This is a genomic window from Paenibacillus sp. FSL H7-0716 (assembly GCF_038002705.1).
GTDB lineage: Bacteria > Bacillota > Bacilli > Paenibacillales > Paenibacillaceae > Paenibacillus_AQ > Paenibacillus_AQ odorifer.
In genome coordinates, this window is sequence record NZ_JBBODA010000005.1 from 1 (window position 1) to 57671 (window position 57671).

Sequence of the window (57671 nt, forward strand, 5' to 3'; positions counted from 1 at the left end):
CTACCTCAACTCCAACGGTAACACCAACACCGACCCCGACGGTAACTCCTACGCCAACACCGACAGTAACACCTACACCAACTCCAACGGTAACACCGACCCCGACACCAACAGTTACACCAACGCCTGGGGCGGGTTCCAATCTGGCTTTGAACAAAAGCATCAACGCTTCCTCTTCCGTCTTTACCTTTGTTCCTGCAAATGCGAATGACGGTGATGTAACTACTTACTGGGAAGGAGCAGGAGGAAGTTATCCCAATACATTATCTGTAAACCTGGGTAGTAATGCCGATATTACATCCATTGTCCTCAAACTGAATCCATCATCGGCCTGGTCCACACGTACTCAGACTATTCAAGTGCTTGGGCATAATCAGAATACAACAGCCTTTACTAGTCTTGTGCCAGCAACCGTGTATACTTTTAATCCGGCAACCGGCAATACGGTCACTATTCCGGTAACGGCCACGGCTAGTGAAGTACAGTTGAAGATTACCACCAATACTGGTTCAACCGCTGGACAAATCGCTGAATTCCAAGTGATGGGTGCACCAGCTGCTAATCCGGATTTGGCGATAACCGGTCTTACATGGACACCTTCAGCTCCAGTAGAGACCAATGCCATTACTTTAAATGCAACGGTAAAAAATATTGGAACGTTAGCTTCCACAGCGACTAATGTATTTTTCTACTTGGGCAGCACACTTGTAGGTACTAGCCCAGTGGGCCCGTTAGCGGCTGGCGCATCTACGAACGTCACTTTAAATATGGGCGTAAAGGATGCAGCTACCTATACTTTAACTGCAAAGGTTGACGAGAATAATACGGTTATTGAATTGAACGAAGGCAATAACAGCTTCACTAGTCCAAATTCTCTTATTATTGCTCCCGTATCCAGTTCTGATCTAGTAGCTTCCCCTGTTAGCTGGACACCAAGCAATCCAGCAGGCGGCAATGTGGTCAGCTTCTCGGTGGCAATCAAGAATCAAGGGACGGCAGCATCCGCAGGGGGTGCGCATAACATAACCTTGAAGGTTCTGGATGCTACTACGAATGCTGTACTCCAAACCTTAACTGGAACCTATAACGGCGTGATTGGCAGTGAAGTAACAGCGCCTCCTGTTAGTCTGGGCACTTGGACAGCAGCTAATGGCAAATATACTGTGAAGACCGAAATTGCCGTAGACACAAATGAGCTGCCAGTTAAACAAGCCAACAATATTCAAACACAGTCTCTTTTTGTAGGTCGTGGAGCCAATATGCCTTACGACATGTATGAGGCTGAGGAGGGTGTGATTGGTGGCGGGGCTGTGAAGCTTGCTGCTAATCGGACCATTGGAGATCTTGCGGGTGAGGCTTCAGGCAGAAGAGCAGTCACACTGAATACTACAGGCAGTTATGTAGAATTCACTACTAAGGCTGATACTAATACACTGGTCACCCGCTTCTCGATTCCAGATTCGGCGGGTGGAGACGGTACGAATGCTACACTGAACATCTATGTGAACGGAGTTTATACCAAGGCGATTAATCTGACCTCTAAATATGCATGGCTGTACGGTTCAGAGATAAGTCCCGGCAATTCACCAAGCGCGGGTTCTCCGCGGCATATTTATGATGAAGCTAACATTATGTTCGACAGCACGATTCCGAAAGGTAGTACGATTCGACTGCAAAAGGATGTGGCAAATACCTCGCAGTATGCCATTGATTTCATCAGTCTGGAGCAGGTTTCACCGATTGCCAATCCAGATCCGGCCAAATATACGGTTCCTGCCGGCTTTACACATCAGGATGTGCAAAATGCGCTAGATAAAGTACGCATGGATACGACCGGAAATCTCGTAGGTGTGTATTTGCCAGCTGGTAACTATCAGACCTCCAGTAAATTTCAGGTCTATGGAAAAGCGGTGAAGATCATTGGTGCAGGCCCTTGGTATACGAGATTCTACGCTCCAACGAATCAGGAGAATACGGATATCGGTTTCCGGGCAAGTGATACCGCTAACGGCTCTACTTTTGCGAATTTCGCTTACTTCGGGAACTACACATCACGTATTGATGGTCCGGGTAAAGTATTTGATTTCTCCAATGTGGCAAATATTACGATCGATAACATCTGGACCGAACATCAGGTGTGTATGTACTGGGGAGCTAATACGGATTACATGGTGATCAAAAACTCCCGTATCCGCAACACCTTCGCTGACGGCATCAATATGACGAATGGCAGCACAAATAATCTCGTATCCAATATTGAGGCAAGGGCAACAGGGGATGATAGCTTTGCATTGTTTTCGGCTATTGATTCCGGTGGTGCAGATATGAAGGATAATATTTATGAGAATCTCACTTCAATCTTGACCTGGCGGGCAGCAGGTGTAGCCGTCTATGGCGGATATGCCAATACCTTCCGCAACATTTATATTGCCGACACGCTTTGCTATTCTGGAATTACGATCAGCTCACTTGACTTCGGGTATCCAATGAACGGCTTTGGCGCTTCACCGACAACGAATTTTGAGAATATTTCCATTGTTCGTGCAGGTGGACATTTCTGGGGGGCACAGACCTTCCCGGCAATCTGGGTATTCTCAGCCTCTAAGGTATTCCAAGGCATTCGTGTCAGTGATGTGGATATCATTGATCCAACCTATCATGGCATCATGTTCCAAACTAACTATGTCGGCTCCACGCCGCAATTCCCAGTGACAGATACCATCTTCACGAATGTCACAATTTCCGGTGCGCAAAAGAGTGGAGATGCTTTTGACAGCAAATCCGGAGTGGGCATCTGGGTAAATGAAGCGGCTGAGGCTGGGCAAGGTCCTGCCAGAGGGTCAGCCACCTTTAACAATCTGAAGATTACCAACACGGTAACGAATATTAAAAACAATACGTCTACTTTTACGATTAACGTTAATCCTTAAAAATAAATGTTGCCAGTACTGAACAGCCGTCTCCCGCTTTCGTGGGGGGCGGTTGTTTTCAGGTTGCAGAAACCAAGGGTTCTGAATCGACAGGAGGTGCTGCTCACGTTACAATAATGGAAGGTACAGAAATGAAGGAGGCTCTAAAATGACATCCTTAGTGGTTAACAATATAACAGAGCTGATTGGGAATACACCGGTTGTAAGATTAAATCGGCTGACTAGCCCCCAAGATGCAGAACTATATGTAAAGCTGGAGCTTTTTAATCCAAGTGGCAGTGTAAAAGACCGGGCAGCTTATAATCTAATCCAGCAAGCCGAGCTAGCAGGTTTGCTGAAGCCGGGCGGGACGATCATTGAGCCGACTAGTGGAAATACTGGGATAGGATTAGCGATGAATGCCGCGGCAAAAGGGTATAAAGCGATTCTTGTCATGCCTGATAATATGACCAAGGAACGAATCAATATTCTAAAGGCTTATGGTGCGGATGTTGTGCTAACGCCCGCAGCAGAACGGATGCCGGGAGCTATAGCAAAAGCGATTGAGCTGGGAAAAGAAGTGGAAAACAGTTTTATTCCACAGCAATTCGAGAACAAAGCCAACCCCGATATTCACCGGACAACGACCGCTCTGGAAATCCTGGAGCAAATGGAAGGTAAGCTGGATGTGTTTGTTGCTTCATCAGGAACTGGGGGCACGATAACTGGAACGGGTGAGGTTTTGCGTGAGCATCTACCTGATATCCGGGTTCTTGTGGTTGAGCCGCAAGGCTCGCCCGTATTATCTGGAGGAAAGCCAGGACCACATAAGCTGGTAGGAACGAGTCCGGGCTTCGTACCCGCCATTTTGAATACACAGGTTTACGATGACATCGTTCAGGTTGCGGATGAAGCTGCCTTGGAGACGGTAAGAACGCTGGCTGCAAAAGAAGGAATTCTGCTGGGTCCATCCGGTGGTGCCACTGTATGGGCGGCGTTGCAGGAAGCGCGTCGTCTTGGGGCTGGCAAACGCGTGCTTTGCATTGCACCTGACACAGGGGAACGGTATCTTAGTATGGGAATATTTTAGTTTCGTCTGGAGGAATGGGAATGAATAAGCTCAGTGTGAGTTTTCTTATTGTTCTACTGCTGGCGGGCTGCTCAGGCTCTAACAAGCCAACCCCTTCTCCAAGTGCAGAGCCAGCACCAACGGCAAGCATGCAGCAGCCAGCAGCTTATCTGGAAGCTGAAAAGCTGAAGGCGAATTTTGGTTTTGCAGATGAGTCTGGCAAGAGCATCTTAGTCACCGGGCAGGAAAAAGGGCTGGATGCGCAAATGCAACAATTGAATGAGGCGATCGGCGATCATGGGCAAGTGCTAAAAGTGAAATTGAATAAATGGCAGGAGGGTACGGAGAACAGTAATGGCCGGGAGATGGCTCACAATTTTGTGAATCTGCCAGGGTATCTTTATACGGTTGAAGAGGGAAAAGCGACTCCTGATGAGACCTATTACCTGACGGATCAGACAGAATTTAATACGAATGCGCTAATCTCTGTTAAGCCTACGGAGGTTAAGCAAGCCTCGCTAAATGTTGCAGAAAGTGTGCGGCAGAATATTGTTTCTGCGAAAAATCGTGAAGTAGAGCACATTTGGAAACTTGCTGACCTGTCTGGTGATCGGCAGCTGTATCTCGTTCAATTCATTAGGCAGGATCAGGAGATGTTATTTAGTCTCGTGCTGGAAGACAAGGCGGGGCTTACCTTTATGGATTATCCGGCTGTCATTCAAGGCGATGAATTTTCTGTCTGGAGAGTGGATGATGGTGGGGAAGTCATACCAGAGATGTTCTCTATTCTTTTTGCGGCGGAAACCGCTGAAGGTCCATTACTCGGTATGGAGTGGTGGGGAGCGGAAGGCGTAAATACATTTTTCCTGAAAAAAGAGGGAGATGTTTTTAAAGAAATGGACATTCAATACGGACGATACACATCACCACTATAACTGGGATGCAGATACATCGAAGGGTGTATCTTTTTTTTGCTACAATATAAGAAAGTATAAATTTTCACTATATATTGCTTATAATATTATGAAGGATAGCATTAATTTTTTAAAATACTTAAATTTGTAACAATAAGAACTTTAAATAGCCCGATCGAGTCATGTAGCAGAATTGTGACGGTGATATTGTTAATCATAAGATGTACGGGAGGGAACAGCAACGTATAACCGAATCAAGTACATGATCCTGTTACTGCCAACGCTAATGGTAGGGATCTGGGAGGTCGTGCGCCATCAGTTTCTAATGCCTTATATATCGATGGATCTGGGGAATTATTTGACACCTGTCCTCGTATTTTTGTTCACTCTTGTATTGCTCGTCCCTTTGTTTTCGCTTATGGAGCGGAATCAGCGGGAGCTGGAGCAGGAACGTGCGCTCAAAGAGGCAATGAAAGCCCGGGAAGGGCTAGCTAAGGAACTGCATGATGGGATGGCGCAATCTTTATTTCTTTTATCTGTCAAAATAGATCGTCTGGAAGCAAGCCGCAGGAATGGGGAAGTCAGCGAAGAAAATGTGGATCAGATCAAAAAGACCGTCCACGAGGTGAACCGTTATGTTCGGCAGGCGATCGCCAATCTGAAGGTACCAGTGTCTGAGCAGCACTCTTTTTCATTGGAACAGTCGGTTAAAGATCAGCTTGCTCAAATGGCTAACGAGATTATGATTGAGGTTTTCCTGGATTGGAGTCTACAGGATGAAGCTCTCTCTCCTTCGGAAAAAGCAGAGCTGCTATCTTGTATCCGAGAGGCTACTATTAATGTGCGTAAGCATACAAGAGCGGCGAAGGTTTCTATCACGGGTGCAGGCACTGAGAAAAACTGGAGCGTGGCGATTGTCGACAATGGCGAAGGATTTCAGCATGACCCCTTTGAGGTGAACGGAAGTTACGGCCTTCAGATCATGAAGGAACGTGTCGAAGGAATGGGTTGGAAGCTTCAGGTGATCTCCGGCAATACGGGGACAAATGTGGAAATTACGAAAGGAGGGGGGATTTTATGAGCCGGTACCGGGTTTTGGTTGTGGATGATCATGCGCATGCGCGTGAGGCGATGTGTGAGATTTTGTCCATGGATAATAGTTTTGAAGTCATTGGTGTAGTGCAGAGTGGTCCTGAGGCGATCGCGTTCACGGCCCAGTGGATGCCTGATCTCATTCTTATCGACATTCAGATGCCGGAGATGGACGGGCTGGAGACTACTCGCCGGATCAAGCAGGAATATCCCTATGTCAAAATCGTTATCGTTACGGTATCGGACGAAATTTCCCACCTCCTCGAAGCATTGAAGCAAGGCGCACAGGGGTACTTACTGAAGAATCTGGCACCTTCCACCTGGATTGAATATTTGCAAGCCATTGTGAATGAAGAAGCACCGCTAAGCCGGGAGCTGGCTTTTCAAATCTTGAAAGAGTTTACCGTTCCTTCAGTAACGGACGAAGGAGAGTCATTGACGGCAAGAGAGAAGGAGATTTTAAGCTGTGTGTCTTCCGGATCGACAAATAAAGAGATTGCCATAAGCCTGTCGATTTCGGAGCATACCGTAAAAAACCATCTGAAAAACATCCTTCAAAAGCTTCAACTCCAAAATCGTACGCAGCTGACGCGATATGCTCTGGAGCAGGGGCTTGCTTCACGTAAACGTGATTTTCCGCGGTAAATATGAGGATAGAGATGAAAGTGAATAATGATAAAATTACTTAAAGAAAGAGGCACTCTAACTATGAACAGATTATCTCGCAAAATAATGACACTCTTCGCACCAGCCGCTGCAACACTTCTGTTGTTCGCAGCCGTGGCTAGCGCGCACGTAACCGTGGCACCAGCACAATCCAGTACCGGAGCATGGGAGACTTACACACTTAAAGTTCCTTCAGAAAAAGATGTGGCGACTGTACAAGTGGATCTACGAATCCCGGCAGGTGCCGAGTTTAAGCAATATGAGGCTACACCGGGCTGGGATGTTACCATTGAGGGGAACAAAGTTAGCTGGATAGCTAATGGAGAAGGAATTAAAGCAGGACAATTCCAACGTTTCTATTTCACAGCAAAGAATCCTGATACTGCAGGCGACATTGCTTGGGATGCTTATCAGCATTATGCCGATGGCAGCTTGGTGCAGTGGTCTGGTGAGGCAGGAACAGAAAGTCCGCATTCTATTACTTCGATTGTGCAAGCCTCCGGTGGGAATGAACATTCTCATGGTTCCAGTGACAATGGCATGAGCATGGAAGAACATAATGCCATCATGGAAAGCGAGAACAACTCTAACAGTGTCAACCCAATGGTCTATATCGCATTAGGGATCTCTTTACTAGCCTTTTTAATAGCAACCATAAGTATATTACGCGGGCGGAAAGAGTAAGCGGGAACTAGTTGTGATACAAGAATATAGTGTTTATGCAAGAAGCCTCCGCCAATAAACGACGGAGGCTTCTTGCATGAATTATTTGTTGATGAGGATACTTTTTACTGCTCTACAGCCGTTTGCGTTTGTAGTAGGTTACGAAAGCAGCGGTTAGTATTAGGAGAAGGATGGCGATGCCAGTTGTGATGGCTTCACTCGTGCTGCCTTTTTGCTGCATAGTACCAGCACCACCAAAGTCGCCACCGCCCATACCACCAGGCATACCGCCTCCAAAGCCACCGCCGCCCATGCCGCCACCGCCAGGGCCATTTCCGCCGCCTTCAGGGAAAGCGGGTCCGCCCATAGCACCAGGCTCACCACCCGCACCGCCGTCAAATCCACCTTGAGCAGCTTGGCCGTTAGTGTTGGTTTGTCCACCTTGAGCAGTTTGCCCTGTTTGTGTAGTCTGCCCACCCGCAGCTGCTTGTGAGTTACTGCCAGGACCCTCGCCGGCATTAGGGATAGCCGGCCCGCCCATGGCACCAGGCTCACCACCTGCACTACCCTGAGCAGTCTGTCCACCCGTAGCTGCTTGCCCTTCGGTATTAGGTGCAGCTGCGTTTGCGCCAGTATTACCAGTAGCGCCATCCGCACCTGTGGCCTGCCCTGCACCCGCAGCGCCTTGAGCTGCGCCATTTTTAGCGCCGCCACCAAAGCCACCGCCGCCCATGCCACCACCCATGCCGCCACCACTTCCTGATCCGTCACCGGAGGAAGGAATGGTGCCGTCGAGCTGCTGCTGGATACTTGTGGCCATGTTCGACATGAAGGTCTCAACAGCCTTAATCCCATTTTCATACTGTTCGAAAGTGTAGAAGGCGGATGGATCCGCTTTGACATAGCTGGAAATCATCGTGTTCAGCTCATCAATCCGAGCCTGGAACGTATCGTCCGCTAGATAGCCAGTAATCATCTCATTAACAATTTCATGATATTTCGTTTTGTATTCCTCATTAGCGAGCAGTTTCGCAATCAGCGGGCGTTCTGCCAACGCACCTTGGGTAGGCTCGTCAATTAACACATCTGCGCTTCCCATGCCGCCAAAAGCCATATTATAATCCCACGGCAGAATCGAGAAGACTCCATCGTCTTCATATAAGTAATAATTCTGCTTATTCCCACCTAAATAACTGTCCATATTACCCGTGACCGCATTTAGAGCGATATACTTCAGCGATTCCTCTACGTCGATGTATTTTTCATAATCGGTGCCGTTATTTAGCTCATTCAGCATGTCGACAAGAATATCATCGTTGGACTTATCGGATTTCATTTCTAGTCCAGTATAGAGGGCTGGATCATCGCCCAGCCAAGTCAAATCACTGCCCTGACCGGTCATTACACCTTTATAAAGTGCACCATAAGTGTTGCCGAAATTGCGTTCCAGATAAGCATCACCGATCTGTTCTACTGCAAGATAGAAACCCTTCAGTTCATCGTTTACATACACATTGACGAAGGAATATTTCGGCGTCGGGAGGCCGACACTTTCAGCGAGCTCATAGGTTAGAAATTCACGCATATAAGAAGCATCGCTGTAATTATTATTCAGGTTGATCTTAGTAATGCCGAATAAATTCTGGTTTACATACTGATCAAAAGAAATTTTGAAGCTGTAGCGGTCAGAGTCTGTCATCTGTACTACGCTTCTGAGACTGAGATTTCCTTTGGTCCGTACAGCTACATTATCGTATTTCATACCGTTGTACTCGACGGAAGCCATTTTATATTCCTCAGCACTGGCATTATCCAGCATATCCTGAAAATCGTCCGGGTCCAAGGTGATTTTGACATCCACGACCTTATCTTTTGGAAAGACCTGCTCGTCTAGCTTTTTCTCATCGCTCGAAATGACCTTGTCTTGAGCATCAGACGTTGGATTATTTGTTGCAGACGGACTTGCGTTCTGACACCCGGCTACGGCGATGACCAGCAGCAGGCAGCAAAAACTCAGCAGGATTGACTTACCTCTGGTTTTCATCTGGGGCACCGCCTTTCATCTCGTTGTAATTAAGATACATAGTCACCGCTATAGCTGATCAAGAGTGCATTTTTGACACCTTTTAGGTCAGAGACTGTGTTGACAAAGCCGCCTACTTTATCATCCAGACGAAGCTCCAGCGTCAATTCAATATTGTTTGCGGAGACTGTTTTTTGCTTCACATTGTAACGTTTTACGGATTTGGTGATATGGCTGTGTACTTCACGTTCACTTTCATCACTGTCGCAGTTAATGACCAGCAAGTATGGCGTTTCGATAGAAGAGTGTTTGATGAACAGGAACAAAATGAGGCCGATAATGATCGAACCGATAATAGCCAAGGTGAAAAATCCAGCTCCAGTTACAATCCCTGCTACAGCTGCCCAGAACAAGAAGATCAGATCAGTTGGATCTTTGATTGGTGTTCTGAAACGAACGATGGACAATGCGCCGACCATACCGAGGGACAGCACAAGGTTAGAGTTAATCGCAATAATGACAGTAGCTGTAATCATGGTCATGCCCATAAGTGAGACGTTAAAGCTTTTGGAATATAAAACACCGCTAAAGACACGTTTGTAGAGCAGGTAAATGAAGTATCCGATCAGAAAAGCTACGCCCAAGGTAATCAGCATCTTGGAGATACTAATATCAGATACAAAATTGTCGATCACCGAGTTTTTAATAATGTCTGAAAAATTATTTGTAGTATCTGTAGTCGTTGTTGTAGCTGCTAGCGGTGCTAGTGATGCATTCATAATCAATAATCCTCCCAAGTGTTAGTTTTTAAGAATTTGCGGCAGATCACGTATTTCGAAGCGGACTGCCTATTCAGTCCCTCCAGCTGCAACGCGATTTTAATGTACTCCGGAATATACTCATCGAATTTTACTTCAAAAATTATGAAGTTCTCATCAATTGCCCGAATCGGATGCAAATCCTTATCGAAAATATCCGTAGAATGCAGGCCCGTACGTAATTCTTTATCGAACGTTATTCGCACATTGCCGTTGTGGCAAACATAAGGCTCGCGAACATAATCCACGATGACCTTGGGTCGCAGCAGGTTATGGCGCATCTGATCGTATAACTCCATGAACAGCGGACTGTCCGGGACGTTCAGTACTTCGTAGTTGCCCGCCATAATCTCGTCGTACATTTGCCGGGTAAGCGGTTCTTTGATTTTGGCGATATAATCGTCCATTTTAATTTTTTTCTCAAAGTGAATGATGTTGTCTTGGATGTTGTAAATGCGAATCCGGTATTTGGCCCGCTCTCTGAGACCGCCAAGCTTGTCTGCAAGTGCCGTGTTGTTGATATCGTCAAAATACAAACTCCGAATGTGGTATTCTCCACTCTCATTAGCGTGTTGATCTTTATCAATCAAGCTTTGCAATCGCTGGCGTAATATAAGGTATTGATGATAGTTAATGAAAAATTTAAGTTCATGCCGGAATTGAAGCTTCTTATTCATTTTCACACCTCGTTTCTCTCTCTATCTCTGGCTAACCTTCCTGCTTGACTAATTCTAGGAGACAGACCTTATGCTTAACTTAAAATAGACTGAATGTTTGCTGAATGTTTTACACTGCGTTAACAAAAGTCTGTATAAAGAATCGTGTGCAGATTTGACTTCTGACTTTGCAGGGGGCTATCTTATTTAGAAGGCTAGAGAGAAATTTTCATAAGGAGGTACTGTGATGAGAGACTATAAATTTGCCATAATCCTAGGAGTGCTTGTGATTGTGGTTATTTTAGTGGCTTATGGGTTGGAACGATCGAAAAGCGGAAGTGATGCAAATTCACCAGCACCGTATGATCTCGTGACTACCTTTAAGGGAGCCGCGAGCACAAGCCGCGCGTTTACTTGGTATACAAGTGATTCTAGTGCAGCAGGCATTCTGGAGATTGTAAAGGGACAGGTGTCCTCTTTTGCAAATACGGATGTACAAAGGGTAGAAGCGAAAAGTAGTTCCATCAAAACAGACAATGGCACCAAAGGTGTACATAAAGTGGAAGCTACGGGTCTTGAACCCGGGACGTTATATACTTATAGAGTGGGTAGTGGCGTTGAAGGGGAATGGAGTCCGGCAGCGGAATTTACAACGGAAGAAGATGGACTGGACAGTGTGTCTTTTATCAACGTGACGGATTCTCAAGGGGAAACGGCAGAGGATTTTAAGCTGTGGGGGAATACACTGGACAAGGCTTTTCAGACATTTCCTGAAGCCAAATTTATTGTGCATAATGGGGATTTGACGGAGGATCCGGAGGATTCGGCAGGCTGGGATGATTTTTTTGGCAATGTGCAGGGCTGGATTTCAGGGATTCCGTTAATGCCGGTAACAGGCAATCATGATGAGGTGGATGAGGATGCAACGTATTATAATTCACACTTCAACCTGCCGGATAATGGGGCGAAGGGTTCAATTGCAGGTACCTCGTATTCCTTCGATTATGGACCTGTGCATGTAACGGTACTAAATACAGAGAGCAATCTAAAAAAGCAAACGGAATGGCTGAAGGAAGATCTGAAGAACACAGACAAGAAATGGAAAATCGTTGCGATGCACCGTCCGGCTTACGGGGGGAACTCCTATAAGAAAGTTGAAGATTGGACGGATATTTTTGATACGTATCAGGTTGACTTAGTGCTGCAGGGTCATAATCATGAATATTCCAGATCCTACCCGTTACTTGGCGGAAAAAAAGTTCCAGAAGGTGAGATTTCCAAAGATGCTAAACGAGGGACAGTCTACGTTGTGACCAACGCTTCTGGAGGGAAATTTAACGAGAAAAAAGAAGATCAGTTCTATCACGCAGTGCATTTTCAGAACAATAAGCAAATGTTTGCCGGCATTAACGTTACCGGGGATACATTAACCTATCAGGCCTATGATGTGGATGGAAAGCTGCTGGATGAGTTAGTATTGACACATTGAGCTAATGGAATTGGTAATATTACTAAAATACCTTCTCTGCTGTAAAGGCGGGGAGGTATTTTTTTGATTTGCATCAAAGCACCAAACCCGGCGCAACTGTACACCTTAAGACGCTTTTTCACATGTCTACCTTTTCCGTCATATAAGCTGTTAGCTTTATAATGATAAAATAGATTTAGTTATATTTGGATTTCATTTGAAGTGAAGGGGAAGTAATATGTTTATCAGAAAAGCGGTTTTTATCGGTATCATTTGTATGTTAGGTTTGACAGGTTGTGCAACGAACACTAAATCGGGTGCTGAAGGAGAGGGAGATAAGCGTGCAGAGGAGCTGCTCAGCATGTCTCGGAGTGAACTGGCTAAGCAGGAGAGCTACACTATAGAAATGGAGCAACAAGAAGAAACATCAAGCAAATCGGAAAAAAGTGAAGATAAACATTGGTCGAGCGCTGTCTCATTTCATGTCGACTATGTTAGAAATCCTTATACCGTATATCTAAAATCGGAGACTGCGGAAGGGAAGGAACGAGAAGAGTACATATCGGATACTGAATATCATACAAAGGTAATGGATGATTTATTTATCAAGCAAGACGATTATATTCCAGTGAAAGAAAAACAAATTGTACAAAGATTTATTGATCCGTACGATTATATAGACACATACCAGATAGATTCTCAGGAGATCGTTGTTACTGAAGAGGAACAAGAATACATACTTTCGATGGAGATATCGTCTAATGATGCGAGTAAGGAAACACTCAAATTGATGAAACAGAATTTAACAGACAATATTAAACTAAGATATACGCTGAATAAAACTACACATTTGCCGCAAAAAGTGGAAGCGGAAATATTCACTTCATTGAGATCAGAAAACTTAGATTCAGAATCAGTGCTCACGTTGCAAACAAATATCAGCCATTTTAATGGTATAAAAGAGATTGTTATGCCTGCAGATACTAGTGAAGAATAGTTATATTAGAAAGCCTCTGGGATTTATTCCGGAGGTTTTCTTTATCAACAGAATTATTTTTGATCAAAATTTAGTGAAATTGTATCCTGAAGTGTGAAAATGGTACGATTTTTAGAGACAATCTTCTGCAAAATATAACCATTTTCTCTCGATAATGAAAAACCTTACCATTATAATGAAAGCGTTATCAGAAAATGGATTCTAAGTTCAGAAGGTATGGATTAAGGGGGAGGGAGGAGCAGGGATATAGAGTAAGAAGATGGCATAAACAAACCAATTATATCGTAGGAGGCGTAAAACGTGATTCGTAACCGTATCCGAAAAACAGGACTTTTGGTCCTGCTTGGCGCGATGGTAGGCTCTTTATTCTCTGCATTCCCAGCTACTACCCATGCAGCCTCAAGTGAACCTTACACCTGGAAAAGCGTTGTAACGGGAGCTGGCGGGGGCTTTGTACCCGGAATTATTTTTAATCAAACTGAACCGAATCTGATTTATGCCAGAACAGATATTGGCGGTGCCTATCGCTGGAATCAAGCTACATCCAGTTGGGTCTCAATTAGTGACTCGGTAGGCTGGGTAGATTGGAACAAGAATGGCGTAGATGCTCTGGCTACAGACCCAATTGATCCTAATAAAGTCTATATGGCAACGGGTACGTATACTAATCATTGGGATAATAATGGCCAGATTATGCGCTCTAATGACCGGGGGAACACCTGGCAAACTACTCCACTGCCTTTTAAAGTAGGTGGCAATATGCCGGGCCGTTCCGCTGGTGAACGCCTAGTCATCGACCCCAATAAGAACAACATTCTCTACTTTGGAGCTAGAAGTGGTAATGGCCTCTGGAAAAGTATTGACTCAGGTGTAACTTGGTCAAAGGTAACCTCTTTTCCAAACGTTGGAACGTATATTCAGAATCCAACACTTGATTATGGGAATGATCTTGTCGGATTGTCTTGGATCACTTTTGATAAGAGTACAGGTACACTTGGCAACGCAACTCAAACGATATATGTCGGTGTAGCTGATACGGCAAGCAGTGTATATCGGAGTACAGATGGTGGAGTAACCTGGACAGCTCTGGCTGGACAACCTACGGGGTTCTTGCCACATCACGGCGAGCTGTCATCCACAGGCGATCTCTATATTACTTATAGTAATGGTGTAGGACCGTATGATGGTAGTAAGGGTGAAGTATGGAAATACAACAAAACTAGTGGGGCTTGGACCAATATCAGTCCTACGACGGGTACAGATAATTGGTACGGCTTTGGTGGATTGGCGCTGGATGCTCAGCACCCTAACACATTGATGGTATCCAGCTTAAACGCTTGGTGGCCTGATGAAGTCATTTTCCGCAGTACCAACGGTGGCGCTACTTGGAGTCGCATTTGGGATTGGGGCAATTATCCAGAACGGACTTATAAGTTCAACATGGATATCACCGCCGCTCCATGGCTCGATCATGGAACCACTTCAACATCCCTGGATCCTTCACCGAAGTTAGGCTGGATGATGGGTGATTTGGAAATTGATCCATTTAACTCGAATCGAATGATGTACGGCACTGGAGCAACAATTTATGGCTCGAACAATTTGACCTCATGGGATACCGGTGGCAAGGTAAATATCTCTGTCATGGCAAAAGGTGTGGAGGAAACTGCAGTGCTGGGGCTAATTAGCCCGCCAACGGGAACCTCTCATTTGATCACTGCACTTGGTGACGTTTCCGGTTTCCGTCATGAGGATTTGTCGGTAGCGCCGACTAAATTCCAGACCAGTCCTTCATGGGCAACGACGATGAGTATTGACTATGCTGAACTGAGTCCGTCCTATATGGTGCGGGTAGGCAGTGCAGATAAAGAAAAAACGCCAAGTATGAAGTCCATTGGTATCTCTAACGATGGTGGAGTGAACTGGTACATGCCAAACTCCGAGCCTTCCAATGGAACCAAAACAACGGTGGGCCATGGACAAGTAGCTGTCTCTGCAAGTGGTAATTCCATTCTGTGGAGCACCTCAGATATCGGGGTGTATTATTCCAAAACCTCAGGCAATTCTTGGACAGCAAGTGCAGGATTACCGGCAGGCGCGAAGATAGCGTCTGATCGCGTGAATCCTAACAAATACTATGGATTTTATGCAGGAACCTTCTATGTAAGTGTGGATGGTGGAGCTACATTTACTGCCACCGCAGCTTCGGGCTTCCCGACCAATAATGTAGCTGGATTACAGCCGAATGAAGCCCAAATCAGTATGAAGGCAGTTCCAGGTATTGAAGGTGACATTTGGTTCGCCGGAGGGAATACGGTTGAGAATAAATATGGTCTATGGCACTCTACTAATTCAGGTGCGAGCTTCACGAAGTTAACGAATGTAGAAGAAGCTGATCTTATTGGTTATGGTAAGGCTGCTCCGGGCCAAACTTATATGGCATTGTATACCGTAGCTAAGATTGATGGTGTACGGGGCGTATTCCGTTCCGATGATGTTGGCGCAACTTGGGTTCGTATTAATGACGATGCTCACCAATACGCTAAGATCAATATGGCGATTACTGGGGATCCAAGAATCTATGGACGTGTATATCTCGGTACGAATGGCCGAGGCACCTTGTATGCTGATCCTGTAAATCCACCAGCTACAGGCTCGACCATTACGCCAATAACTGCAAGTTTTGATAAGAAAACCGCAAATCAAGCAGACGTCGCCGTAACTATGACGCTGAACGGAAATACACTGAGCACGATCAAGAACGGAACGGCAACCCTTGTAGCCGGAACGGATTATACGGTAAGCGGATCAACAGTGACGATTAAAAAAGCGTATTTAGCGACACAAGCGGTAGGAACGACAGCGCTGACGTTCAGCTTTAGCGCTGGAGCCACACAATCCCTGGCGGTAGCGGTAACAGATACTACAACACCAGTATCTAACTCCACGATAACGCCAACAAGCGCGGGCTTTGATAAGAAAACAGCGAATCAGGCAGACGTCGCAGTAACTATGACATTGAACGGAAATACACTGAGCACGATCAAGAACGGAACGGCAACCCTTGTAGCCGGAACGGATTATACGGTAAGCGGATCAACAGTGACAATTAAAAAAACGTATTTAGCGACGCAAGCGGTAGGAACGACAACGCTGACGTTCAGCTTTAGCGCTGGAGCCACACAATCCTTGGCGGTAGCGGTAACAGATACTACAACACCAGTATCTAACTCCACGATAACGCCAACAAGCGCGGGCTTTGATAAGAAAACCGCAAATCAAGCAGACGTCGCCGTAACTATGACGCTGAACGGAAATACACTGAGCACGATCAAGAACGGAACGGCAACCCTCGTAGCCGGAACGGATTATACGGTAAGCGGATCAACAGTGACGATTAAAAAAGCGTATTTAGCGACACAAGCGGTAGGAACGACAGCGCTGACGTTCAGCTTTAGCGCTGGAGCCACACAATCCTTGGCGGTAGCGGTAACAGATACTACAACACCAGTATCTAACTCCACGATAACGCCAACAAACGCGGGATTTGATAAGAAAACAGCAAATCAAGCGGACGTCGCAGTAACTATGACGTTGAACGGAAATACACTGAGCACGATCAAGAACGGAACGGCAACCCTCGTAACCGGAACGGATTATACGGTAAGTGGATCAACAGTCACTCTCAAGAAGGAGTATCTGGCAACTCAAGCCGTAGGAACGACAACGCTGACCTTTGAGTTTAGTGCCGGAGCCGCACAATCCTTGGTTGTCACTATCTCAGATACGTCAGTAGCTCCTACAGCAGCACTGAAAGTGCAGATGTATAACGGTACAGTGACTGCTTCCGGAAATACGCTAAATCCAAAGTTCAAGCTGGTGAACACAAGTACAAGTGCTGTTGCACTTTCTGATGTGAAATTAAGATATTATTACACAATTGACGGAGAGAAGGCACAAAGCTTCTTTTGCGATTGGTCACAGGCTGGAAGCGCGAATGTAACGGGCACGTTTGTGAAGCTGCCAACGGCTAAAGCTGATGCGGATTATTATCTGGAGCTTGGATTCTCGAGTGCAGCAGGTTCACTTGCTGCGGGTGCGAGCATCGATATCCAAGTGCGAGTAGCTAAAGAGGATTGGTCAAATTACACTCAAACCGGAGATTACTCCTTTAATGCGGTTGATACCAATTTTGTAGACTGGACAAAAGCGCCAGCCTACATCTCGGGTAATCTGATCTGGGGGAGTGAACCTAATTAAGAATCTTCACCAATAGTTATGCTGAAAAGGCTGTCCTAAAAGTAGAAAATTCTACTTTGGGGCAGCTTCTTACTTTAACCCTCAGGCTATAGGTGGTATGTTCTATGTGCTATATGCTATAGGCTATAGGCTATGTACTACGCGTTCTATGAGGCATGTGGGATACGCTATGTGCTACGTTCTATGAGTCATGCGATATGTGGTGATATGTCGGATGGCTACGTTCTATGAATCATGTGGTATGTGGTATGTGCTATGAGGAGGCGTGGGTATACGTTATGTGGTATGTCAGATGCATTTATGGTTCGTGCGGTGTGGGCTAGAGAGTAATTAGGGAAAACCTCCCTGAAAATAGCCGGTATTTGCTTTAAATCAACGAAATCAGGGAATTCCTCCCTAAAAATCAGGCGAATTCGTTTTTTTTCAGTAAATTAGCTAATAATTAGGGAGGATTTCCCTAATTATTGGTTGGATGACCAGAAAACTCAGAATTTTAGGGAGAAATTCCCCAATTATTTTTTCAACGCTTCACTTCCTCCTGTACGGTACGCAAAAACCAGCTAATGATACTTAAAAGTAGTTCTGACATACCATTAGCTGTTTTAGCTGTTACAATGTTTGTCCGCTATCTATGGTAATGATCTGTCCAGTCATTGCTTCCTGTTCTAGCGCAGCGCAGACGAACTGGGCGATATTCTCCGCGGTTGAAATATGCTGAAGCAGCAGATTAGGGGCTAGTTTGTGCATCTGTTCTTCTCGTCCAGCCCACCATCTAGTAGCAACGGCTCCCGGCGCTACACAGTTAACTCTAATATGGGGAGCCAGCGCGTGTGCCAGCGATTTGGTAAGACCGTGGACAGCCGCTTTGGAGACGGCATATGGGAGGGATGAGCCTAAGCCTGTCTGTCCAGCGATGCTGCCGAGATTGAGGATGGCTCCTGAATTTTTTTGAATCATATACGGTGCAACCGCTCTGGCGCAGAAAAACATTCCTTTCACATTTACATCATATAACTCATCCCATACTTCCTCTGTTACCTTTTCCAGATCTCCGAGAGCAATATGTTTAGTTATACTGGCGTTATTCACTAACAGGTCTATTGTCCCGAAATGTTGAATAATCGAATGGATCATACTTTGCACTTCCTGATCTTTAGACACATTCGCTTGTATTGCTATAGCCTGCCCCCCTTGATTCAGAATCGTCTTTACGGTCTCAATGGCTTCATCCTCAGATCTAGAATAGTTCACTACGACGTGGGCTCCACGTTTGGATAGCTCCAAGCTTACAGCTTTGCCTATTCCAGTCCCTCCACCAGTTACTAATGCGACTTTATTGTTGAGATCCACCCTCAGTCACTCCTTATGTGGCGAATATTGTTGTTATAAAGTATTCTATAGAGAAAAGTTGATTTCGTATAATTGAATATAATGAAGGTTTGGTTCAATTTATTTGAATTGAATAGGGAAGGATACTAAGATGGATCTAAAAACAATAAAAACCTTTCAAACGATCGTAACTTCCGGAAGCTTTAATCGCGCAGCAGAAGAATTGAACTATGCCCAATCTACAGTTACTATGCAGATGCAAAGGCTTGAATCCGATCTGGGATGTCAATTGCTTGAGCGGGGTAAGCAGATTAGCTTAACAGAAGCAGGCAGATTGTTTTATGAAGAGAGCTTACATATCGTTAAAGATATGGAACGACTAGAGAGCCGTTTGGCTGATTTAAAAATAGGAGAAGCTGGCAACGTGCGATTAGGAGTAACGGACCCGACGGCGAGCTATCGTTTGCCGCAGCTTTTAAGTAGGTTTATGGTGCAATTTCCTAAAGTGAAGGTCTCCGTGGATATTGCGGGAACCGCCGCACTTAGTGAACTACTCCTGAGTGGTGAAATTGATTTGGCAGTGTGTTCGGCACCAGAGCTCGGTAAGGAGCTTTATTTTGAACCGTTATTTGCGGAGGAATTCTTGTTACTTTTGCCAGAAGAGCATCCGCTAGCATCCAAGGAACATATCACCCCAGAGGATCTACAGAGTCATCGCTTACTGATTACGGCAGCGAATTGTCCTTATCGCAAAAAATTAGAAAGTGTGCTGCAGGAATCAGGCGGGCCGCCACTAGATACAATGGAGATTGGGAGTATGACAGCGCTGAAATATTTTGTGGGAAGTGGTTTAGGCGTGGCACTTGTTCCTGAGATTGTGCTGAATCCAGCCCCAGCAGGAACTATAGTACGGAAGCTGGAGGGGAAGGTTATTGATATGACCTGTGGGATCCTATGTAAACTTTCAGATTATCCGCTCAAGCTAGCGAGCTCCAGATTGTATCATTTTTTAAAACAAGAACTAACCGTGACAAGGATATTTTGAATTTTAAACGAATTGTTAAGAAATAGAAAAAATAGAAAGGGCGGTGTTTGATGTTTTTTAGGAGGAAATTCAGTTTCTGGCTTTCGATTATAAGTATCATCATCTGTCTGAGTGACTATCTGGGGGTGGGGATCGCGAATATTATTCTTGTCCGTTTGAACCCTATTATAGATACACTGATCTTTACAGAACCTTTTGAAAGCTTCATGGTTGATGTAAATAATCCGAGATGGGAAACCAATAGTGCGTTAATCAGCGTCAGATTCCCAACTTATATTATTCATTTTGGAACGTTTTTGATTTTGGGTATTCTAATGGATTACCTGATTCGTATAATAAAACAGAAGTAGAAGTGTAGATGAGCATAGAAGAGGAAAGGTGAGCTGAGATGAGCGGAGCAAAGGGAAAACTTGATTTGGAGAGAATTGTTTTTATTGGCAGGACCTATGAGGAATATATACGTATGTTTGATTTGCTGGAATCAGATCTTATCGGCCAGAGAATTCTGGATTGTCCTGCGGGTGCTTGCTCTTTTACAGCAATAGCGAATCAGTTGGGTGGTGAAGTAACGGCTGCTGATATTGCTTACTATTACTCTGAAGATGAGCTGGCAGTCAAAGGGGTTCTAGATATTGCACATGCGATGTCCGGAATGGAAAAAGTACAGGATAATTTCGTTTGGAACTACTTTAAATCAATCGAGGGACTGACCGAAGCGAGAAACGCAGCTTTAACCGCCAGCACTAAGGATCGAAAACAAACCCCGGAGCATTATGTTCCTGTGGTACTTCCGGATCTGCCTTTTGCGGATGAAGCATTTGATCTGACATTATCTGCTCACTTTCTATTTATGTACAGCGATCGGCTGGACTATGAATTCCATCTAGAGACTGTTAAGGAACTCATGCGGGTGACGAGAGGCGAGCTTCGAATCTTTCCACTAGTCGATCTTTCTTGCAAAAGGTATGAGCATTTAGACCGCCTTATTGATGATTTGGTAAGACAAGGATTTACTACAGAGGATCTAGAGGTTCCTTATGAATTTCAAAAAGGTGCAAAGCAGATGTTGAAGATTAGAAGAGCAGAATTGTTCCTCTGAAATATAAAACGAGGGTGCCTCAAGCCATGATGACTTTGGGAGCGCCCTCGTTTTTTGTATAAATATCTATAAAGCTTACGCTACACTTTCTTTCCGTTCTGCTACAAAACAAGCTATGCCTAATACCAGACCAAGGCCCACTAGAACCGCACCGACCCAAGGAAGCGAAGTGATCGCTAGATGAGAAATAACCCAACCACCAATAAAGGCACCCGCTGCGTTACCGAGATTCCCGGCGGAGTGGCTGGTCGTTGAAGCAAGTGCAGGGGCTGCCTGAGCCAGACTCATAATCCGTATTTGCAGACCCGGCATGACCGCAAAGGACACCATACCCCAGAAAAATATTGTGATTACCGCAGCTATTGGGCTATGCATCGTGAAGGAAAAGATCGTTAGAATCATACTGACTGCAAAATAAAGTCCCACGATAGAAGGCATCAGCTTCCAATCCGCAAGCTTTCCGCCAACGATGTTCCCGATGGTCACCCCACAGCCGAATAAGACTAGAATCCAAGTCACACTATGTTCAGCAAAACCAGTCACTTCTTCAAGCAGTGGAGTAATATATGTGAACACGGTGAACAAGCTGGCGTTCCCTAACGCCCCGATCAATAAGAATAGCAGCAGCTTTGGATTAGCCAGAGCAGCAATCTGCTGGATAACACTCGCTGGTTTCTCTTGTTTAAGCTTTGGAATAAAAATGAGGATGCCGATCAGCGCGGCGACTCCCATGACAGCAATCGCTGCAAATGAGGCCCGCCAGCCCATACTTTGTCCAATAAATGTTCCTAGAGGAACTCCGACAATATTGGCTATCGTTAAACCTGCCATCATAATAGATACGGCTCCGGCCCGCTTATTGGGTTGTACAAGATTGGATGCAATGACTGCGCCAACCCCAAAAAAAGTACCATGAGTTAAAGCTGTAATTATACGAGCTACCATGAGAACGGTATAGTTGGGTGCAAACACAGAGATTCCGTTGCCCAGTATAAAAAGAATCATGAGAAGGCATAACAGTTTCTTTTGCGGAATGCGCTGCGTGAGAATGGTCAGGATGGGTGCGCCAACGGCCACTCCAAGTGCGTACATTGTAATGAGTTGGCCAGCAGTCGAAATACTAACCTGTAAATCGTTGGCGACATTTGGTAAAATACCCATAATAACAAATTCAGTCATACCAATCGCAAAAGCGCCTACCGTAAGAGAAAGTATAGAGATGGGAAAAGGCTCTTTCCCTGCTCGTTCTTTGCGTGTTTGTGCCTTGTTGAGGTTTGGAATTGCGTTCATGATGCCGATGTTCAACCTTTCTTCTGCCTGTAATGAAGCTCCACCTTGGTTAAGATGATAGATCCGACATGTAAGTATTGCTTTTCTATTATTTAGTTTTCTGAAAATATTTTCAAGATAAATATTTTTTCAGATATTTTTCATTTTATAGATCATTGAAGGGATGGTTATTTATGAATGATGATGGCCAAGTCCAAGTGCTTGAATTGCCGGAAATGAAGAGAGACTTTAATAGCAGTTTGCAGAGTAATGATCATGGATTGGATATAGAAATTTATCAATTTACGAACCCTTCCTGGCCCGGTGAGGCTGAAGTGTTCCTTCCTTTGCGATGAGAAAAAATTATAAGCAGGCAGCTTTAATAGCGCTTCAGAACTTTGACCTGGATTGGACGCAGATTCGTTTTAACCAGCTATCGGATAACTGTACCTTTGTAATCGAAACTAATAAAGAGGGAACTTTTTTACTGCGCCTTCATTCGGGGAGATCTAAAGAGGAAATTAACTCCGAAATCGCGTGGCTGGAGCTTTTAAGGAGCAAAATTGATGTCCCCCTGCCAAAAGGTGTTCATGATCGCACGGGTACTGTAACGTTCAAAGTGGAACAGGGAAATGGAGAAGGCGTGTATGCCTCTTTAATGCGCTGGGTTGAAGGGGAACATGCGAATGAAAATCTTACCGAAGAACAAATTTACAAAGAAGGTGTTCTATTAGCCAAGCTACATAAGGCGGCACAGGAGCTGGAGTTACCCCCTGGCTTTAATCGTCCTGTTTGGGATGAACATAGCTTTCGAAAAGCAATGCTTCGTTTAAAGCTGCATTATCATTGTTTTCTTACGGATGAAGAGTTTGTGCTGTATCAGTCGGCAGCTGAGAAGTTATACAATTGGTTAAGCAAGCAGCATAAAAATAAGAATAGAAGGTCTTATGGCGTTATCCATGGAGATTTACATCAAGGCAATATCATATTTAAAGAGGGTGAGCCTCGGCCGATTGATTTTGGAAGATGTGGTTGGGGGTATTATCTTTATGACGTGGCACATACCCTTCTTGGACTGTATCCATTGCAAAGAGAAGGGGTCATTAAGGGGTACGAAAGTATCGCCAAGCTTGATGGGGAGTGGGTTCAGACTTTAGAGAATTTTACGGTCATGGTTATGATCGAAAATTATTGCCATCACGCATCCGATCCTAGGGAAACCCAGGGTCTAAAAGCAGAACAGCCCTATGCGTTAGCGATCCTGAGAAATTATCTTAAGGGAGCACCCTTTCTTTTTGACAGGGTTGAGATTTAACGTATAGAAATAGGGTCTCTTTGGGGAATTTATATAAAGTTCCCTAAGGAGGCTATTGTGATGAAAAAAAGCTGGATTGCTCCCCTTCTTGTCGCAGTGATGCTCGTTCTGACGCCACAACCTTGCTCCGCAAATAGGTTAATTCAACCTCAATCTGTAACACCTTCCAGGTCTGATTCGGGACTTCAACTGCCAGATCAAGATTCTCGCGAACTTAAGTTTCAAGACATGCTGATGTTATTTCTATTACCCCATATTGAGAAAAAAATTGCGGATATTTATTCGCCGCTTCTGCGAGAATCGCCAATGGTTTATCCTTACTTTGTGGATGTGACTGAGGTGAAGCGGCTCAATGGTTTCCGTGGGTTTGATTTCTTGATTACACTTAACGTATATCCTACAGTAGGTCCACATATTTCAGTTGGAGAAGATACCATGACTTTTAGGATCTCTCCTGGTCCTAAGGTGAAGCTTGAATCGTTCAAGCATCTAAAAGACCCCAAAAAGTCAGACTTCCCACCAAATTATCAGAACATCCTGAGATAGTGTAGTTTCGGTAAGGCGGGTGGAAGAGTAGATGTTAATAAGTGCCACACGTTGAGCTATGAGGCGAGCTATTTTTACATGAGTAGGGAGTTCTGCGGTAAAGGTAATGGGAGTTGTAGGGAAAGGAGTCTTTGGAGATGGTGAGGGAGAGGGAGGAAGGTTGGGCTAGTGGCGGGATGAGGGTGAGTGAGAGGGGAAGAAGGTTTGGTGTAGTGGCATGATGAGGGTGAGTGAGAGGGGAGGAAGATTGGGTTAATGCATGATGAGGGTGAGTGCGTGTGCGTCTATGCGTGTGTCAGGGAGCGGGCAAACGGGATAGTTGCAGTTTATACACTTATTTGCAGGAGATAAGATGCTTAGTCACTTTTAGTTGCATTTGGTGCAGTTAAAAGAAGTCTTTTCACACTAATTTGTTAATATCGTTGAATTTAGTTGCAGAGAATACACTTATTTCGCTCGGGCAGCACAATGTATGGTTTATAGTTGTATAAAGTGCAATTAACTCATACATTCACAAACAAATTTAAGCAAAATAAAAAAACCATGGGTTAACGTTGCAATACCCAACTCATACCCAACTCAAACCAAACTCATGCCCAGCCCACCACACACTCCGATCTTTGGGGTGTTTTTTTTTGTGGTTAGAATTGTGGTGGATTAATGGCGATTATGGTATTATGAAATTAGTGGATATATTGATTTAAGTTACTAAATTCAAATATGGAGGTGTGAGGGATTGGGTGATCATAAATTCGAAGGCGAACACAAGGGGAGCAGTATTAGCGAAATTAAAGATAAAGTCACTAGCGATAGCGCAAGTAACAACGAGGATAAAGTCAAAGTAGGTGTAGCCACTAAAGACGGGCAGTTGGGGTTTCTTTTTACAAGGGGAGGTCTTCGGGAAGGTGCAGGGAGAAAAAGCACTGGTGTAACTAAAAAGGTATCTTTGACGTTATCTGAGGACGTTTGGCAGGAGATAGAGCAGGCTTGTGCGGATCAGAACGCGTCTCGCTCCCAAGTATTTCGGAACATTATTGAGGCGTATTTTGTAAAGGAATCTAAGGAGAGTTAGGTGAAGTCTTTGCTAATCCATGTATCAAAAGATTCTCTTAGTACCGCTTTACAGGCAGCATTAAAAGCCATATCCGCGAATAGTTCCTCACGTGTTCTATCTGGAATACTTATTCAAGCGCAAACTCAGGGTCTGATATTAACAGCCAGCAATATAAGAATGACCATTGAATATAAGCTCCCTGTGAAAATGGATTCGGTGGTTGTGCACAACACAGGTGAGATCGTAGTTCCCGCACGTTATTTTTATGAGATCATTCGTAAGCTTGATTCTGGACTAATTAGGCTGGAAATCGTAGAGTCATTCATTTTAAATATTCAATCAGGGAACACTCAATTTCGTTTATGTGGAATGGATGCAGCAGAGTTTCCGAGAATCCAATACATAGATCATCCAAATATTCAAAGGATAAGCATGAAGAACATTCTCTTGAAGCAAATATTTAAAAGAGTGGTTTTTGCGGTCTCTTCATCGGAAACCAGACCTGTGCTCACAGGAGTTTTGTTTCAAATAGATAAGCGAAATATTCGTGTAGTCGCCACTGATGGCATTCGCTTCGCCCAGCATGTTGTTGAAAGCGTAGAAGATTACGGGGCAATTCCTTTGGATGTTGTTATTCCGGGCAGCACCCTGGAGGATCTTTTAAAAATATTAAACGATGATGCAGACAGCAGCACCGAATTAGAAATAGGTACCAAGCAAATCAGGTTTATTTCTAATGGATTGAGGGTTCAGTCAGCTCTTTTAGAAGGAACTTATCCCTCTGTCAATAATTTAATCCCAAAAGCGTACCTCTCCGAAGTGGTTGTTAAGAAAGACCGCTTGTTACATGTGGTTGAACGTATTTCTATATTGGCTGGCGAGAGTGTTATGCTCAGCGTACGTCCTTCTAACACGTTAAGTTTAGTGTCCAAGATTGCAGAAATTGGGGATGTAAAAGAAGAGATTCCTTTGGAGCATCTGGAAGGTGATCATTTTCGAGTAGCATTTAACGGAAAATATTTCAGGGACATCCTTCGGGCGATCGATAGTGAGACGCTTAGAATCAGGTTCGCGGGAAAAGAAAGGCCGCTGGTGATCCTGCCTGTAGACGCATCTTCGTCCACACTTTTTTTAATTACTCCTGTGAGGACTCATGATTGAAGATTTGTTAATGTACAGTATTTGAGTAGATTTGGGTGAATAGCTGCAACTAAGTCCGAGCAATTGCTGAAAAGAACGACACCTGCCAAATTTGCTCCTAATCGTGCTGCCCGTTGTTTAAACTAGCTGTTTATGACTCAACCTATCCAAACCATGTGGAATTAGCTACCTATAGCTCAACCTATCTACTCCGTACACGAAATTAGTTACCTATTACTCAACCTAGCCGCCTACGCCTCGAAACCAGCTGCCTTTTACTCGAACTTGATCGTATCAGACCGTATTGCAGCTATTTCAGCGAATGGGTTCATTTTGCGAAGGTTTCGGACTGTATAGCTCTTATTGCCCTTGATTTGCGCAGAAAAGGAGCACATTTGAACGAATAACTGCAACTGAGTCCGATAGTGTGGCAAAACGAGCGGAATCATGGAAATAAGGGCAACTGAGTCCGAAACAGCCTAAACCCATTACAACTTCACAGCTTTCCCAGACGGCAATGAGGTATATTTGATCTGGGAGGGGATGGAATGCATAATGCAAAGACGGCCATATTTTATTTCTCAGGTACGGGCAATACGGAGATTATCGCTAAGCAATTTGCTGAAAGGCTAAGAAGTAAAGGGCAAGACGTAGATTTGTTTAGAGTGGAAGATATTATTAATGGCACTCGTTCTGTTGAATATGAAGCTTACGATCTTATAGGTATTGGTCATCCGGTTCTAGGCTTTGGCGCTTCCGGCTTTGTTGAACGTTTTGCAGAAGGGCTGCCTGATTGTAATGGAACCCCGGCATTTGTATTCAAAACGGCATCCTCTCCACACTATATCAATAACGGTGCTTCGAATACGGTGCTTCGTTCTTTGCGTGGGAAGGGATATAATCCTTTTCACAATTCGATTTTGGCGATGCCATGTAATTTTTATATCAAATATGATGACAGGTTGAATAAGCAGTTGTACCAAGCCGCACAGCGTAAGGTGGAATTGTTTGCAGAGGAAATCGTAAACCGGACATCACGAAATCTGCCGATTCACCCTGTGTTGGAGCGGGTTCTGAGAACAGTATATTATTGTGAGGAACACCAAGGGGGAAAATACTTCGCCAAAGGATTGCGTACAACGGACGCTTGCACACTATGTTTAAAATGTGTCAGCAACTGTCCAACATCCAATATTAGTAGCGGCGTAGAAGGAATTGTTTTCAGTCAAAATTGTTTATTATGTATGCGTTGTGTTTATTCTTGTCCTCAGAAGGCGATCCAAGCGACACGACTGAAGGCTAGCGTAGTAGATCCCTATACTGGAGGTCCGAATCTTCATAAACTAATGAAGGATTCTGCGAATGATGGACGGTTTGTTACTCCCAAATCCAAGGGCTACTACAAGCATTTTATTAAGTATTTGGAGGAATGACATATGAATCTGTTTCGGATGGGATCGAAGCCACTGGGGATTGAGCGGATCAGCACATTTTTGGAGGATAATTATGTGAGTATCGGCTACCCCGGAATAGGGGATCTGGAGAATCTAAGCACAGAGGAACTTCGTGATCGATTGATTGGCACATACCAACATAGTGAGTTGGAGCTTATGCAACATCTGCAGGCCCTTCAGCTATTTGTACATACGATGCAAGATGGAGATTATGTGCTGGTGGCCGATGGAGATTGGGTACATCTCGGGGACCTCGGAGATTATTTTTACAACGCGTTAACTGATAATGTTGACGAAGGTACATGCCATCGGCGTGGTGTAACGTGGTTGAAAAGTCTGCCGATTTCTGAACTAAACACAGGCGTGCGGGAGTTATTTAATCAAAGTGCACCGGTTGTACAATATGAGGGTCCAAAACCAAGCGCTCGCTTGGATTTGTGGATTACAGGTGTTGCTGCTAATGTACAAGAAGTGAATAGTCCGCTGGAATTGGATGAGGAGACGCTCTCTAAGGCGCTTAATATTTTGAAAAATGCTTTGATTTGTGATGACTCCGAACGACGGGAACGAGCAGCGATTGCCATTTTACAATATGCGAAGTAGAGCCTCTCTTATATATCGGGCACACGGTTCATTATCTTCATGATGATGAGTTCCAATTAAAAAAAATGTTCCACCCGCCACTTCCCTCGGATGGAACGTTTTGCTGTATCTATAATCAGATGAATTCAACGAATTCGTTGACTGGCTTACGGTAGCCGCGGGGTCTGATTTTATGTTTTTTGTCTTTGCCGATCGTGATCAGCATAACAGGTACCATATGATCCGGCAGATTCAAGGTGGATTGGATAGCATCAGCATCGAAGCCGATCATCGGGCAGGTATCCCAGCCTTTATCTTTGGCGATCAGCATAAAGTGCATGGCCGAGAGAGAGGCATTACGTATTGCTTCATCTCTTTGAAAAGCATCCTTATCAATGTAAGCATTGTTAATCATCTCTATCTGCTCATCATATTCCTCTTGTGACATCGCTCCTAAAGCTTTAAGCCCGCCATAGATTTCTGGAGCCTGCTTATAAGCATGCTTATCTCCTAGCACTACAATAACTGCTGAAGCAGTATGGATTTTATATTGGCCGTAAGCCGCTTCGCGAATTTCTTCTTTTAAACTCTCGTTAGATATCACTTTGTAATTTGTATGCTGTAGATTATAGGCCGATGGTGCCAATCTGGCGTAAGAGAACATTTCCTCTAATTCATTCTGAGGGATGATGACTCCTTCCACAAAATTCATTGCGGATCTGCGGGACTGAATCAAGTCTGTAAAAGCGCTCATAAGTATTCCTCCGTTGTGTATGTATTCGGTTGTAAAATATAAACACCTGATATTTATAAATGAACTAACTAAATGTTACTAACTCAAAATAACACAGCCTATAAAATTCGTCAATGATAAAATTTATAGAATTTAATCTTGAATACCCTGTTGTCAAAAAATAGGACATAAATTAGGATATTAGGATATGTAGAAACACAGTGGATGAAAGGGTGGATAAATTGATTAATAGTAGAGAACAATTGATGATAGATTTGCAAAGAATCGAAGAGAATGACTACGAGCTTAGAAGTGGAGAGGACATAAAGGATTATGTGAAGTTGATGCTTGAGCATATAGGAGATCCCGAGTCTGTACTGCGTGATGAATTGATTTATTCCACATTCTACAAATGGATTAATGAGAAACATTGGTTTAATGATGTTGAGATTCGTGAACTGCTGTGGATACTTCTTGACGAGCAGCATCTGTTTTATCACATTGGGAATAAAGAAGATCTGACGGTGTATACAAGAACATTTTCTGTATTGGTTGTTGCTCTTATTCTCCAGCGGCATAGGGAAAAGGCTATATTGGATAGCACTGAATTTATAAAGGTGAAGCAGGGTTTGATTCGTTATTATGAGGAAGAACGGGACTTAAGAGGTTATATGGAAAAAGAAGGCTGGGCACACGCAGCAGCCCATGGCGCAGACGCCTTGGATGAGCTGGTTTTATGCTCGGAGAGTGATACCGCGGTTAGAGAAGAGGTTCTGACAGTTATTCAAAAGATGCTTTATAACGATCAATACATATTCAGGGAGGAAGAAGATGAAAGAATTGCTACTATTTTAGTGACAATCATCGATCATCATTTACTTCCACAGCAGTCTATAACCGATTGGATTCTCGACTTGGCGCAGTGTGGCAGTTGGCCTAGAAGCCACAGCCAGTACGTTACTCGAATAAATACAAAGAACTTCCTGCGTTCTCTTTATTTCAGGTTACTTCTAACAGAGAAGAATATGGACATTGTAGATGTTTTATTGAAAACTGAGAAGAATTTGAATGAATTTGTACATTAATTCACTCAAACGGTTTTAATTAACACTAGTAATTTAAAGAATTCATTATAATGTAATAAAAATCACAAAATTTTATGGAAATTCAAAAACTTTGTGACATTTATAACTTGATAAGTGCTATAATAGAAATATGGCGTTAAAAGTTCTTATGTTTTTCATTACTATTAAGCAGCAAAGCTTATTGCAGAGGAGATTTGGATATGTCAGAATCAATCACTCAAACACAACCTGAACAAGAATCACCAAAAGTAGCTGTTAGCAAGGAACAAATGGATGTTCTAGAGCAGCTCTTGAAACCAGAAGTTCAGGAATCATTAACAGTCTTGGTGGAACAGCTGCCAAAATTAACTGAGCTTGTTGGCGTGCTTACAAAGTCCTATGACTTTGTGCAAACTGTCGCAGCGGATGATGTCTTGAAAAGTGATACGGTAAGTGCAATTAAAGAACTTGCTGAACCTGTAGTGCATTCCGCGAAGAATATGGCAGCTACAGTGATCGAAGCAAAAGATCGTGCGAATGAAAGTAACGAAGTTATTGGTCTTTTTGGTCTTATGAAGTTGTTGAAAGATCCGCAAGCGCAAAAGCTTTTCCGTTTCGTAAATGCATACCTTCAAGTTGCTGGAGAACGCAGTAAGCAGAAATAATCATTTTCATATCTTATACGTAAGGGACGGAGGAAACATCATGTCTAAACATATTGTCATTCTAGGAGCAGGTTATGGTGGTCTACTAAGCGCCTTAACCGTACGCAAATATCTCAAAAAAGATGAAGCTAAAATTACTGTAGTTAATCAGTATCCTACCCACCAAATCATTACAGAATTGCATCGTCTTGCAGCAGGTAGTGTTGCAGAGGGTGCTGTAGCTATGCCTCTAACTAAGCTTTTCGCAGGTAAAGATATTGACCTGAAAATCGCGAAGGTTAATTCATTTTCTGTGGAGAACAAACAAATTGTTCTTTCTGATGGTGTGACACTTACTTATGATGCGCTTGTTGTAGGTCTTGGCAGCACTACAGCTTATTTTGGCATTCCAGGGCTTGAACAATACAGTATGGTATTGAAATCAGCTGCAGATGCTAACAAAATTCATCAACATATTGAAGATCGTATTCGTGAATATGCGAAATCGAAAAATGAAGCAGATGCAAACATCCTGATCGGTGGCGGCGGCTTAACAGGTGTTGAGCTTGTTGGTGAAATCGCGGATGTATTGCCTACACTTACTAAAAAATATGGCGTTGATCCTAAAGAAATTAAGCTTATGCTCGTTGAAGCAGGTCCCAAAATCCTTCCAGTATTGCCAGATGCATTGATCGAACGTGCTGTAGCAAGCTTGGAAAAACGTGGTGTTCAATTCTTGACAGGTCTTCCTGTTACGAATGTAGAAGGCAATGCGATTGACTTGAAAGACGGTCAAAAAATTATTGCTAACACATTTGTATGGACTGGTGGCGTACAAGGAAATCCACTCATCGGCGAATCCGGTCTTGAAGTTAACCGCGGTCGTGCAACGGTGAATGAATTCTTGCAATCCACTTCCCACAAAGATGTATTCGTTGCTGGTGACAGCGCGGTGGTCTTTGCAGAAGATGGACGTCCTTACCCTCCAACTGCTCAAATCGCTTGGCAAATGGGTGAATTGATCGGATACAATCTGTATGCCTTCTTGAAAAATAAATCGTTTGAAAGCTTTAGTCCAATCAACTCTGGTACACTTGCTAGCTTAGGCCGTAAAGACGGTGTTGCCATCGTTGGTGCAAGTTCTACTCCATTAAAAGGCTTACCTGCAACTCTGATGAAGGAAGCAAGTAATATCCGTTACTTGTCCCACATTAAAGGATTGTTCAGCCTAGCGTACTAATATAGTTTAACCTTAAACCCTGCTCAAATCTGAGCGGGGTTTTTGTTATTGTTTTTTTAGTGAAATGTTTGCATTATTGATGTTTCACAGTAGGCTGTATTCATTGTATTTGATATAATAGATTGGGTTATATTAACAGAGGTAGTTAGAGGAGGATTTAATTTATGATATTCCAACAAAACGATGTCATTCTGTTTCAAGGGGACAGCATAACAGACTGGGGGCGTAATCATGAAGACGCTTCATCACTTGGAGTAGGTTATGCAATGATGGTCGCCGCTCGATTGGGGCATTTATATCCAGAGAAGAATCTTACTTTTTTTAACCGTGGTATTGGTGGTAACCGTATTGTTGATTTGCAGGGACGTTGGGATAAGGATTGCCTGGATTTGAAGCCGACGTGGGTATCCATTTATATTGGAATTAACGACACTTGGCGCCGTTTTGATTCTGGTGAAGAAACCACTCCCGAGCAGTTTGAAGCTTCGTATCGGGACCTGATCGAACGCACTCAGAAATCTTTAGCTGCTAAATTAGTGCTTATAGAGCCTTTTGTTTTGCCTGTACCGGAAGATCGTAGAACTTGGCGTCAGGATCTTGATCCTAAAATTCATATTGTCCGCGAGCTGGCACGTGAATATGGGGCGCCGCTGGTTCCGCTAGATGGACTTTTTGCAGCGGCTTCCGTAAAAGCAGAACCGGCTTACTGGGCATATGATGGAGTACATCCTACTCCTGCAGGTCATGCACTTATTGCGGATGCTTGGCTCAAAATGATGGGAGCAATCTAATCAATTGCCATTTTAAGACTAGAACCACGCTTTAATAAGCAGGTTGTAGTCTTTTTTTAATCGCGTGTTCGTAAAGTCGTTTTTATATATTTATAGACACTGTTATAATTGGAATATGCTTATGTATTGGAGGCGATTCGCATTAGGCGGTTAATATGGATAGCATCTTTGTTATTGGTCGTAGTGTTAAGCGGATGTAAAAGTGATTTGGGCTTCATCAATGCCAGATGGATCGAAGGCGTGTCGTTGACACCCGTCACAACTAGTGATCAGAAACAAGCGGATCGTCCTTTGCACTCAGAGAGCTTAACGCTAAAGGATTCTGTTTTGATCAAGACGATTGCGGAGGCTATGAACAAGAGTAAGAAATTTTCTGATGATCTGGATTGGGGTCCGGAATTTGAAATGAAGCTTGTTTATGGGGACGGCTATTCGGAAGGCTATTACATAGCGCTTGGAGATCAACTTGGACATGAAGGGATGTTTACTACAGCGGAGAACAGCAGTCAGGGCTACACGATTCCTGTAAAAAACTCTGACCAGTTAAGAAAGCTCATTTATGGAACAATCGATACAGAGAACATTGAACAGGCAGACCCTGTGGAGACTTCTGTCGAGGTAACAGGTCCAGTAACCCTATCACATAATGAACTGTCTCTGGTCACAGGCAGAGCGGGATTCTTAAATCTGCAACTGCTAGAGGGGACATATAGCGAAGATTGGACTACACCGAGTCCGTTAGCGGGAAGAAACTGGAGTGGCCGATTTAGGCTAGTAGTGACTGATGAGCATGGAAAAACGCTGAGTAGCTATCCGTTAAATGATCAATTTGTCCAGACCTTTAATGATTTTTTCCAGCTTCAGTTTGAGGATTATAATGGAGACGGTGATCCCGATTTTACGATCGGACAATATGGAACGAGTAACGGTTATTTCTACAAGCTTTTTACACTCAGAAGAAATAACGTGATAGAAGAATTGCCTATTAAACCTGAAAATCAGCTGTTTATCAGCAGTCCTGAGCGGTATTCCATAAAGCTAGATAAAGTTGATGAGCATAGCTTCAAGAGAAGTTACTACGATAACGCAGCAGGCAAACAAGTGGAAGATACTTTTCAGTGGGTAGGGAGTGCATTTCAGAGGCTGGACAAATGATTAATTCATGAAGTGAGAGGAATGTGTGTTGGATGACAAGTGATACGGTACAAGATTTAGAAGGGTTAAAAGCTATTGGGAAAGTGGTGGGCCACACCATCGCCGAGATGAAAAAAAAAGTAACCCCTGGGATGACGACTGCGGAGTTGGATCTTATTGGAGCTGAAATTCTGGAAAGCTTCGGAGCGTCCTCAGCCCCGAAGATAACTTATAATTTCCCGGGCAGCACCTGCATCAGTGTGAACGAAGAGGTTGCTCATGGTATTCCGGGTCCCAGAGTGATTCATGCAGGCGATTTGATCAACATTGATGTCTCTGCTGAGCTGAATGGGTATTATGGGGATGCTGGCGTTTCTTTTCAACTGCCGCCCTATAACGATGATATTCTGCGTTTATGCCGGAGTACTGAGGAAACCATGATGAGTGTGATTAATCATCTGCGGGCAGGGATGAAGGTTAACGAGATCGGCAGAATGATGGAACTTGAAGCTCGCAAACGCGGTTATAGAGTGGTGCGTAATCTGTGCAGCCATGGAATTGGCAAATCACTGCATGAGAAGCCTTTTGAAATTCTACCCTTCTATAATCCAAGAGTGACCACGGTGCTGAAGGAAGGACAAGTAATTACAATAGAGCCCTTCCTCTCGACTGGAGCGGACTATGTGGAGCAGCAATCGGATGGCTGGACGCTAAGTGTTGTAGATAACGGTCGGGTAGCGCAGTTTGAACATACGATTATCGTGACTAAAGGTGAGCCTATTATTCTGACTAGTGTGTAAGCCCGAATAGCGACTTAAAGGGGTGGAGGATGGAGGGGGATGGGGATAGGGGATATGAGCAATAGCCCTTACCCGGACCCTCCGTTCCTTCCATGTCGTTAGCGAAGTTGTTATTAGCCGTGATAAGTGGCAATGCGGTAAATACTTTAAAGAGACCTGTCTATTTGACAAGTCTCTTTTTTTCTAGGATGAGGCGTTACGTTTATATCCTATATTTGGCATAAATTATCGATGTTTTTTCAATGGAATGATAAAACAGGTCTTCCGCATGAAGGACATAGGCCATGTATTCTTCCATCTGGTCAGTAAGTGTAAATTCATTCATGATATACTGCCTGGTCATAACATTCCTTAAAAGTTCCCATTGTTCGATGCTTTTCCGGGCACAATGAATGACATCGCTGAGAGCATTAGGATTTGCTAAGGAATTCAGCAGCAACAGCAATACTTTTTTTCGATCTGAATGACGGGTGAGCGTCGTCCGGGTTAAAGAGTAAAGGTCATGGGGGCGGTTTGAAATCTTTGTATTGAGGATGAAACGTCCACTTGCAAACAGATTGTTCAGTTCCTGGATGGCTGATCGTCCGATATATTCCAGGCGTCTTTCGGTACAAGAGGGCGGCTTATAATAATTCGATAGTGCGGTTCTTAAAATGAGCGAGGCTCGGGCTGGCAATTCAGCAAGCTCATCTTGATTAGGATGCACTGTGAAACAGAAAAACTGCCGATTGTAGGCATCCATAAACGAAGTTTTGGCATCTTGACCGATATTTTTGTTATGCGGATAAGGCTTGAAATACTCTTTGTTGTAATTTATATAATTGTCCAAGAAATAAAAATCAGTTGCCGTCTGCCCTAGGATCAAAAATATATGCCCATCCACAATATGATCTGTTTCCAGAGCCGGGTTTAATTCAAATGTTCTATAAAAGGGGACTCGTTTCATTAACGTATTGACAAATACGACTTCGTTATTTGCTAACAGTGTCTCTATCGTCTGGATGGCTGCCTCTGCATTGTTGCTAAAAGTATGTTTATTAGCGACTGTTATATAATTCTCGGGATCTTTGATCTCGTTCAAGCTTAATTCAAACTGGTCACTGTCAGTATGGGTAACTAATTTCAGATTAAAATCATCTAAAAACATCTTGTACAATACGCTAGAGTCATTGACATACCTCTTTAGCATGAAAAAAATATTACGGGTATAGCAGTTTCCCAGTGACTGTACCTCTGCTATAGGCTCCCCTGCAGAATTATAGTAATATTCCATTTCTAACGTCTGCAACGTCTGCATAATTGTCCCTCCAACTGCTGCTAATTCTCCAATTCATCCCTTGGAGCCGAGCGCGCTTATTATTTCGCCCAATAATTTGGTTTCGTCTGTTTGTATGGTCAACAGAGAATGTTTGAGTGCGTCTAGCACCTTGGGGTCCATGGACAGATTATACCGAAGCACCATATTTCTGTTCAGAAGAGAGCGTTCTTCAAGCTCAGTACAACGCTCAATCCATCGGTCGCTTTGCAGCAGGAGTTTTATTTGTTGGAGATATTTAAGTCTTAAAACCATAAGCTTCTTATGCTCCCACAGCAAATGATAGGCTCTAATGTCAAGCTCAGGGTCATCTTCTTTAGGATGCTCCATTTGATAAATGAGGTGTTGGTACACACTTTGTCCATAGATGCTGGTAGTGGTATGGTTAATAAAATCGAATGAGCGCTTGGAGGATAGATATCGCTGCAAGCTGTCGACAATCTGTTCGACGTTTAAATCAAATTCTGCATCGATTTTGCTAAGCAAAGTTACACGCGTAATAAAATTTTCTTCCCCGGACGGATAGTCAAAGGCGGATTCCAGTTCGGAAAAGGTGCATTGAGCGGTCATAAATTTACCGCCCGTAATATTGTCCCGAATGCAGACTGTTTGGCGATCAAGATCGTAGCCGTAAATTAATGTCTCGTGAAAACGGTGCTCTTGGCCGAACTCCTGATATGCAGATATAAAGTACCGGTCGAGATGGCACCATACATAGCAATCGCCGTTGATAGAGTCTACTACAAAATCCGTAAAGGAAGACCACTTGGAAATGATGGTTCTAGGCAATATGAACTTATTGAGAAATGGGCAATAATCAACAAGAAGCTCATGATTGTCAAAAAAGTAAGTTTCCCAATCCGTTACATATCTCAGCTGAATGAAGTTGGAATAAACCCAGGGCCATATGCGGTTATCCGAAGAAATAATAGAAAACAAAGTCCCATAGGCGTTGGAAGTATTTATTAGTGGATCGGAAACGGGTAAAGTAATTTTACTCAATTTACACCTCCATATTCCCCTTGTATGTAAATGACAATGAAATAAATGACATTATTATACTATAATAATTGTTCGTTCCAATTATGTGATGATAATCATATTATGATAATAAAGGGAAATGGTAATCTGGCGAAGAATAGTACTTTTGGAAACATTTTGGCATACGTTTCTCTGGTAAAAAAAGCTGCAGAATATGATGGGGGGAGCGATATATTGCGAATAGTGGTTTGTTTAAAGTTTATTGCACACGTGAACAAAAACAATGTGCGTGGTATTGATGAAGGCCGTAAGATCTCGGCCACACCACCACCGAAGGCAACCTTTGAGCTAAACTATCCGGACCGGCAAGCCATCCATGTAGCATTGGAGCTGAAGAATAGCTGTAATGCTAATGTAACTCTTATTTCCATGGCCCCTCCCGGTTGTAAAACGGTTCTGCAGGAGTTTATGGGTTATGGGATCGATGAGGCTGTCCTGCTCAGCGACGCTTCTTTTGCCGGTTCGGATACATTGGCGACATCGCTGGTACTGGCTCGTGCTGTTGAGAAGCTTGGTGGATGTGATCTGGTTCTGACCGGCAGCCATTCAACCGACAGCGATACCGGTCAGGTAGGTCCGGGTATCGGCGAGTATCTAGATATCCCCCACGCGATAAATGTAACACGGTTTGAGGATATTTCGACTGATGAGGTATTGTTCCACCGCCAGCATGACGAAGGGGTAACAACCAGACAGTCTTGCCGGCTTCCGGCAGTATTGAGTATTGGTGGAATGACAGCCGTCTCTGAGTTGAAACCGCTAACAATTGCTGCCAAATTGCATGCCAGAACCAAGGATATTCTGGTATGGTCCTGTCATGACCTTGGCCTTGACCCACAGACGGTTGGTTTGGCAGGCTCGGCTACTGAAGTAGTTTCAGTGTACGAACAGCACTCCGAAAGAAAGGGGATTTTGCTGGAAAGCGATGAATGTCTACGGGTATTGGAGCCGATAATCAGCAAAATCAGCGAGGTTAGAAGTGGATGATTAGGATTGATCAGGAACAATGCACATATTGCCTCCTGTGTTTAAAACGCTGTCCCGCCGCTGCAATCAAGGATGAAGATGAGGGCTTGCGTATCGACGTTGCGGCATGTACTTATTGCTCAGTCTGCACGTCTTGCTGTCCTAACCAAGCCATTATAATGAAAGACAGGGCACAGGAGACCAGACAACCGTACCCTGAGCATGAGGGTATTTGCCTTGTTGTGGAACATGCTGAGGGCGCTCTCTCTTCATATTTTCCGGAACTGGTTACCGCAGCAAAACAGCTGCAGGCTATGAGAGCCCAGCGCATTTACGCTTTGGTGGTCGGAGAGCGTATAGAAGACCTAGCCCAGCGTCTGCTTCAGTGGGGAGTAGATGAGGTGTGGATGGTGAACAAACCGGGAATACAGCGTTACGCCGAAGATATTCATTATAATTTGATTTCTGCGGTGCTCCGGGATCAAAGACCGTCTGTCGTGCTAGGTATGGCCACCGCATGGGGAAGGTCTATTTTCCCCAGAGTCGCAGTCCGCCTGCGGACGGGGCTATGCGCCGATTGCATCGATTTGAAGATGAGACCGGATCACGGGGATTTTATTATTACCAGACCGACGCAAATGGGCGAGCAATTCGCTGAGATAAAAATACCGGCAAGACGGCCGCAAATGGCAACTGTAAAAACCAATTTTTATTCCGCTGCTGAGACCGCACACGTCGCGCAGGGCAAGATTGTTGATCTAAGCTCCCTGTATTCTTGCTCTTCCTCAGTCCTGCAGTTTATGGGAGTAATTGAAGAAGCCGCGGGCAAGGAGAACATCGAGACTACAGAAATTATTGTTGCTGCCGGGAGAGGCATTCAAAACGCAGACAATCTTCGTTTAATCTATGCGCTCGCCGATGCGCTTGGGGGGAAAGTAGCGGTTACCAGACCGCTTGTAGAATGTGGATGGATGGATAGTATGCATCAAGTCGGACTGACAGGTAAAATGGTCAAGCCCAAACTGTACATCGCCTGCGGAGTGTCTGGGGCAGTGCAGCATAAGGTTGGGATGCATCATTCGGAGACGATAATTGCAATAAATACGGATCGCAATGCACCTATCTTTGATTACTCCACATATGGGATCGTAGGCGATCTTTTTACAGTCATACCTGAAATATTGTCGGCATTGAACACAGTACAGGAGGTTGGGCGATGATTGAGAAGGAGCTATTAAGACAACAAACGCTGCATACGATTGGCGTCATGCTCGATGAGCACTTGCTTCAGAAGGAGGATATGTTCAGGTTTCAAAGCGATGTCCACGACACATATTCTCCGGAATACATCCGGAGCGAGATGGAGAATTGGTACAGAACATTAGGAATCGAATATATCATCCAGCGAAAATTTTCACTTCGGATGCCGCAGTTTACGAGAGAAGAATTAGAAGAAGCGGACCGAAGAAACGAGATCATTTTATGTGTTCCCCAAGGCGTCAGCCGCAAGCAATTAGGCTGCTTGTTTAATATCCGCAATTGGGCGCTGGAGAGTGAACTGGTCGCAGCAACTCCGGAAATCGAGGATTTCTGGTTCACCGTTCCGCGGACAACCGAACCGGATATGCTGGATCGGACGGCTGTGGAAATACAGCGTACATACAAGAAAACCGGAAAATTGGGAATGAGTCTGGAGCGGTATCTGGTATTTGTCGCCCGCATGAGGCATCTGACAGGACAAACACCGGATATAAGGACAAAGATGTGGATTACCAACGGCAAATATGAAGGAAAGGCGATGCTTGTGGTTGGTTTCGACTCGGCTGGCGAGTTTACAGCACATGGCTGGATGCCGAATTTCCACTCGCCTATGGTGGGCGGACGTTATACCTGGATACCTGACCATATATAAACAGTAAGGAGACGGTTATTTCGGCTATGTACAATAAGTTCACTGAATCGGGGCCTCAGCCTAGTGTACACTTCACCGCTGCTCGCAAGGCGGAACCGGGTCCTAATGAATTGTTCATTACCAACCGTTTTACTTTAACGGGAACGGTAAAGGACCCATCCTGCTTGCAGCTTTTTCATGGGGCATGCCATTTACCAGGGCATTATCCTTACTCCAGTGTCGGAGTAGTGACTAAAGCGGGGCTTGGAGCAGAGCATCGCGTAGGCCAAGCTCTTGTGTTTTCTCCTCATTATACAAAGGATGTATGTGTCCCTCTGCACAGTGGGGTGGATGGTCAGATCTTTATTTCCAACGACTTAGACCCTGTGACAGCTGCGTTTGTTCCTATGTTTTGTGTGGCACTAAATGTGTGTGAAGAGCTGGCAGATGAAGGCATTAAAACGGTGGAACTGTGGGGAATGGGACTGCTAGGAAAGCTTTTATTAAGGTTGCTTGAGCAGGATGAAGATTTGAGCTTCAGTGTTGAAAAGAAGGAGGCCAAGGATGAGATTTGGGCCGGGTTAAACAGCGGTGTGTGGGACTGCGAGGAGAGAGCCATTGTTGCACTTGATTCGGACCTGCTCTCGCAGGTTCAACGGCATTCGGCTTTAAAAAACCATCCACCAGACCACCACATACAATTTATTGATCTGACAAGACCTGGAATACTTAAGGAATCCATAACGCATGACCGTATTCAGGAAATCTCCCGCAGAATTGGGAAGCAAGAGCTTGAAGTAACCAGCCTAATCGCCCAACATATTCATGCGGAACATATGGAGCAATTTATCAGGCAAGCGGAGGAAGGCTTTTTTGAAGGGAAAACTGTAGTCTATGACTGGTAGAGGAGGTTCGTCATGCAGTTGATACAAGGTGTTATGGATGTACCCGCACTCGATATTGCATTTTCTGAGCAGGAGCGGCGTATCATTATGGAGCGAATTGATGATTGTCTGTCGAGAGGAGCGTTGAGTCAGGGTAGGTATGTACAGGAGCTGGAGGAACGTTTTGCCCGGTATGTAGGAGTTACTCATGCCATTGCGGTTAATTCGGGTACAAGTGCGATTGAAGCGGTAATGAGAGTGCTCGAAGTAAAGGGGCAGGAAGTGCTGGTTCCGGCAAATACGTTTATTGCCACGGCTTCCAGTGTCCTGTTTGCCGGAGGGCATGTTCGCCTTGTTGATATTGATCCCCGTACATTTTCGGTGTCGCTGGCTGAAATAAAGAAGCAGGCCACGAGTCGTACCCGAGGGGTTATTATCGTACATATTGGCGGAATTGTTACACCGGAGATTGAAGAAATCAGGCAATGGTGCGATGAGCAGGGGCTCTGGTTATTTGAAGATGCCGCTCATGCACATGGCAGCAGGATGGCCGGAAAAGGTGCGGGAGCTTTCGGAATTGCCGGAAGTTATTCCTTTTTTGCCACGAAAATCATTACCTCGGGGGAAGGAGGGATCATTGTCACAAACGATCATTCAATGGCTGAGAAGCTAAGAATGTTCCGCAATCATGGCAAGCCCCAGCCTTGGGAGACTTACCACACCTCGCTTGGCAACAATTATCGAATGAGTGATATCACAGCAACGATAGCGCTTACCCAGTTTGAGCGGCTCGACGCGATCATTGAACAACGGGAAGCGATCGCCAACCGTTATACTTCCTTCTTTACGAAAAATCTTCCTGATTTCGAGATTGTGATGCCGCAGGACAGATGTAGTTGGTATAAGTACATTGTTATAGTGCCTTTAGACGTTGACAGTTCCGATTTGAAGGACAGACTCAAGGAGAAAGGTGTTTCGCTCCAAGGGGAGGTATATGCAACGCCGCTTCATAGGCAGCCGATCGCTGCTTCTCTACAGTTCAGTGGGGAATATCCGCTAGCGGATGATTATTGTCGGCGTCATATCTGCTTGCCGATTTATCCCAATTTGACTGATCAGCAGATCGATTATGTTTTGGCTGTATTCTTAAGTGTGGTCGCAGAGTTAAGGGGGCAGCAATGAACGAGGGCATTATTATTGATAATCTGAGAAAGGTCTATCGCGTCCCTGTAAGAGAACATGGGTTAAAGCATGCGTTCAAAAGTCTGATCAAAATGGAATACAACGAAGTTGAGGCGGTAAAAGGTATCGACCTCAGGGTTGAGCCGGGAGAAATTGTTGGGTTCATCGGACCTAACGGCGCGGGAAAGACAACCACGCTGAAGATGCTCTCCGGTATCCTGTATCCGACATCAGGCAACATTTCCGTCTATGGCTTCAAACCTTGGGAACGCCAACATAAGTTTCTGCGCAACATCAGTATGGTAATGGGGAACAAATCGACGTTAACCTGGGATATTACGGTCGAGGACTCTTTCTTTGTGATGAAGGAAATATACGGAGTCTCTGATGCTGATTTTAAACAAAGACTCAATGAGCTAAAAGAACTGCTGGATATAGGGCATCTGCTTAAGAATCAGGCGCGGAATCTCTCTTTGGGAGAACGCTCCAAGTGTGAATTAACAGCAGCGTTGTTACACCAGCCACGTGTATTGTTTTTGGATGAGCCTACTTTAGGGCTGGATGTCAGCATGCAGCTGCGGCTTCGCAGTTTTATCAAGGAGTATAACCAAAAACATGAGACAACCATCCTGCTTACCAGTCACTATATGGAGGATATTTCTTCCCTTTGTAAACGGGTTGTGCTGATCAATCAAGGCAAGCTGTTATACGACGGATCTCTGGAGCAGCTGAGCGGTAAAATAGCTCCCTACCGCATTCTTAAAGTCAGTTTTATGGATGAAGACGTAACGGGCACAATTGAAGAGCTAAAGGAGAAGTTTACTGACAGCTTGCAGGTCATGGAGCTTGCGGAAAGCTACGTATTGTTTAAGATTCAGAAGGAAGCTGTACCTGAGATTGTTTCAGAAATCTTTAATAGCTATTGCATTGGAAATGTAACAATCAATGATGCTCCAATCGATTCGGTAATTGATGAAGTGTATCGAGAGGGGAGGCTCCTTTGAATTTTCGCGGAGGCTTTGCGCTGATACGTAGGACTATGTTCGGGTTTATGGCTGAAAAAGGTTTTTTCTGGACATTGACGCTTGGTTGGATGATGGGACCTATCATCTATATGTTTGTTTGGACCGTTGCTGCGGGAGATGGAAGCATAACCGGGTTCACTCAGCAGGATTTTGTGAGGTATTATATTCTGTTAATTCTTGTGAATCAGCTGACCTACCCTACCTCACACTGGACGGTCGGCGATCAAATCTATGGCGGCAAGATGTCGATTGTATTGTTGAGGCCGATATCGCCTTTTTACGATGTGGTTGCATCAGATTTGGCTGTCAAAATCGTCTGTATGCCTTTTGTTATATTTGTTGCCGGTGTGGCTGCCATTTTTTTGAACTTCAGACTGGCTATATCCGGTCTGGACTTGCTGGTGGCCGTTTATCTTCTTCTCATGGCTCAAATCATCAGATTTATGCTGGCCTATACACTTTCCCTGTTTGCATTTTTCACCAATAAAATCAAGTCCTTGCTTTCTATTAATGACACCCTGGTATTTTTGCTGGCCGGACAGGTAGCGCCTTCGTCGTTGCTTCCGGGATTTATGCAGGATATCTCGGATTATTTGCCTTTTCAATATATGATCAGCTTTCCGATAGAGTTTTCCCTTGGAAAGTTGGATCATTCACAGCTTGTTTTTGGCATAATTGTTCAATTCATTTGGGCGGTCGTTATCATATTATGTAACCGTTTAGTGTGGAAAAAAGGGATTCGTGCATACATGGCCGTGGGAGGGTAGGGAACATGCTGAGATATATGCGTTTGCTGAGATTGTTTTTCTCTACAGCGCTTCTAAAGGAAGCGTCATTCCGCGGTGACTTTCTAATCAAAATTTTGTATACCGCAATTAATTTAACCGGGACGATTGGCGGGATCGCGATCCTCTTTTCCAACACAAATTCGCTTAACAGTTGGACTTTTGCGGATACGCTGGCATTATCGGGCGTGTACTATTTTATTTTGGCAATGAAAAATCTATTTGTTGGTCCAAGCCTTGGCTCATTAGCCGGGATGGAAGGGGAGCTATGGACTGGAGGATTTGATTTAACGCTGCTCAAACCGATTGAGACCCAGTTTTATGTGAGCACGAGATACTGGTCTCCGCTTAATCTGTTTGATGTTATGGTGGGAGTAGCGGTGATGGTGCTGGGCGTTTCTCAAATGCAAGAAGCGATAGGAATATCCACTTGTCTGATGTTTGTATGGGCCATTTGCAATGCTTTACTGCTGTTGTACTCAATACTGCTGTTATTAAGCTCTTTGGCGTTTTGGTATGCCGGAAGTCCGATGTTGAGTATATTCGACAGTATCATGCAGATGGGTAGATTTCCGGTCAATGTATATCAGAAACCAATCCAATTGGCGCTTACCTGGATCGTTCCTGTCGCCTTTATCGTTTCCATTCCTGCAGAAGCATTAGTGGGCAGGGTAAGCCTATCCTATTTATTCGGAGGCAGCTTGCTAGCTGCGGTTTTGCTAATGTTAGCCAGTGCGTTTTTTAAACGAGCAGTGAAAAAATATGCAAGTGCTTCTAGCTGAGGAGGATTCTAAGTGAACACTTCTTCCATATTGGATTTGATTTATTTCAATTGCTCGAATAATCCAGGGCTTACGGCCATTGATTATGAAGGATCAACGATCACTTATGAAGAGCTACGGCAGGAACTGGAGCACAGTAGTGAGAAGCTGGATCTCGCGGGGATCCGGCCCGGGCACAGAGTTGCCTTAGCCGTTGCAGACAAATCTGCTTTTATCATGCTGTGGCTTGCATGCTGGCATACGGGAGCCGTTCCGATCCCATTTGAACCTGTGAAGAACTTACCGGAACTGGAGAGAATGCACTCGTCAAGCCATTGTCAGTATTTAATTTGCGATCCAATTGATTCGGAGGGCAGCAGTCAGCTTGAGCTCGTACTCAGAGTACCGATATTTATCTTTAGGACTGCAACGCTTTTTTTACAGGCAGATAAGCATTCTGATGAAGATATTGCTTTGAATTTTTATACCTCAGGAACGACTGGACCGCCTAAATGCGTACAGTTTAGCCATCGGGCCATCTACAATAATGTAATGGCCATCTGTAGAGGGCTTGAAATTACTGCAAACGACAAGCTGTTCACACCGATTTCGCCGTGGCTGCCCGCGACGCTAACCACTGTAGTCCTACCGGCCCTCTGTGCCGGTGCTACATTAATCATGTCGAAGGGAACAATGCCTGCTAGAATTTGCGAGCAGATCAATCGCAAAGAGGTAACGATTCTTTTTGCGGTTCCCTATATGTATACCTTGCTTAATGAGTCAGTCGTGTCATCGTCAAGTGTAGCTTGGGATAAAGTGAGACTGTGCATCAGCTGCTCTGCTCATCTGGACGCAGCGACTTTTAAGGACTTTTATAAGCTGTCGGGCAAGTCTATCCGTTCATTGTTCTGTTCATCCGAAGGTGGGGCAATTGCCTATAATCCTTCAAATGAGCAAGAACTGATCAGAGATTCGGTGGGACAGCCACATCTGGGAGTTTCTATTCGGCTGCTTGACCCGGAGGGGCACGAGGTTGCTCATGGAGAGGAAGGAGAGATATGGGTCAGCGGCGCTCATATATCGTGCGGGTATTACGGGCAACCCGAGTTGCAGGCAGAGGTCTTTCAACAGGGTTGGGTACGTACGGGTGATCTGGGAAGGTTGGATGAGGCTGGGTATCTGTATTTGTCGGGGCGGCTTTCTGATAACATCAATGTCGGCGGACATTTGGTAAATCCGGCAGAGATTGAACAAGTCCTGCTGCTCCATAACGGCATTAAAGAAGCACTTGTATATGGTGTTTCCGATAAATACTATGGCAGCAAGCTGATTGCGGAGATCGTGCCGCTGGATGCCCAGGTATCAGCCGATGATATTATCAGATTCTGTTCAGCGAGACTTGCGGCATATAAGGTGCCGAGAGTAATCAAGTGGACGGATAACATTCCCAAGGGTCGCTATGGGAAGAAGCTGAGAAATCAGAATCAAGCAGCCAGTCACATCCTGACGTCATGAGGTTTCTTGTGACAGGTTGCAGCGGTTTTATCGGGAGCAGGTTAACAAGCAGTTTACTGGAACAGGGACATGCTGTCAGAGGGCTTGTATTGCCGAAGGAAAAAGGCGTTGGCGAAACACTTGCAGAATTGGGTATGGAACTGTGGGTAGGCGACGTTCTGAACCCTGAAACGATGGATGGCATAGGGGAGGATATTGATGTCGTCTATCATCTTGCCGGCAAACATTCTGGTTCTGTGTCCCGGATGAGGCAGCTGTATGTAGAGGGGACGCGGAATCTGCTGGACCAACTTTTGCGCAGCGGAACGTATGGCAAGTTCATTGTGGCAAGCAATGGGGCTGTATATGGAAGCGACAACGTTTGTGTGGCCGATGAATCTGCACTGTGCCACCCCGTTCATCCATTTGGAAGAATTACACTCGAAATGGAGCGGCTGGTCCAGCAATACTGCACCCATGCGAAATTTTCTTATATCATTCTCAGGATCGCTGAAGTGTACGGCCCGCTTGAGCATAATTATATCCGGCAATTAATGCGCTGCACTCAGATGCTGGGGAACGGGCGCAGTTATTCATCTAAAGTGCATATTGATGATGTTATTTCAATGATGCAGTTGGCCTGGAGTAATCTTGCTGTTCAAGAGATTTATAACGTGAGTGATGATCTTCCTCTAACACAGGAGGAATTGATAAAAGAGGTTCGGAAATATGCTCAACTGTCTGAAATACAATGGATTTCTCCTGAGGCTGTCACTGATCGTATCAGACTAAGTATACATGGTTTACGCGCCCTTTCCGTACGTATGGGAAACGAAAAGATAAAAAAGAATGCCGATGTACGGCTGGCATACCCTACTTACGCCCATGCGATTCCTTATTTAATCGAAGAAATGTCCAATAGAAGCGAGGTGAATAGTTTGTGAGTCCACCAAGAATTATGCTTCTTCCAAGCCCCCCTAGCTCCGGTTCTGTAGGATCAGTGAGCAAAACGCTGGGCATTGCCAAGGTTCTGCAAAGCCAAGGTTGCACGGTCAGCTTTGTGATTGGCGGCAAGCTTGCTGACTTTGTCCGAGCCAACGGCTTTCAGGTTTATGACTATCCGATTCCGCTTCCTTCAGGGAATTCCGGAGATGTTCGCAGTGCTGCCGATTATGTGGAGTGGACAGGGATGGCAGAATCGGGCTTTATTCGTCAAGCGGTTGAGGCTGAACTGAAGGCGATACAGGCTTTTAAACCCAACGCCATATTTGCCGAGTCTCGTCCGAGTGCTTCCATTTCAGCTGCCGTGGCCCAGATTCCCGCTTTGATGATTGCGAGCTGGCCAAGCCATCCAGCCTTCCCGGCCAACCTACAGTATCCGGGATCTACCAAAGCTATCGCCGCTTTTAATGAGGTGTTGGCGGATTATTCACTGGATTCTGTTTCCAATCTGGCTGAATTATTATTTTCAAGAGCAACGATTAAAATGGCACCGACACTACCGGAACTGGAGCCGGAGCTGGCTGCGTTGAAGGAGTGCGATTTCGCCGGTTACATTCTGGATTTGGAGGCAAGACAATCTTCAAATTTGCAGTGGCATCCGGACTGGCAGGGCAAGCCGCTAATTTTTATTTATTTAAGCGTTAGTGCCATTCCCCCTTTAATTTATATTGAGCTGGTCAAAGAGATCTTTGACAAGCAACCCTACCGTGTTGCCTGTTTATGCGGATTTCATTATGAGCTTAAGGCGCTTCCTGACCATACCGACAATATTCAATTCCATTGGTTTATCCCGGCTGCTGAAATTATGCCGGAAGCAGCTCTGGTAATCTTTCATGGCGGACAAGATACTATGCTTACGACAATGCTTCATGGACTTCCGAGCATAACCGTTCCCGGTCAACATTTTGAACGGGACTATAATTGTACGCAGCTCCAAAATCTTGGTCTCACTTATAAGCTACCCGTTCAAGCATTCAGACCAAGCCGTATCCGTAAGATTGTTGAGACAGCGTTGAACGATAATTTGGCTGAGCTTCGCGGGCATTATAGGTCCAAGCTGAGGACTTTAAGCGGAACTGAGAATTGCTGTGCTGCATTGATCGCACTGGCACAAAAAAATAGCTGGCAGGTGTAATTTATGAAGATATCTGTTCCATATAACGGCGATATCCAGCTTATTGACGAGCTGGGCGGATACGAATATATCAGCTGCTTCTTCGGTGGTTCTTCTCAGGAGGGCTGTGGAAGCGGAAGATCGGCTGCGGCAATGCCGATAAGTACGCGGAGCGATATTGAACAAGCGGTTAAGCGGGCCCATATGTACAATAAAGAGTTTAACTATTTGATGAACAGTTCCTGTCTCGGCAACAGGGAATATGAGGATGAAGGCTACCGACAAATTGTAGATCAAATGGATTGGGCCGCTGAAATAGGTGTGGACTGGATCACCTTAGCCAATCAGCTGCTTGTGGACATTTGCAGGAGAAGACATCCTGAGATCAAAGTGAGCTTGTCCTCCTTTGCGGTGGTCGAAAGTGTGGAACGGGCAAAATACTTTGATTCAATGGGCGTCAAAGAGATCACAGTAAGAGAAAACATAGCCAGAGATTTCAGGCTGCTTGAACGTATACAGAACAGCGTTGAATGTGAAATCCAGGTCATTGTCAATCAGACCTGTCTCTATGAATGTCCAATGCAGGTCTATCATGACAATGTAATGAGCCATGGCTCATCCAACCGTGGAACGGATAACCAAAGCTTTATGGATTATTGCTCCGTCAAATGCACTTACGAGAAATTTAATGATCCAGGGAATATCATGAAGGCGCGCTGGATCAGGCCGGAGGATTTGGCGGAATATGAGAAGATAGGCATACACCGTTTTAAGCTGACGGACCGGTCAAAATCTACTGCCTGGCTGTTGCAGGCGGCAAAAGCCTATCATGATAGGCAGTATCCGGGGAACTTGGCTGATATTTTGAACATCGTTCACACCAACCATCGCAGAACGGCCGGTGCGGTTACACGAGAAAAGGCGGTTTTTTCCCGGCAAACGCAGCAGAGCCGCCAGAGCATCCGTGCCCTGACCTTATTGGATGTTTATATTGACAATTCTAAGCTGCAAGGTTTTATTGATTTTTTCAAAGAAGTCGATTGCCGGTCACTGGATTGTGCGGTATGCGGGTATTGTGATCAATTTGCCGTTGAAGCCCTTTCGTTTCCTGATCCTTCCGCCCGGACTAAGAGCTTAAACATGCTGCAGCAGCTGGTACAAGATACGGCAGAGCGGCAACCAAAGGTTTTCTGAGAGGAGATATAAGCATGCAGAACAAGGAGATTCTGGGTAAGCTGGCCGCTATTTTTTCAGAGGTCTTGAGCAAGGAGGTTACAATGGAGGAACTGGATGCGCAAGCGGATTTACTTGAAGCGTTCCATATGGATTCACTGATTGCTTTGCAGATTATCGTTAAGATTGAACAACAGCTTGGAATCGTCATTGAAGATGATGACCTGGCACTGGAACTATTAAATGATACCGGAAAATTGACGGCATATATTGAGGGACAGTCGGAAAGGGTGAGCAGCTGACGATGAATCTTTTGTTTCTTTCTGAAGGTGCTTATTTTGCCTATTATCAAGGGGCCGTCAAGGCTAACCGTGCAGTATTCGAGTCCCTGGCTGCCAGGGGACATCAATGTAGAGTAGTCCATCTGGTAGACCAGGAAGATTCTCTGTTACAGGTGGAGGAACAGCTGCAGGAGCATGGGGTAAACAATATTATTCGTTCCGCGCATAGTCTTCAGGGGACAGTAAATGGTGTAGAATGCCATTTCACCACGAGTGTTATGCTGTTATACAGAACAGCAGGGGATTTGATGAAAAAAGGCAATCCGGACGTGGTTCTTGTGAATATGGCTTACCACACCATGGTTGCTGCGGGAATAAAGCTCGTGGCTGGAAGCGCAACAAAATTGGTTGTGATTTGTCATGATGTGATCACTCTCCCTTTTGGGCCGCATAGCTGGATCGAAAATCCGCTGCTCCGACAGGAGCTTGCCCAGGTCTCCGGCTTTATTGGTGACAGTGATTTCGTAGCTCATACTATCACCGAATGGGGTGGTTATACCAATGCTGTTTCGCTACGTTTCCCAATTTATGGGGATGGTATTTTTCCAACCTTTCATAATTTCAACAGAGGATACATCGCGATATGCAACCCTACAGAGATAAAGGGTTTATCCATTTTTCTGAAGCTGGCTCAAGCTTTTCCGGACTATCCTTTTGCTGCGGTAATTACATGGGGCGATTTGAAGCAGGAGGAACAATCCGCTTTACGTGCTCTGCCTAATGTGACACTGCTTGAACCGGAGCGCGAGATGAATTTGATTTTTGAACAGGTACGAGTGTGGCTTCATCCTTCCATCTGCGCTGAAGCTTTTGGGCAGACAGTAATTGAAGCGATGCTAAGAGGTATTCCTGTTATTGCAAGCGACCAAGGCGGCCTCATGCAATCGAAATGCAAGGTTGACTATAATCTTCCGGTGACGCCGATTACGGAAACTTACAAGGATGAAGCAACAGGACATACAATGCCGGTTATTCCCGAACAGGATACTGCCATATGGGTGGAGACTTTGCAACGGCTGCTGACGGACAGGACACTCTACGAATCCATTTCTGCAGCCTCTAAAGCTGCCGCGCAGGAATTTATAACGGAGGCCCAGCCTGAAAAATTCGAACTGTATCTGGAGAATATGCTGCAATCCGAAATGTCAGCAAGGTGAGGTGAAGAGTGTGGAAAAGACATTGGATACATCCGCCATTTCCGTTACATTGCTCGACTGTCTTCATCGTGCTTTAACAACAGGAGATATTGAACTTTGGCTGGAGACCCAGTATTTCGAAGATGAAATGGAAGCTGAATCACAGCGGGCATGGTTCCATGGGTATTTACAAAAAACAGTTCCGACTTGCGTAGAATTTAACGTACGAAATGTCAGAATAAGTTTTGCTGAAATTGTTGCAGCCTGCACTTTGACCTTTACTTATGAACAGTTTGACCAGCTAAAGGATGAGCATATTTATACTATGCGCTATGTTGAAGACAAAAAAGAATGGAAGGTTGTAACGATCGAGAAAAGCTGGCTACCGTTTGGTTCGGCCGAAGCCGATCTAATTCATTACGATACTTATTCCATGACCGATCACTTCTGGTGGACCAATGAAGCGGAATTGGAGATTGTTAGAAACAGCAGCGATCCTCTGCCGGCGAATTTGTACGCTCGGGCAATTCCACGAAATATACGTTCCCGGGAAGTGCACTCTGAATTGGAATGTGCGGCCATTCTATCCAATATGCTGTCTTTACGCGTAGCTGATCTGGCAGCATTGCTGTTTCAGCCAACCACTCTAGGGACGTTGGAGTCCTTATATCATTTTGCAAGTGAAAATATCAATTTCCAGATTGAGCGGCCTGATCGTAACAGCAGCTGGTCAAGCAAATTTACTGCTCCAACGTTTAGTTATGATGAACTGTTGACCTTGGCTGAAGATCACTTTCCATTAACCGCTAATTGTACGCCGCTTATGTCATTTTATTTTGCGGTGCTCCGATTATGCGGCTTGGCGGCTTCGGATATCGTCCAGCTCCGTTTAGTTAATTACGATTGTTTGCTCGTCTCCATCACTGGAGAGGCATATCTGTTTTTCACAGACCGGATTGTTAAATTAAAAGCAGGTACTTACTATTATCAGACCGAAATCAGCAAGCTGTTCAATGAGAGGGAGTATTGGTCTGCTGCCGGAAGTTCGAATTTATCAGGCCGGACGGTGGAGCGATTAAATAACTGGTTCAAGGATGGCATTGTGTTTAAATTCTCGCGTCCGCTAACAACGGGAATTAGCTATATGGATGAATGCCCAATGCCCAGTTTAAAAGAATGCGCTGACCCGCTGCAACTTCATCAATTGCTGCGCCAAACGATGCTGAGATACAGCTGCAATCTGCCGGATTCTGTATATACGTACGCCAAATATGCTTATCAGACACTATTAGTAACAAAACCGCAGGCTTATGTTCTCGCATCTATGAATAGTCCGCTTATTCGTCAGTTCCTGAGCGATTATAATACGAAACAGCATTTTTTTGAGTATGTGGATTTATTGAAGAAGAAATCCATATTTCGGGAACACGACCGACTGATGACTGCGGACCAAGTAATACGTCACGGTACCGCCGATCCGGCTTCCCTTACAGTCTTGGTGTATGTCTGGTTAAATCAAAGCCACCAGTCTCAAGGCGGGGTTTGTATAACGGATGAAGATAGCTATTGTTTTTTTGAAGGAGAAATATGGAGCGGCAAAAAACGAAAACCAGCATCAAAGATGCAAGGAAATCTGTTAGTAGCTTTTAACCATGAATCATGCTTCAGTGAGCTGATGAACATTTCTGAAGCGAAGACCGAATGGATAACATTCATACGGCAGCATATGACGATGTCTCATGAAGGAGCCGATCACATTGAATGACTGGATTAAAATTCAAGGTGCGAGAGAAAACAATCTGAAAAATATATCTCTGTCTATCCCCCGAAACAAACTAGTGGTGTTAACTGGATTGTCTGGTTCCGGCAAATCAACGCTTGCCATGAATACCTTGCAGCAGGAATGTCAGAGGCAATACATGGATTCGCTCGGTATGATAAGTGATTTTATCCACAAACCTAAGGTTGATTCTATTGAAGGGTTGTCGCCTTCCATCTGTATTGACCAGCGCCACACTAACCGAAATCCCAGGTCAACCGTTGGAACTACAACGGATTTGTACACCTTGCTTCGTATATTGTTTACCAAAAGCGGAGAAAGAGCTTGTCCTAATTGCGGAAGCCAAGTCAAGGGTTCAAGTAGTGCTGACATCTGGCAGGAAAACTATGAGTCGATCGAAACAGAGATTCAAGATCTTCCTATGTCCTATTCCGATGAGGGCAAAGCCGTGTGCCTAGAGTGCAGCCATGAGCTTAGAGCATTGACCATGTCCCATTTCTCTTTCAATAAACCTGAAGGCGCATGTCCGGTTTGTATGGGCTTGGGGGTTGAACGAAAACCGAATTTACAAGAAATTTTCGATGACAGCCTCAGCTTGAAGCAGTGTGCACTTAAGGGGAGCAATCCTCATGGAGCACAGTTAATGGCCGATAATTTGGTTGCAGCCGGTAACTATTACGGATTTGTGTTTGATCCTGATAAACCCTTGAGAGATTTGGGCACGGTCGAACGGGATCTGCTGTATTTCGGTGTATACAGCCAGCGATTTATCAGGCATTTTCCTGGGAAGACCCCTCCAACTTATGCTGCAGAGGGAAGATTCGAGGGGATTCTGACCAACCTGGAACGCAGATACAAGGAACGCGGACACGAATCGGACTATCGAGAGAAGATTGAAAAATTCTTTCATCTGCAAGAGTGTTCGGATTGTCACGGTACGAAGCTGAACGCAGACAGTCGAGCGGTTACGCTAGCCGGGAAAAGTATCACCGAAGCATCTGCAATGCCGCTCTTCCATTTGCTTGGCTGGTTGCGTAAAGTGTCCGCTCAACAGCTAGGGGGAAGTCAGGATCCGCTTATGAACATCGTTTCCGAAATGGAAAAAAAGCTGGCTCGCTTGATTGAAGTGGGTGTCGGCTACTTAAGCTTGGACCGCTCCACCGTTTCTTTATCTCTGGGAGAAATGCAGAGGTTTAAGCTCGTCTCATTAATCGGAGCTAGCTTAACAGGAGTGTTGTATATTCTCGATGAACCGACAATTGGCCTTCACCCGATAGATACCGAAGGCCTGCTCCGGGTGCTCCGGCAGTTGCGTGATCTTGGAAATACGGTTCTAGTTATTGAGCATGACCCGGATGTTATGCGGGCGGCCGATTACCTTATTGATATCGGACCGGGTGCGGGCAAGCAAGGGGGAGAAGTGGTTGCGGCTGGCTCCGTGCAGCAGCTGATTCAGTGCAGCAGATCATGGACCGGGCAGTATTTCGCTGGTAAAGATACGGTGGTTCTTCCTGAACAGCGCCGCAGAGGGAACGGGAAATGCATTGAGATTACATATGCCAATCGCCATAACCTTAAGGATGTAAGTGTGAATATCCCGTTGGGCAAGCTCGTTGTGCTGACCGGGGTATCAGGGTCGGGGAAATCGACTCTTATGTTCGACGTCCTGGCTCGATCCGCACAGCTTCATTTTACCCAAAGCACCGAGACTGATGCCTATGCAGTTGTTAAGGGCTGGGAGAATGTGCATAAGGTCATTAGCTTTGATCAATCCCCTATCGGTCAGACTGCAAGATCAAACGCGGCAACTTACACAGATGTGTACACGGCGATAAGGAATATTTTTGCTGCGCTGCCTGAAGCGAAAATGCGTAATCTCCAGGCCAAACACTTTTCTTGCAACGTCCCCGGCGGCCGATGCGAACGCTGTCAGGGAGCAGGGCTTGTGCAAGTGAATTTGCAATTCCTACCGTCGGTTGAGACCCCATGTCCTGTATGCCGGACCAAACGATTTAAGCCGGAGATTCTGGATGTAAAGTATAAAAACCATAGCATTTCAGATGTATTGGCTTGCTCTGTAAAAGAAGGGATGGAACTGTTCGCGGATGAACCATCCGTATATAACAAGCTGGATGTGATGTGCCGTATTGGACTGGATTATTTAATTCTGGGCCAGCCGGCAACCACTTTGTCCGGCGGGGAGGCACAACGGGTAAAGTTGGCCAGAGAGCTCTCAAAAAGCAGTAGACACCACACCTTGTACTTGCTTGATGAACCAACAACAGGCCTGCATCCGCATGATGTGATTAAGCTGATTGATATGCTTGGGCAGTTGGTCGACTCGGGTAATTCTGTCGTTGTGATAGAACATAATACCGATGTCTTAGTCATGGCGGACTGGATTATTGACATGGGGCCGGAGGGAGGCCTGGAGGGGGGACAAGTCTTGGGTGAAAGTACACCAGAGAACATCGCGGAAATCAGGAATTCCAAAACAGGTCGAATTGTAAATCAGCTGCTCAATCAATATCAACAAAACTTAGAGGGGGAGTATACGTGTTAATTCTTGGTTTAAGCGGTGGGCTAGGACATGATTCAGCGGCATGTTTGGTTCATGATGGCGTTTTGGTGGCCTATGCTGAGGAGGAGCGTTTCTGCCGAAAAAAACATGCTTACGGAGAGCCCCCGGTTTTGTCGCTCCTCAATTGTCTGTCCCAAGCGGGTGTTGCTTTTGAAGATATCGATCTGATTGCTTTATCATGGGACCCGCAAAAGGCGGAAGAATTGGGGATATTGGAGAAATTCAAGAAGCATCCGGTATTATCAGGCAAAAAAATGCCCACTATCATTTCGGTCAGCCACCATTTATGCCATGCGGCAAGTGCCTACTATTTATCCGGGTTCGATGATGCGGTGATTTTGGTCATGGACGGACAAGGTGACGATATTTCAACCACAGTAGCCTATGGGAAGAATGAGCACATAGAGATCAAGCAAGAATACGGGATTTCACAATCGCTTGGATTTTTTTATTCCATCGTCAGTGATTATTTACAGCTTGGAACATCAGGAGAAGGAAAGCTGATGGGATTAGCCTCTTATGGAGAGTCAGTCTATGACTTTTCTGTACGGTTGACGGAAGACGGGTACGAGATTCCTATCGGAGAACCTGATAGTTCGCTTGGTTTGGAGGATAAGTATAACAAGCTGACCCGAATATGGATGAAGGAAATGTACCGTAAATTCGGTGATCCTCCAAAGCGTATCTATAGCAATAATACACTGTATGGCGGGCTCAATTATACGGTGGAATACAGCAAGAAGCACAAAGATATTGCCGCATCGGCGCAGCAGGCGCTGGAAGACACTATTGTGCATCTTTGCCAGCAGACCATCCGGCAAGGCAACAGTAAAAATTTGGTGCTAGGCGGAGGTGTTGCTCTCAATTGTACGACGAATGGAAGGCTGGAACGCCTCGGAATTTTTGATGAAATCTTCGTATTACCGGCAACCAATGATGCTGGGGGCTGTATCGGAGCTGCCATGATTGCCTCTAAAGAACGTTCCGTTCTCCCTGTAAAGGGCAGACTGAAGACTCCTTACTGGGGAATTTCCTATGATGACAACCATATATCGGAGGTATTAAACAAGCTTGGTTTGAAGTATAACTATTCATCCGATATTTGCCGGCAGACGGCAGAACTGATTGATAGAGGTAAAGTCATTGGCTGGTTCCAAGGCGCAGCCGAGATGGGGCCAAGGGCATTGGGCAACCGTTCCATAACAGCCAGTCCTGCAAGTTATGATTCATATGTAAAAGTCAATCAAAAAATCAAATTCAGAGAATCCTGGAGACCGCTGGCGCCAAGTATTATGGATGAACATGCGGATTGGTTGGTGGAGGAGGCGCAGTATTCGCCGTATATGCTGAAAGCCTACACAGTCAAAGAAGAGAGAAGGCAGGCTGTTCCTGCCATCGTGCATGTAGATGGATCTACCAGACCGCAAACGGTCCGAAGCGAGGTGAATCCGGTCTGGTATCAGCTTATTGCCGAGCATTATAAGTTGTCTGGAATTCCGCTGATAATGAACACATCGCTTAACACACGAGGAGAACCGGTGTGTGAGACTCCATACGACGCCATTAAAACCTTCTATACCTCCGCTATGGATGCGCTGGCGGTCGGCAATTTCTTAATCGAAAAATAATACGGGAAACGAGGGGATTTGACCGTTATGAACAGAGATGAGGAATATATCCAAGCGACAGTGATGGAACTAATCCGCAAAAATGGAGCCTTACCCTCAGTAGAGCAGAAAGAGACGCTACAGGCTGCTGATTTGAACAGAACTTTAACCGAATGGGGAGTTAATTCGTTCCGGGCTTTATATCTTCTGTACGATTTGGAGGAGGTCTTCCGGGTTCAGATTCCAGACAACTGTCTCACTCCAGAGACCTTTGAGTCTCCCTTGACGATTATTAACTGTCTTAAAGTGTTGCTCAATGATAAGGCAATTTCCTGAGGCATGATTTTTAATTCCAAGAATCGGGAGGATGAAGTATGACTCGAGGTTTATCAAATTGGGAAGCGCTGCTGCAGGCCGAGCGAATGCATAGAAGTCTCCCTCCTATCCGTGCTGATTCCGATTTAACCGATATTCCGCTGAGCGGCGCTCAGCGCAGATTATGGTTTTTGCATCAATTGAACCCTGCCAGCTCCGCTTACAATATGACGATACAATACCGCTTGAAGGGTTGTCTGAATTATAAACACTTGACTGAATGTCTGGGTATCTTGAAGGAAAGGCATCGAATTTTAGACACTGTATTTTACGAAAAAGACGGGGAGCCTTACCAAAAGACGGTTCCACAGCCCGCAGTGGTCAGGATTGAGCGGCTGGATTGTCTTGAGTCAGAGATGGAGAAACAGGCGCTGGATTGGTTGGCAATGGAGATTAATAAACCGTTCGAATTAAATGGAGGCTCTTTATTTGAGACGGTACTGG

51 protein-coding genes and 2 pseudogenes (1 of these 53 running past the window's edge) are annotated in these 57671 nt (G+C 44.9%); 45 read left to right on the top strand and 8 right to left on the bottom strand.

Annotated elements, in window-relative coordinates:
• From MHH60_RS08210 to MHH60_RS08235, 6 genes are all read left to right on the top strand, one after another.
• On the top strand, positions 1 to 2930 hold a 2930-nt coding region (locus tag MHH60_RS08210), incomplete at its 5' end, for a CARDB domain-containing protein (protein ID WP_341161128.1).
• 148 nt (positions 2931 to 3078) lie between these two features.
• The gene (cysK, locus tag MHH60_RS08215) at positions 3079 to 3999 is read left to right on the top strand and encodes a cysteine synthase A (RefSeq protein ID WP_076138757.1); all 921 of its coding nucleotides are present in this window, start codon (positions 3079 to 3081) and stop codon (positions 3997 to 3999) included.
• 20 nt (positions 4000 to 4019) lie between these two features.
• Positions 4020 to 4913, top strand: a complete 894-nt coding sequence (locus MHH60_RS08220) for a hypothetical protein (protein WP_076138756.1) — start codon at positions 4020 to 4022, stop codon at positions 4911 to 4913.
• Positions 4914 to 5154: 241 nt separating this feature from the next.
• Complete coding sequence (locus MHH60_RS08225; protein WP_076138755.1) at positions 5155 to 5973, top strand: sensor histidine kinase; 819 nt, start codon at positions 5155 to 5157, stop codon at positions 5971 to 5973.
• Positions 5970 to 6629, top strand: coding sequence for a response regulator (locus MHH60_RS08230; protein WP_076138754.1), 660 nt, complete (start codon positions 5970 to 5972; stop codon positions 6627 to 6629). Before MHH60_RS08225 ends, MHH60_RS08230 begins: the two co-directional genes overlap by 4 nt.
• A gap of 63 nt (positions 6630 to 6692) precedes the next feature.
• Positions 6693 to 7334 carry a DUF1775 domain-containing protein gene (locus tag MHH60_RS08235; RefSeq protein WP_076138753.1) on the top strand — a complete coding sequence of 214 codons (642 nt, stop codon included), beginning with the start codon at positions 6693 to 6695 and terminating at the stop codon, positions 7332 to 7334.
• Positions 7335 to 7446: 112 nt separating this feature from the next.
• Here MHH60_RS08235 and MHH60_RS08240 read toward each other — a convergent pair whose 3' ends face one another.
• The 3 genes from MHH60_RS08240 to MHH60_RS08250 are packed head-to-tail and all read right to left on the bottom strand — an operon-like array spanning position 7447 to position 10831.
• Positions 7447 to 9357, bottom strand: a complete 1911-nt coding sequence (locus MHH60_RS08240; protein WP_076138752.1) for a CotH kinase family protein — start codon at positions 9355 to 9357, stop codon at positions 7447 to 7449.
• A gap of 29 nt (positions 9358 to 9386) precedes the next feature.
• The gene (locus MHH60_RS08245; protein WP_036683492.1) at positions 9387 to 10115 is read right to left on the bottom strand and encodes a DUF4956 domain-containing protein; all 729 of its coding nucleotides are present in this window, start codon (positions 10113 to 10115) and stop codon (positions 9387 to 9389) included.
• A gap of 2 nt (positions 10116 to 10117) precedes the next feature.
• Positions 10118 to 10831, bottom strand: coding sequence for a polyphosphate polymerase domain-containing protein (locus MHH60_RS08250; protein WP_036683495.1), 714 nt, complete (start codon positions 10829 to 10831; stop codon positions 10118 to 10120).
• Between the two features lie 226 nt (positions 10832 to 11057).
• On the opposite strand from MHH60_RS08250, the gene MHH60_RS08255 reads away from it, so the two are divergent.
• The 4 genes and pseudogenes from MHH60_RS08255 to MHH60_RS08270 all read left to right on the top strand — a co-directional run bounded on the left by MHH60_RS08255 (position 11058) and on the right by MHH60_RS08270 (position 17535).
• Positions 11058 to 12299, top strand: a complete 1242-nt coding sequence (locus MHH60_RS08255) for a purple acid phosphatase family protein (RefSeq protein ID WP_076138751.1) — start codon at positions 11058 to 11060, stop codon at positions 12297 to 12299.
• 217 nt (positions 12300 to 12516) lie between these two features.
• Positions 12517 to 13275 carry a DUF6612 family protein gene (locus MHH60_RS08260; RefSeq protein WP_076138750.1) on the top strand — a complete coding sequence of 253 codons (759 nt, stop codon included), beginning with the start codon at positions 12517 to 12519 and terminating at the stop codon, positions 13273 to 13275.
• Positions 13276 to 13626: 351 nt separating this feature from the next.
• Positions 13627 to 16779 (top strand): annotated as a pseudogene (locus MHH60_RS08265) (X2-like carbohydrate binding domain-containing protein); the annotation flags it as partial.
• On the top strand, positions 16753 to 17535 hold the full coding sequence (locus tag MHH60_RS08270; protein ID WP_341041866.1) for a X2-like carbohydrate binding domain-containing protein: 783 nt from the start codon (positions 16753 to 16755) through the stop codon (positions 17533 to 17535). The pseudogene MHH60_RS08265 and the gene MHH60_RS08270, both read left to right, overlap by 27 nt.
• 609 nt (positions 17536 to 18144) lie before the next feature.
• Here MHH60_RS08270 and MHH60_RS08275 read toward each other — a convergent pair.
• The gene (locus tag MHH60_RS08275; protein WP_076135946.1) at positions 18145 to 18885 is read right to left on the bottom strand and encodes an SDR family NAD(P)-dependent oxidoreductase; all 741 of its coding nucleotides are present in this window, start codon (positions 18883 to 18885) and stop codon (positions 18145 to 18147) included.
• 130 nt (positions 18886 to 19015) lie between these two features.
• Here MHH60_RS08275 and MHH60_RS08280 point away from each other — a divergent pair, with 130 nt between their 5' ends.
• A complete protein-coding gene (locus MHH60_RS08280) occupies positions 19016 to 19909 on the top strand; it encodes a LysR family transcriptional regulator (RefSeq protein WP_036685873.1) in 894 nt (297 codons plus the stop codon).
• A 388-nt stretch (positions 19910 to 20297) separates the two neighbouring features.
• Entirely contained in the window at positions 20298 to 21008 is a 711-nt protein-coding gene (locus MHH60_RS08285) for an SAM-dependent methyltransferase (protein WP_076135948.1), read from the top strand.
• Between the two features lie 75 nt (positions 21009 to 21083).
• On the opposite strand, the gene MHH60_RS08290 is transcribed toward MHH60_RS08285, so the two are convergent.
• A complete protein-coding gene (locus MHH60_RS08290; protein ID WP_036686510.1) occupies positions 21084 to 22298 on the bottom strand; it encodes an MFS transporter in 1215 nt (404 codons plus the stop codon).
• A 173-nt stretch (positions 22299 to 22471) separates the two neighbouring features.
• Between MHH60_RS08290 and MHH60_RS08295 the strand changes: the two genes are divergently transcribed.
• The 7 genes from MHH60_RS08295 to MHH60_RS08325 all read left to right on the top strand — a co-directional run bounded on the left by MHH60_RS08295 (position 22472) and on the right by MHH60_RS08325 (position 28389).
• Positions 22472 to 22633, top strand: a complete 162-nt coding sequence (locus MHH60_RS08295; RefSeq protein ID WP_162636717.1) for a hypothetical protein — start codon at positions 22472 to 22474, stop codon at positions 22631 to 22633.
• Positions 22630 to 23592, top strand: a complete 963-nt coding sequence (locus MHH60_RS08300) for a phosphotransferase enzyme family protein (RefSeq protein ID WP_076135949.1) — start codon at positions 22630 to 22632, stop codon at positions 23590 to 23592. The genes MHH60_RS08295 and MHH60_RS08300 overlap by 4 nt, the downstream gene beginning before the upstream one ends.
• 60 nt (positions 23593 to 23652) lie before the next feature.
• Positions 23653 to 24138, top strand: coding sequence for a DUF3888 domain-containing protein (locus tag MHH60_RS08305; protein ID WP_256715141.1), 486 nt, complete (start codon positions 23653 to 23655; stop codon positions 24136 to 24138).
• Positions 24139 to 24874: 736 nt separating this feature from the next.
• Positions 24875 to 25210, top strand: a complete 336-nt coding sequence (locus MHH60_RS08310) for a hypothetical protein (protein ID WP_232061299.1) — start codon at positions 24875 to 24877, stop codon at positions 25208 to 25210.
• Positions 25211 to 26353, top strand: coding sequence for a DNA polymerase III subunit beta (gene dnaN / locus MHH60_RS08315; protein ID WP_076135952.1), 1143 nt, complete (start codon positions 25211 to 25213; stop codon positions 26351 to 26353). It begins immediately after the preceding gene.
• Between the two features lie 527 nt (positions 26354 to 26880).
• Positions 26881 to 27765, top strand: a complete 885-nt coding sequence (locus MHH60_RS08320) for an EFR1 family ferrodoxin (RefSeq protein ID WP_076135954.1) — start codon at positions 26881 to 26883, stop codon at positions 27763 to 27765.
• A gap of 3 nt (positions 27766 to 27768) precedes the next feature.
• Complete coding sequence (locus tag MHH60_RS08325; protein WP_076135956.1) at positions 27769 to 28389, top strand: hypothetical protein; 621 nt, start codon at positions 27769 to 27771, stop codon at positions 28387 to 28389.
• A gap of 115 nt (positions 28390 to 28504) precedes the next feature.
• On the opposite strand, the gene MHH60_RS08330 is transcribed toward MHH60_RS08325, so the two are convergent.
• Positions 28505 to 29122, bottom strand: coding sequence for a nitroreductase family protein (locus MHH60_RS08330; RefSeq protein WP_076135958.1), 618 nt, complete (start codon positions 29120 to 29122; stop codon positions 28505 to 28507).
• Positions 29123 to 29343: 221 nt separating this feature from the next.
• On the opposite strand from MHH60_RS08330, the gene MHH60_RS08335 reads away from it, so the two are divergent.
• From MHH60_RS08335 to map, 6 genes are all read left to right on the top strand, one after another.
• A complete protein-coding gene (locus MHH60_RS08335; RefSeq protein ID WP_076136162.1) occupies positions 29344 to 30186 on the top strand; it encodes a DUF2785 domain-containing protein in 843 nt (280 codons plus the stop codon).
• Between the two features lie 200 nt (positions 30187 to 30386).
• Positions 30387 to 30830 carry a DUF1641 domain-containing protein gene (locus tag MHH60_RS08340; RefSeq protein WP_036685888.1) on the top strand — a complete coding sequence of 148 codons (444 nt, stop codon included), beginning with the start codon at positions 30387 to 30389 and terminating at the stop codon, positions 30828 to 30830.
• Positions 30831 to 30870: 40 nt separating this feature from the next.
• Positions 30871 to 32049: an NAD(P)/FAD-dependent oxidoreductase gene (locus MHH60_RS08345; RefSeq protein WP_036685891.1), complete on the top strand. Its 1179-nt coding sequence runs from the start codon at positions 30871 to 30873 to the stop codon at positions 32047 to 32049.
• A gap of 164 nt (positions 32050 to 32213) precedes the next feature.
• Positions 32214 to 32840, top strand: coding sequence for an SGNH/GDSL hydrolase family protein (locus tag MHH60_RS08350; protein WP_076135960.1), 627 nt, complete (start codon positions 32214 to 32216; stop codon positions 32838 to 32840).
• 168 nt (positions 32841 to 33008) lie between these two features.
• Positions 33009 to 33995: a hypothetical protein gene (locus MHH60_RS08355; RefSeq protein ID WP_143766719.1), complete on the top strand. Its 987-nt coding sequence runs from the start codon at positions 33009 to 33011 to the stop codon at positions 33993 to 33995.
• 32 nt (positions 33996 to 34027) lie between these two features.
• Entirely contained in the window at positions 34028 to 34774 is a 747-nt protein-coding gene (map, locus tag MHH60_RS08360) for a type I methionyl aminopeptidase (protein ID WP_076135964.1), read from the top strand.
• 202 nt (positions 34775 to 34976) lie between these two features.
• On the opposite strand, the gene MHH60_RS08365 is transcribed toward map, so the two are convergent.
• Positions 34977 to 35921: a hypothetical protein gene (locus tag MHH60_RS08365; protein WP_179088912.1), complete on the bottom strand. Its 945-nt coding sequence runs from the start codon at positions 35919 to 35921 to the stop codon at positions 34977 to 34979.
• A gap of 183 nt (positions 35922 to 36104) precedes the next feature.
• Positions 36105 to 37091, bottom strand: a complete 987-nt coding sequence (locus tag MHH60_RS08370) for a hypothetical protein (protein ID WP_076135968.1) — start codon at positions 37089 to 37091, stop codon at positions 36105 to 36107.
• Between the two features lie 249 nt (positions 37092 to 37340).
• Between MHH60_RS08370 and MHH60_RS08375 the strand changes: the two genes are divergently transcribed.
• The 20 genes and pseudogenes from MHH60_RS08375 to MHH60_RS08465 form a co-directional block, all read left to right on the top strand.
• Positions 37341 to 38117 (top strand): electron transfer flavoprotein subunit beta/FixA family protein, encoded by a 777-nt coding sequence (locus MHH60_RS08375; RefSeq protein ID WP_204359579.1) that lies wholly within the window; start codon positions 37341 to 37343, stop codon positions 38115 to 38117.
• A pseudogene (locus MHH60_RS33230) lies at positions 38114 to 38200 on the top strand (4Fe-4S binding protein); the annotation flags it as partial. The gene MHH60_RS08375 and the pseudogene MHH60_RS33230, both read left to right, overlap by 4 nt.
• 75 nt (positions 38201 to 38275) lie before the next feature.
• A complete protein-coding gene (locus MHH60_RS08380) occupies positions 38276 to 39316 on the top strand; it encodes an electron transfer flavoprotein subunit alpha/FixB family protein (RefSeq protein WP_232061300.1) in 1041 nt (346 codons plus the stop codon).
• Positions 39313 to 40008 (top strand): hypothetical protein, encoded by a 696-nt coding sequence (locus MHH60_RS08385; RefSeq protein ID WP_036685905.1) that lies wholly within the window; start codon positions 39313 to 39315, stop codon positions 40006 to 40008. Before MHH60_RS08380 ends, MHH60_RS08385 begins: the two co-directional genes overlap by 4 nt.
• 26 nt (positions 40009 to 40034) lie before the next feature.
• Positions 40035 to 40892, top strand: coding sequence for a hypothetical protein (locus MHH60_RS08390; protein WP_076135974.1), 858 nt, complete (start codon positions 40035 to 40037; stop codon positions 40890 to 40892).
• Positions 40893 to 40904: 12 nt separating this feature from the next.
• Complete coding sequence (locus MHH60_RS08395) at positions 40905 to 42053, top strand: DegT/DnrJ/EryC1/StrS family aminotransferase (protein ID WP_197740344.1); 1149 nt, start codon at positions 40905 to 40907, stop codon at positions 42051 to 42053.
• Positions 42050 to 43057, top strand: a complete 1008-nt coding sequence (locus tag MHH60_RS08400; RefSeq protein ID WP_036685909.1) for an ABC transporter ATP-binding protein — start codon at positions 42050 to 42052, stop codon at positions 43055 to 43057. The genes MHH60_RS08395 and MHH60_RS08400 overlap by 4 nt, the downstream gene beginning before the upstream one ends.
• Positions 43054 to 43845 (top strand): ABC transporter permease, encoded by a 792-nt coding sequence (locus tag MHH60_RS08405; RefSeq protein WP_038570104.1) that lies wholly within the window; start codon positions 43054 to 43056, stop codon positions 43843 to 43845. Before MHH60_RS08400 ends, MHH60_RS08405 begins: the two co-directional genes overlap by 4 nt.
• Positions 43846 to 43850: 5 nt before the next feature.
• Positions 43851 to 44645 carry an ABC transporter permease gene (locus MHH60_RS08410; RefSeq protein WP_036685913.1) on the top strand — a complete coding sequence of 265 codons (795 nt, stop codon included), beginning with the start codon at positions 43851 to 43853 and terminating at the stop codon, positions 44643 to 44645.
• A 12-nt stretch (positions 44646 to 44657) separates the two neighbouring features.
• Positions 44658 to 46139, top strand: coding sequence for a class I adenylate-forming enzyme family protein (locus MHH60_RS08415; RefSeq protein WP_076135975.1), 1482 nt, complete (start codon positions 44658 to 44660; stop codon positions 46137 to 46139).
• Positions 46136 to 47062, top strand: a complete 927-nt coding sequence (locus tag MHH60_RS08420; RefSeq protein ID WP_076100699.1) for an NAD-dependent epimerase/dehydratase family protein — start codon at positions 46136 to 46138, stop codon at positions 47060 to 47062. The genes MHH60_RS08415 and MHH60_RS08420 overlap by 4 nt, the downstream gene beginning before the upstream one ends.
• Positions 47059 to 48255 carry a glycosyltransferase gene (locus MHH60_RS08425; RefSeq protein WP_076135977.1) on the top strand — a complete coding sequence of 399 codons (1197 nt, stop codon included), beginning with the start codon at positions 47059 to 47061 and terminating at the stop codon, positions 48253 to 48255. Before MHH60_RS08420 ends, MHH60_RS08425 begins: the two co-directional genes overlap by 4 nt.
• A 3-nt stretch (positions 48256 to 48258) precedes the next feature.
• Positions 48259 to 49428, top strand: a complete 1170-nt coding sequence (locus MHH60_RS08430) for a peptidase U32 family protein (protein WP_036685921.1) — start codon at positions 48259 to 48261, stop codon at positions 49426 to 49428.
• A 14-nt stretch (positions 49429 to 49442) separates the two neighbouring features.
• Positions 49443 to 49709 carry an acyl carrier protein gene (locus tag MHH60_RS08435; protein ID WP_036685924.1) on the top strand — a complete coding sequence of 89 codons (267 nt, stop codon included), beginning with the start codon at positions 49443 to 49445 and terminating at the stop codon, positions 49707 to 49709.
• Between the two features lie 2 nt (positions 49710 to 49711).
• Positions 49712 to 50905, top strand: coding sequence for a glycosyltransferase (locus MHH60_RS08440; protein ID WP_076135979.1), 1194 nt, complete (start codon positions 49712 to 49714; stop codon positions 50903 to 50905).
• A gap of 10 nt (positions 50906 to 50915) precedes the next feature.
• A complete protein-coding gene (locus MHH60_RS08445; RefSeq protein WP_143766720.1) occupies positions 50916 to 52649 on the top strand; it encodes a hypothetical protein in 1734 nt (577 codons plus the stop codon).
• Positions 52642 to 55227: an excinuclease ABC subunit UvrA gene (gene uvrA / locus MHH60_RS08450; RefSeq protein WP_076135983.1), complete on the top strand. Its 2586-nt coding sequence runs from the start codon at positions 52642 to 52644 to the stop codon at positions 55225 to 55227. Before MHH60_RS08445 ends, uvrA begins: the two co-directional genes overlap by 8 nt.
• The gene (locus MHH60_RS08455; protein ID WP_076135985.1) at positions 55221 to 56873 is read left to right on the top strand and encodes a carbamoyltransferase family protein; all 1653 of its coding nucleotides are present in this window, start codon (positions 55221 to 55223) and stop codon (positions 56871 to 56873) included. The genes uvrA and MHH60_RS08455 overlap by 7 nt, the downstream gene beginning before the upstream one ends.
• Before the next feature lie 27 nt (positions 56874 to 56900).
• Positions 56901 to 57188: a hypothetical protein gene (locus MHH60_RS08460; protein WP_036685933.1), complete on the top strand. Its 288-nt coding sequence runs from the start codon at positions 56901 to 56903 to the stop codon at positions 57186 to 57188.
• Positions 57189 to 57226: 38 nt separating this feature from the next.
• On the top strand, positions 57227 to 57671 hold the 5' end (the start) of the coding sequence (locus tag MHH60_RS08465; RefSeq protein WP_076135987.1) for a non-ribosomal peptide synthetase. It continues 2897 nt past the right edge of the window; the window shows 445 of its 3342 coding nt (coding positions 1-445); its start codon is at positions 57227 to 57229; the stop codon falls past the right edge of the window.

Excerpts from the sequence above, each read along its gene's own strand:
- cysK (WP_076138757.1), top strand. The coding sequence starts at position 3,079 with ATGACATCCTTAGTGGTTAACAATATAACAGAGCTGATTGGGAATACA.
- MHH60_RS08220 (WP_076138756.1), top strand. The coding sequence starts at position 4,020 with ATGAATAAGCTCAGTGTGAGTTTTCTTATTGTTCTACTGCTGGCGGGC.
- MHH60_RS08225 (WP_076138755.1), top strand. The coding sequence starts at position 5,155 with ATGATCCTGTTACTGCCAACGCTAATGGTAGGGATCTGGGAGGTCGTG.
- MHH60_RS08230 (WP_076138754.1), top strand. The coding sequence starts at position 5,970 with ATGAGCCGGTACCGGGTTTTGGTTGTGGATGATCATGCGCATGCGCGT.
- MHH60_RS08235 (WP_076138753.1), top strand. The coding sequence starts at position 6,693 with ATGAACAGATTATCTCGCAAAATAATGACACTCTTCGCACCAGCCGCT.
- MHH60_RS08240 (WP_076138752.1), bottom strand. The coding sequence starts at position 9,357 with ATGAAAACCAGAGGTAAGTCAATCCTGCTGAGTTTTTGCTGCCTGCTG.
- MHH60_RS08245 (WP_036683492.1), bottom strand. The coding sequence starts at position 10,115 with ATGAATGCATCACTAGCACCGCTAGCAGCTACAACAACGACTACAGAT.
- MHH60_RS08250 (WP_036683495.1), bottom strand. The coding sequence starts at position 10,831 with ATGAATAAGAAGCTTCAATTCCGGCATGAACTTAAATTTTTCATTAAC.
- MHH60_RS08255 (WP_076138751.1), top strand. The coding sequence starts at position 11,058 with ATGAGAGACTATAAATTTGCCATAATCCTAGGAGTGCTTGTGATTGTG.
- MHH60_RS08260 (WP_076138750.1), top strand. The coding sequence starts at position 12,517 with ATGTTTATCAGAAAAGCGGTTTTTATCGGTATCATTTGTATGTTAGGT.
- MHH60_RS08280 (WP_036685873.1), top strand. The coding sequence starts at position 19,016 with ATGGATCTAAAAACAATAAAAACCTTTCAAACGATCGTAACTTCCGGA.
- MHH60_RS08285 (WP_076135948.1), top strand. The coding sequence starts at position 20,298 with ATGAGCGGAGCAAAGGGAAAACTTGATTTGGAGAGAATTGTTTTTATT.
- MHH60_RS08290 (WP_036686510.1), bottom strand. The coding sequence starts at position 22,298 with ATGAACGCAATTCCAAACCTCAACAAGGCACAAACACGCAAAGAACGA.
- MHH60_RS08295 (WP_162636717.1), top strand. The coding sequence starts at position 22,472 with ATGAATGATGATGGCCAAGTCCAAGTGCTTGAATTGCCGGAAATGAAG.
- MHH60_RS08300 (WP_076135949.1), top strand. The coding sequence starts at position 22,630 with ATGAGAAAAAATTATAAGCAGGCAGCTTTAATAGCGCTTCAGAACTTT.
- MHH60_RS08305 (WP_256715141.1), top strand. The coding sequence starts at position 23,653 with ATGAAAAAAAGCTGGATTGCTCCCCTTCTTGTCGCAGTGATGCTCGTT.
- MHH60_RS08320 (WP_076135954.1), top strand. The coding sequence starts at position 26,881 with ATGCATAATGCAAAGACGGCCATATTTTATTTCTCAGGTACGGGCAAT.
- MHH60_RS08325 (WP_076135956.1), top strand. The coding sequence starts at position 27,769 with ATGAATCTGTTTCGGATGGGATCGAAGCCACTGGGGATTGAGCGGATC.
- MHH60_RS08330 (WP_076135958.1), bottom strand. The coding sequence starts at position 29,122 with ATGAGCGCTTTTACAGACTTGATTCAGTCCCGCAGATCCGCAATGAAT.
- MHH60_RS08340 (WP_036685888.1), top strand. The coding sequence starts at position 30,387 with ATGTCAGAATCAATCACTCAAACACAACCTGAACAAGAATCACCAAAA.
- MHH60_RS08345 (WP_036685891.1), top strand. The coding sequence starts at position 30,871 with ATGTCTAAACATATTGTCATTCTAGGAGCAGGTTATGGTGGTCTACTA.
- MHH60_RS08350 (WP_076135960.1), top strand. The coding sequence starts at position 32,214 with ATGATATTCCAACAAAACGATGTCATTCTGTTTCAAGGGGACAGCATA.
- map (WP_076135964.1), top strand. The coding sequence starts at position 34,028 with ATGACAAGTGATACGGTACAAGATTTAGAAGGGTTAAAAGCTATTGGG.
- MHH60_RS08365 (WP_179088912.1), bottom strand. The coding sequence starts at position 35,921 with ATGTTTTTAGATGATTTTAATCTGAAATTAGTTACCCATACTGACAGT.
- MHH60_RS08380 (WP_232061300.1), top strand. The coding sequence starts at position 38,276 with ATGAAAGACAGGGCACAGGAGACCAGACAACCGTACCCTGAGCATGAG.
- MHH60_RS08385 (WP_036685905.1), top strand. The coding sequence starts at position 39,313 with ATGATTGAGAAGGAGCTATTAAGACAACAAACGCTGCATACGATTGGC.
- MHH60_RS08390 (WP_076135974.1), top strand. The coding sequence starts at position 40,035 with ATGTACAATAAGTTCACTGAATCGGGGCCTCAGCCTAGTGTACACTTC.
- MHH60_RS08395 (WP_197740344.1), top strand. The coding sequence starts at position 40,905 with ATGCAGTTGATACAAGGTGTTATGGATGTACCCGCACTCGATATTGCA.
- MHH60_RS08400 (WP_036685909.1), top strand. The coding sequence starts at position 42,050 with ATGAACGAGGGCATTATTATTGATAATCTGAGAAAGGTCTATCGCGTC.
- MHH60_RS08410 (WP_036685913.1), top strand. The coding sequence starts at position 43,851 with ATGCTGAGATATATGCGTTTGCTGAGATTGTTTTTCTCTACAGCGCTT.
- MHH60_RS08420 (WP_076100699.1), top strand. The coding sequence starts at position 46,136 with ATGAGGTTTCTTGTGACAGGTTGCAGCGGTTTTATCGGGAGCAGGTTA.
- MHH60_RS08430 (WP_036685921.1), top strand. The coding sequence starts at position 48,259 with ATGAAGATATCTGTTCCATATAACGGCGATATCCAGCTTATTGACGAG.
- MHH60_RS08435 (WP_036685924.1), top strand. The coding sequence starts at position 49,443 with ATGCAGAACAAGGAGATTCTGGGTAAGCTGGCCGCTATTTTTTCAGAG.
- MHH60_RS08440 (WP_076135979.1), top strand. The coding sequence starts at position 49,712 with ATGAATCTTTTGTTTCTTTCTGAAGGTGCTTATTTTGCCTATTATCAA.
- MHH60_RS08460 (WP_036685933.1), top strand. The coding sequence starts at position 56,901 with ATGAACAGAGATGAGGAATATATCCAAGCGACAGTGATGGAACTAATC.